The organism is Caldimonas sp. KR1-144, assembly GCF_049446155.1.
Classification (GTDB): domain Bacteria; phylum Pseudomonadota; class Gammaproteobacteria; order Burkholderiales; family Burkholderiaceae_C; genus Rivibacter.
Genome location: NZ_JBMSEE010000001.1, coordinates 54,271 through 109,928, shown reverse-complemented (window position 1 = coordinate 109,928; position 55,658 = coordinate 54,271). Strand labels below are relative to the sequence as shown.

The following is a 55,658-nucleotide window of genomic DNA, read 5'->3' as shown; positions in this document are numbered from 1 at the left end:
CGTCTCGTCCTTGGCCGTCTGCGCGCGTTTCACCGCGACCTCGGACGCTTTCACCCTCTCCTGAAGATCGGCCTTCATGGCCTCGCCATCTTCAGAGTTCGTAATCGTCTCGCCACAAACAGAGCAAGAGTGAGTAGAGTCTTCCAGGTCCTTCTTGGCTTTTGAAATGGTGTGATCGCAGCGCGGACAGCACTTCGGCTCGAGGCGACGAAACACGGCCGTTGCGGACATGGCATCCATGTGGGTCTGCAGGTCCCGCCGATCTTCCTGATGGACAGTGCTTATCTCGCGAAGCGCGGCGGCGGCACGTTCCGCGCGTTCAACCATGGCTCGCTCTTGGCGACGAACATCTGCGAGTTCGGTTGCATCGGCATCAATGGCAGTGCGCACGGCCTCATCGCTTGGGATCGTGGCCAGCTCAGCGCGCCTTTCTGCGAGCTGGCTAGTGATGTTGTCAATACGGGCCTTGACAGCATCACGCCCCTGCTCACTCCGCCGCGCGGAAACTTGAACAGCTTGTTCGACGAGCTGCTGGGCGGTCTTCGCCGCAGCTAGCGTCGAAACCCAGGGGACACCCAAGTACATCTGCATCAATCGCGAGGTCAGCCCAGTGGCGACCGGCATGTCACCCAAGAGCACCTCATAGTTGGTCCCGATAAACATGGCGCCGGAAAACGCTACCCAGCTATGTGAGACCGACTGACCCTCGTCATCTCCACCTTGCCGCCACGTTGAAATCGGCTCCATGGCAAACATGCGCATGAAGAAGTCAGCCATGACTGCTTCGAACTCGCTATCCGTGGCGAACTCGGCAAGGACAGTCTTCTCCTGCTCGCCTCCGGTCGCTGAACGGATTCGATACAAACCTCCGACGGGTTCGCCCCGCGTCTTGGCCAGGACCTCGTACTCGTCGGAGTCGAGTAGGAATCGCAATCGAACGACGTGCACCCAACGGCGTACATCGTCTTGGAGGTTGCTCGATGCCCGGCCTCTGACCATCCACCGGACAATTTCGATGATTGTCGACTTGCCCCGCAGGTTGTGCTCAGAGAGCATTGCCCAAAGGCCGTGATCGAGGTTCGTCCAGGAAAAGGAGAACGCCCCGGCGTTTGGCACGCCGTCCTTTACGCCAGAGAACTCAAGCTCACGCAAGACAAGCCGCCGAGGCTGGGCAAGTACTGGCGACGGCTGGATGCGATGGGACGACAGAACACTCTCGATCGCATGAATGTCCGCTTCAGCCTTCTTCGCTATCGATTGAAGCCAATCGTTCTTTTGTTGAGCCACCTTGCCTCCACTTCGCACTGTCATTTGGATTGCAGTTGCGCTATGCGCCGTCGCACGTCTTCGGTGATTGCCGGGATGATTCCGCCCAATTTCGTTTCTGCGTAGGTGGCGCGTTGGTACTGCTTCTGCTTCAGAGCCGTTCCGCCCAAGCCTCCCGCAACCTTGGCGACAAGTTGTGCTCTGTCCGCATACCACTGGAGGACTGGCTCTTGCGACACAGCAGTGGCGCAGGTGTCGTGGCCGGCTTTAGTGAGAATGAAGTCTGTTTCGAAGACTTTGTTGTTGACGCCTTTCAGGCCCGTGATACGGACCAGATCACGAGAACGAAGCAGCGAAAGGGCGTCGTCCAGTCGCTCGTACGCGCCAAAGAAATATCGAACCATAGGAACGCGCCGAAGATCAGGTTCGTCGTCATCCAGAATCGCTTGCGCCGCATCGAAGTAGGTGTCTTCCTTCGTACCCAGATAGAGGTCGACCAGTTCCGCGGCGAGGTAGTCAGGGTTTCGCATCCAGAAGTCGAACGCCTGCAGACGCGCTTCGCCCTTGAAGATGAGAGCGATGTCCGCAGCGGGTGGTTCGACGGGGCTGCCGCCCGCCTTGAGAATAAACAGGATGCGCAGCGCATCCCGATGTGGTGAGCGGATGCTCATGCCGCCGTACCGCAAGGCGACGCACATGCTCGCCTGGGTGACGATGGGACCGGCCGCAATCGCGGCACTACTGGTTGCTCATGGGCTCTTTCGCTCTTGAGCGGCGGGTTAGAAGCGTTCACGGTGACTATCGCTCCCCTCGCGGGTTCAGCTACGCAACCCAAAGTTATCTGCATCGGCTCACGGGTGCAGCCGGTTCCCGAATGCGCACGGCTGCAGCTAGGGTGCAGCAGGAGGGCCGTCGATTACCACGACTGGATGGGCTCGATGGGCGCCTCCTCCCAGATAGGAGGCGAACACCACAGACGCCCCAACCTGCGCGGCGCGCGGCCCATAGACGCTCGAAGTGTGGAAGAAGACGTCGGGGCCGCCGTCCCGAGATATGAATCCCCAGGCTCCATATTCGATTCGATGAACGGTGCCCTCGTCGCGTGGGTCAATCGAATAGCAAAGGCTGCCGCAACGGGCCACAATGTCGTCGGCGGTCGGGCGCGCACTGGGATCCTTCTGCAAGCAGGCCAGAACGATCTCCGCGAGTTCCTGGGCCAACGGTGCGAACTGGGGGTTCGAAGTCATAAAGCGCGGCATGGGCGGCGGCGTCGCCTCGAGAATCTTCCGGACGGCTGCTAGGCCCGTCCCGAACGGAGGGCTGCCAGTTAGCAGGTGGTACATCATCGCTCCGATTGACCAAATGTCGGCGGGGGGACCAACGCTGCGTGGAGTTTCAATGGCCTCCGGAGCCATGTAGGGTAGTGCGCCGACAGCGGTCTGTGATGTCGTCATCGTGGAGCTGCCACCTTCAGCAGCTTCCGCGAGTTCCTCGTCGGCCATCTTCGCAATGCCGAAGTCTGTGACCTTAATCTCCGCCAACGAGTAGCCGCCGACCACCATGACATTTGTTGGCTTGAGGTCGCGATGCACAACGCCGGCGTGGTGTGCCGCTGCGACACCCTTTGCTAGGTAGTGGAAGACCTTTGCAGCGGAATACGGGTCAAGACAGCCCGCTCGGCGAAGCAAGGCATCCTGCAGGTCTTGCCCGTCGATCAGCTCCTCAATGAGATATCGACTCTCGCCGGGGCCGCGAACATAGTCGAGGGTCTTCGCGACGTTTGGGTGATTGACCTTCGCCGCCACAATCGCGCTGCGCTTGAACCGCTTCGTAGCGGAACTGTTCTTGGGCGTCTTTAGCGCAACCATGCGTCCGATTAGGCGATCGAACGCCGCGTAGACGAACTGCATGCCCCCCTCACCAATGTCGGCGTGTATCTCGTACCGGTCGCCGATTACGTCTCCAGGCTTGTGCGGGCCGCTCATAGAACGATCTCCGGGTGCGAAAGGTCAAAGGTGATAAAGGCTCGCTCAGTCGCGCGCCGTGCCTGCGAGCCAAGCGCGACGACGCAGCAACCGGGCAACGCCTGTCCGGCCGTCACCGTGCTGTTGTTGATGAACACCTCTCCGGTAACGGCGGTGACGCGGAAGATGAGGCCGTCATACGAGATCTCGACACGGCCAACGGATGGAAGATCGAGCGCGATGTTGCGGTTGCCGGAATTGAGGTATGACGGCCGTCCTCGAAACACCACAAGGGCCTGATGCTTGTCAAACAACAGATGGCGTGCCAGCGCGTCACGAACGGCTGACATCGGCGGGCGCGCGGCGGCTGTAGGCGCTATGCAGCCGTCGAGCAAGCGGATCACTTCGGCTCCGAGCCCGAGGCCGAGTGCCCCGAAGTAGCCTGCCGCCAACGGGCGCGGCGGAAAGGCCGTCAGCTCAGCCGGGAGAGATCCTGTGGCGAGGAAGAGAGCTGTTATGCCGAATGCGTAGACATCAACAGCCGGAGTGAACGTGGCAGTAGTGGCATACAGCTCCGGAGCGGCGAAGCCAGGCGTGCCCACGAAGCCAACAGTTGCCGCCGCCGGCCCTGTATCGCGCGCCAGGCCAAAGTCGAAGATCTTGATGACACCTTCAGCGTCGACCTTCATATTGTTGGGCTTGATATCACGATGGATCACCCCAACGGCGTGGATGTCGCTGATTCCTGCTGCAATCTGCCAGAGCTGCTTGTAATACGAACTTGCGCTTGCAGGTGCCGCAAAGCTTTCCAGCAAGTCTGGGCCGTCCACAAACTCCTGAATGATGCCGATGCAGTCGTCAGGAAACCGGCAGATGTCGTAGATCTGCACGACATGCTTTGACCGCATCTTCAGAAGTGCTGCCAACTCGTCGGCCATCCTGCGTCCATGCGTGCCGTCCTGAAGAAACTTCACGGCAACCGGGCGCTCCAGGATGGAGTCCTGGCAGAAGACGACCGAACTCATCCCGCCATGCGCGGCAGGGCCGGTTGGCACGTAGCGAGCAGGCAGTGTGCGCATAGTTCAGTCTGCTTTCTGAGGGAACTCGATCTTGAGCTGCGGAGCCTTTGGCTTGTCCTGACCAGGCTCTAGTGGTTCCTCGATACTTCGCTGCGCCGGGGCCTTAGCCTTCTTTTCTCGCTTGCGTTTGCTTCGTGGCGCTTTCTGAACGTCAGTGAAAGCGGGCTCCGGCGCTGGTGTGCTGCGGCCAACTTCTCGATCAGAACGATTGGACTCAACTGGCTGTACTGGCGCTGAGGACTGCCCGGGTCGCGCGCGGTTTAGCAGTAGATGAAGTTCGCCGAACGGATCCCAAATTCCACAGGTAGCGTCATGGTCATCGTCGCCGTCAGCCAGCTCCTGCAATGTCAACTGTGGAAGGACAAAAGCAGCGCTAGCGTTGTCGTGGCCACCACACCACTTGGCAGTTTCCGTAAGTCGCCGCAACGCTGTGCCAGGGTCGGACGAATTGGCGATGAGGGTCGCAATCCAGCTCTGATCTAGATAGTGCACCCCGTCCGATGTGAGCAGCAGCGCGTCTTCATGAGCGAACGGTAGTTGAGTGACGTTGACTTCGAGCGGGTTGCCTATGCCGACAAACTGAAGCAGGTTGGAGCCCATGTCGGCCTCCACTTTGTGCCCCAGTTGCCCGGCAATAGTGTCGTCAACAGTCAATTGGGTGAGTTGACCATTCGAGTACTTGTAGATCCTGCTGTCGCCGACATTGACGGTATAGGCGATACCTTCGCATAGCAAGAGGGCGGAGAGCGTTGCGCCACCCTTGCCGGACAGCTTGCTGAAGATGGTCGAGTTGGCGGCGCGGACGGCCGCCTCGAGGGTTCGTTCTGGCGGCTCTCCTGGCCGCGCCAATTCGAAAAAACAAGCGAACAGAGTGCCGAGAGTCGTGGCTGCACAGGCGGCACCGTCCTTCATGCCTCCAATGCCATCACTCAGGGCTGCCAACACATACGGCTGATTCTGGCCGCAGGTCCCCCGACCGATTGCGACACGATCTTGGTTCTCATCGCGCTTCAACCCCACGTCGCTCGCAAGCGCCGCTGGAAACGCAGCGATGCGTCGGACGGCGCTAGGGAATGTCTTTCGCTGGAACCAAGAGGTAAGGCGTGCCGCGCTATCGCTCCACACAGGTGTCATTGCAAAGGTGTCCCTTCTCTAGCGCTTAGCGTCGATTGGATGCGATGCCGCCCCGAGCTGAAGCGCAATGATGTCTTGTCGCTGACATATTCGACCCGTTTCATGGTCTCACGCCATCTCAATTTTCAGATTGCGGCGCAAGCTCTTCCGCGCGCTGTCAGTGCGACCGCGCCGTCACATGCAGGGTGAGCCCGGCATGGCGCTGCAGGTGACTGATGACGCTGAACAGATTGCGCGCCTGCGGGTTGCCAGTCGGGCCGAACATGCGGATCAGGCTCTTGGGCGATGAGCCGACCTCGACGCCGAGCTGTTCGAAGCCGACCGTCGCCTTGATGTAGTCACGCAGGATCGCCTTGCCGGTGTCCACATCACCGGAGAGCATGGTCTCGATGCCTTCCTTGAGCAGGGCATCGCGGAATTTCGGGTCGGCTTGGACACGCGCCAGCACCGTTTCCTTGAAGTCTCGTGTCAGAGCCATGATTCACGTACCTGATCGTCTATGTCGCTCGGAGGCCGCCCAACGCGCCTCCGCGGCCTCGATGTCGCGCCGCTGCCGCTTCTTCGTCCCGCCGGCCAACAGGATGATCACCACGTCGCCGTCACGGCCGAAACACACACGGTAGCCCGGCCCGGAGTCCAGCCCCTACTCCAGTACATCTTCCCCGACGCCTTTGATGTTGGACGGGTTGCCTTGCTCGATGCGCGCGAGGACGACCGTGATCTTGGCCGCCGTCGTGGCGTCCACGGCCGTGAACCACTCTGCAAAGAGACTGGTGCCATCATCTTCCAAGTACCCGCGTACATCCAGCATGGCTATTGGTAGCATATATGTTACCACTGAGCAAGCGGACGAAGAGGGGCGGGGCATCGCCGCCATGGACGGCCAGGTGCCAAGCGCTGCGCGCCCTGAGCCCTGACCCCTGGAAGGTCTCGGCCAAAGGCTATGCCCCCTGACGCGAGTGGCCAGTTGTGTGGTGTGGTCGCACTGGGCGATCCGGCCCGCGTCACGCCGGTCGGCTGGGTAGAACGGCTAGTCCAAGGGCCAAGGGCGGTGCCCTGGTGAAGCGCAAGGGAGGCTGCGCACGGCGCGGATGTAGAGGGCGTGGGTCTTGCCGTTGAACTGTTGAACTTGCGCATGCACATTCCGTCGATCATGCGTTGCCGCAATGGCGAGACGGTGGGTGTCAATGAGTTCATGGTTCAGCTTCAGTCAGAGAGCGGTGAAGGGCGTAGCCGGGAGGCTGGCACTGGTTGCATTCGCGCTGGGCGTTAGCCCAGCTTGAGCGCCAGTGCGGAAGTCTCCAGATGCGTGTACCGGCGCAGCATGTTGAGGTTCTTGTGCCCCGTGATCGATGCCACTTCCATCGGGTTCAATCCCTTCTCGAACAAGCGCGAGGCCGCTTCGTGCCTGAGATCGTGCCAACGCAAGTTCGTCATCCCGAGTCGGCGGAGAGTCTTCTTCCAGACGCACACGACCGCGTTCTGAGTCGTGGCAAGAACACGCCCATCCAGCGATCGGGGCATGGAGCGCAGCGTCTCGACAGCCCGGGACGAGAGAGGCACTGCGGCCGGCACACCCTTGTTGCCCTTGCACCTGAACTTCAGCGGGATCGTGATGGTCCGCCTCTCCAGGTCGACCCATTCCCACCTCAGTTCGAAGAGCATGCCCTGGCGCAGTGAAGTCTCGATCGCCAGATCGAAGGCAGGGCGGGCCCAGATGTTCGGCGACGCCGCAAGCGCCTCTGCGAGCCTTTCGTACTCGCCGGGACGCAGCCGGCGATCCCGCTCGGTAGACCCACTGGGCTTCCGAATGTTGGCGAGGGGGTTGGCAAGGCCTTCCATGCCCCACTCCTTGCGAGCGATCTCGAAGAGATGGCTGATGAGGGCCAGTTCGAGGCGGACCGTGTTCTGAGCTCGACCAAGGGCGAGGCGATCGTCCCGGTAGCGCGCGAAGTCGGCGCCGCGCAGCTGCGCCAGGAATCGGTAGGCGAGGGGATGCTGCTGCCACTTGCGGATGCGCTGCTTATCCTGCTCAGGATGGTGCTTCTGGCTCGAGATCTCCTTCTCGTACCGTTCAAGCGCCTCCGCGAGCGTCGTGCGCTCTGCATCCACCCGTGAGACGAACGTGCCTCGGTCCATCTCGGCCTCAAGGCTGCGCCCCCATGCTTCGGCCTCGGCTCGGGTGTCGAACGAACGGTACTGGGGCGGATAGCCCCGGCGGACGATCTGCGCCCGCCAGTACTTCCCGCGCTTACTGATGCTTGCCACGATGGCTGACCTCCTTGGTGAGTGAGGTCGCCAGTCTTGTGCAGTGGCAAATTTGTGGCAAAAGCCGAATATCCCGGCTCCGGCCAAAGAAAAAAGGCCTGCACTCACGTGCAAGCCTTTGATCTTCTTCGGTTTTCTGTGGCTCCCCGACCTGGGCTCGAACCAGGGACCTACGGATTAACAGTCCGGCGCTCTACCGACTGAGCTATCGGGGAACAGAGCCTCACATTATATGGGAAGTTTTTGAGGCCTCACAAGTCCGCCTGCAATGCGAGCCGCCAGGTGCGCGCTGCCATCGGGTAGAGGTAGACGTGGCCGAACTGGTAGGGCGACTCCTGCCAGGCGCGGCGGTCGGCCAGGTTGTCGACGCCGGCGCGCCAGACGAGTCGCTGGCCGCCTTGCAGGCGCTGCGTGTAGATGGCGCCGATGTCCCAGCGCGCCCAGCTGGGCACCGTGAGCGCATCGTTGCCCGGGATCAAGGTCCGATCGCTCTCGGCGCTGAGCGCGGCAAAGAGATTCAGGCCCGGCAGCGCCCGCAGCTCGTGGCCGACGAGGACGCGCGCGCTGCGCGCCGGCACGTTGGTCGGTCGCGTGTCGTTCAGCGATGCGTTGACCGAGTCCTCGCGTCGCGCGCGCAGCCACATCGCGCTGCCTGCGAGCGTCCACGCGCCGAAGCGCTTCTCGGCGCTGGCTTCGATGCCTCGATGGCGTGCGGCACCGTCGAGGCCGCGTCTGCAATCGCTGGGATCGGCGTCCGCGCACTCGCCCAGGTCGCCGTAGACCGGGCGCCGGATGTCAAAGGCTGCGAGCGCCCAGCGCAGGTCCTGCTGCTCGAACTTCAGTCCGATCTCGCTTTGGCGGCTCTTGGCCGCAGGCAGCGGCTGGCCGGCATTGCCGTACACGCCCGGGCGGTTCGGCGCCACATCGGACTCCACGCCCTGGCCCCAGCTCGCATAGGCCATCAGCGGCTCGCTGAGCTGCCAGCTCGCCGCGATCCACGGTGTCGTGAAGCTGTCGTCGTAGTCGGTCGGCTCGGTGCCCGAGGTGGTGACGCTCTGTCGCTCGAGCCGCGTATGGCGAACGCCAAGCCACAGGCCGACGCCGGCGCCGAGCTGGATCGCGTCGTTGGCGTAGAACTCGGTGCGGCGCTCGTCGCGGTTGGTGCTGTCGTCGTCGGCCAGCGGCTGGGGTGTCGTGACGGCGGAGCCGTCGATGCGGCCCGGCTCGTTCACGAAATTGAACGCCTGCTTCTGGAATCGCGCCTCATAGCGCAGTCCCTGCACGCCGAAGCGCAGCTGGTGGTTCAGCGCGGCGGTGGCAAGGCGGCCGGCGAGGTTCAGGTCCCACGCGTCGTTGCGGCGCCGCTCGTTCTCGCTGCGGTAGTCGTAGAAGTCGAAGCTGCCGTCGCTGCAGTAGCGGTCGAAGTTGCCCTCGGCGCTGCAACCGAACGGGAACGCGACGCGGTCGTCGTCCTTCAGGCGCTGCGTCACGAACTGCGCCTGCGCGCGCCACTCGCCCGCCAGGCGCTGCTGCCAGCGCAGGCTCGCGGTGTCGGCATCCCACACGACCGGCAGGCTCCACGGCTGGTTGTTCAGGTTGAGCCGCGGATCGATCGACTTCGCGCTCGGCACGCGGTCGCCGAGCAGGCTGAAGCCCGGCTGGCTGGGTTGGCTCTGATGCGTGGTCTCGAGTTCGGCCTCGAGCAGCGTGTCGGGCGAGATGCGCCAGTCGCCGGCCACGGCGAGCAGGTGGCGACGGCCGCGCGCATCGTGCAGCTCGGGATCGAGCCGCTCGGCGGTCGCATTGACGCGCAGGCCGAAGCTGCGTTCGTTGCCGAAGCGCGTCGACCAGTCGACCGTGCCCATCACGTTGCCGGCGCCGCGCAGCTCGAGGCTCGCGGCGCGCACATCGGCATCGGGGCGCTTGACGACCAGGTTGACCAGGCCGCCCGGCGCGCTGACGCCCGACTGCATGCCGCTGATGCCCTTGAGCAGCTCGACGCGGCTCTTGTTGTCGAGCATCAGCACCGTCTCGCCGCTGATCGGCAGACCGTCTCGGCGCAGGTTGCTGCGCAGGTCGATCACGTAGCCGCGCACCGTCAGCTGGCTCCAGTAGCCCACGCTGTTGTAGGCGTCGGAGACGCTGGCGTCGAGGCGCGTGAGGTCGCGCAGGTCGTTGGAGCCGCGGTCTTTGAGCTCGGCCTGGCCGACGCTGGTGACGGCGATCGGCAGTCGCGCGACGGGCACGTCGCCGAAGCCGGCGATGTCGGATGCAGGCAGGCTGCCCTGGGCGCGCACGCTCACGGTCGGCAGCGTCGTCGTCGGCGCCGTGTCGGCGGTCTGTGCCTGCGCAGCGAGAGCGACGCACAACAGCGCGCAGGCCGCGGGCACGCGGCGTCGGGTCAACGGGAAATGAAAGCGAGATCGAGATGCCATCGTCGGATCCGTTCGATGGCAGGTGGGCGCTGCAGCGAACGGTCCGAGGGCAAGACTGCCTGAACGGCGTGCCTTCGGCTTCGTGGCCATGACGCTTCCCTGCGCGAGGATTACCTCAGTCAGGTTCAAAGGGACTCTCTCAGTCGGGCCGTCGACGACGGCCCAACACCCCTAGCGAGGCGACGCGCCCAATGCGCGTCGCACAGCGATTATGGCGCAGCGATGAATGCAAACGGCCCGCACGAGGCGGGCCGGTCCATCCGATGCGCGAGGCGCGCCGTGCTCAGTCGAACACCGGCGTCTCGACGCCCAGCACCTTGTGCAGCTTCGGGCTGGTGGTCGTGTACTGCAGGTGGATGCGCTTCTCGGGGAAGATGTACGGCGCGGCGCCGAACGCGGCGAGCGCGGCCTCGTGGAAGCCCGACAGGATCAGCTTCTTCTTGCCCGGATAGGTGTTGATGTCGCCCACCGCGAAGATGCCCGGGATGTTGGTCTCGAACTTCTCGGTGTCGACGACGAGCTGCTTGCGCTCGATGTTCAGGCTCCACTCGGCGATCGGACCGAGCTTGGGGCTCAGGCCGAAGAACACCAGCAGCATGTCCAGCGGCACGACGCGCGTGACGCCGTCGCCGCCGGTGACCTTGGCGCCGGTGAGCTTGCCGTCCTGCTCCTCGTAGCCGGTGACCTGGCCGACGATGAACTGCATCTCGTAGGCGTCGCACAGCTCCTTCATCTTGGCCACGCTGGCGGGCGCGGCGCGGAAGCCGTCGCGGCGATGCACGAGGATCACGCTCTCGGCCTTGTTGGGGCCGTCCTGCGCGAAGTTCAGCGCCCAATCGAGCGCCGAATCGCCGCCGCCGACGATGACGATGTTCTTGCCCGCGAACTGCGCCGGGTTCTTGACGCGGTAGAACAGCTGCGAGCCGTCGAACTTCTCGAGCCCGTCGACCTTCAGCGTGCGCGGCTGGAACGAGCCCACGCCGCCGGCGATGAAGATGGTCTTGCTCAGAAAGCGCGTGCCCTTGCTGGTCTCGACGTAGAAGCGGCCGTCATCCTGCTTCTGAACCACGGTCACTTCCTGGCCGAGGTGGAAGGTCGCGCCGAACGGCTCGATCTGCTTGAGCAGGTTGTCGGTGAGCTCCTTGCCGGTGCACACCGGCACGGCCGGAATGTCGTAGATCGGCTTGTCCGGATACAGCTCGATGCACTGGCCGCCGGGATAGGCGAGCGAGTCGATGATGTGCGCCTTGACCTCGAGCAAGCCGAGCTCGAACACCTGGAACAAGCCCACCGGGCCCGCGCCGACGATGACGGCATCGGTCTCGATCGGACCGTCGTGGCTCACGGCCGTCTTGGCCACTTCAGCGTTGATTTGAGGTTCCATCATGCGTTGGGGCAAAGCGTCAGCGGATCAGTTCCGAGAGCTTGCCGGTCTTGTCTTTCCACTCGTCGGCATCGGGCAGCGCCGGCTTGCGCTTGGTGATGCTGGGCCACTTCTTCGCCAGTTCGGCGTTGAGCCCGATCATGTGCTGCTGGTCGCCCGGGACGTCTTCCTCGGGCACGATCGCGTTGACCGGGCACTCGGGGATGCAGACCGCGCAGTCGATGCACTCGTCCGGGTCGATCGTGAGGAAGTTCGGCCCTTCACGGAAGCAATCCACCGGGCAGACGTCGACGCAATCGGTGTACTTGCAGCGGATGCAGGATTCGGTGACGACGTGGGTCATGGCTCGGTGGCGACTTCAGTGGCGCGTGGATGAAGCAGCGCCGACATCGGCGCGAAACTTCGGGATTTTACGGGGTCACGCCGGCTTGACGAGCCGAAGGCACTGTCTCGGCGAGGGGTCTTGCGTTGCATCAGGAACCGAGGCCGCGCGGGCAGCGACCGGCGCGGCGCCGACGCCCACCGTGACCACCGTCGGGCGGCCGGCGTGCAGGACGCTGGCCTGCGCGAGCATATCGAGGCGGTGCGAGCTCGTCAGCGCGTCGACGCAGCCGGCGCGCGAGACCACGCACACCGGCGCGTCGACGGGCCAGCCGCTGGCTTGCAGGCGGCGCGAGAGCGCGGCGAGCTGGCGGCCGGCCATGTAGAACACCTCGGTGTCGGCGCTGCGCGAGCCGTGCAGTTCGCCGTCGCGCGTCATGGCCGTCGTCAGGCTGACGCTGCGGCCGCGCCCGCGGCGCGTGAGCGGGCGTTGAGATTGCGCCGCTGCCGCCAGCGCCGCGGTGACGCCAGGCACCACCTCGGCCGACAAGCCGGCCGCCGCCAGCGCCTCGAGCTCCTCTTCGAGCCGCCCGAACACGCTCGGGTCGCCGCCCTTGAGGCGCACGACGCGCCGGCCCGCCAGGGCATGCCTGACGATCAGCGCGTTGATGCGCGTCTGGCCCACGGCATCGCAGAAGCCTCGCTTGCCCACGTCGATCCACTCGGCATGCGGCGCGAAGGCGCGCAGCGAGGCGTCGTCGGCCAGCGCGTCGAACAGCACGACCTCGGCTTCGGCAAGGCGGCGCACGCCGCGCAGCGTGATCAGGTCGGCCGCGCCCGGGCCGGCACCGATGAAGACGACGGGGTGAAGCTTCATGCCTGGCTCACGAGCAGCGCGCCGCTCGTGCGATTGCTGGCCGGGTCGACCACGATCAGCGCGCCGCCGACGCGGTTTTCGAGGTATGCCTCCACCGGCAGCGGCGCCTGGGTCTCGATCTGCACGCGGCCGATCTCGTTGACGCCGAGTTCGTGCGCTTCGTGGTCTTCGAGCGTGTGGATGTCGCGCCGGCTGTCGATCGCGGTGATGCGCGCCTGCACCCAGCGGTGGCCGTGGCGCACCCAGTACTTGCGCCCGATCTGCGCGGCTTCGGTGTCCAGCCAGGCCAGCGTGGCGGTGAAGCGCTGCGTCGAGCCGAGCGTGCCAGGCGTGGAGAACCAGTCGCCGCGCGAGATGTCGAGCTCGCGGTCGAGCACCAGGCCGGCGGACTGGCCGGCCTCGACCACGTCGACCGGCTCGCCGGCGCGGCGCAGCTCGGCCACCTGGGCCTGCTGGCCGCTGGGGAAGACCTGCACGGTGTCGCCGACGCGCACGCGGCCGTGCGCGATGCGGCCCCAGAAGATGCGCTTCGGGTTGGCGCCGTCGCCGATCTTGGCGACGTATTGCACCGGGACCGACAGCGCGCCGTCGTGGCGTTCGTCGGCAGCCGGCAACGCGTGCAACAGCTCCAGCAGCGTCGGGCCGGCGTACCACGTCCACACCGGCGAGGCGGCCGTGACGTTGTCGCCGCGCAGCGCGGAGACCGGCACGATGCCGGCGACCTCGATGCCGGCCTGCGCGGCAAAGGCCTCGAGCGAGGCGCGCACGGCGTCGAACGCGGCGCGCGCTTCGGCGTCGATCGCGTCGAGCTTGTTGACCGCGAACACGATGCTGGGCACGCGCAGCAGCTGCGCGAGCAGGGCATGGCGGCGCGTCTGCGGCAGCAGCTTCACCGGCTGCTGGCGCCAGTCGAGCTTGGTGATGTCGACCAGCACCACCGCGGCGTCGCTGCCGGCCGCGGCGGTGACCATGTTGCGCGTGTACTGCTCGTGGCCCGGTGCGTCGGCGATGATGAATTTGCGCTGGCGCGTTGCGAAGTAGCGGTAGGCGACGTCGATCGTGATGCCTTGCTCGCGCTCGGCCTCGAGGCCGTCGGTGAGCAGCGAGAGGTCGATCGCGCTGCCGGCGGCACGGCGCTCCAGCGCGTCGAGCTGGTCGGCCAGGATCGCGCGGCTGTCGAACAGCAGGCGGCCGATCAGCGTGGACTTGCCGTCGTCGACCGAGCCGGCGGTGAGGAAGCGCAGTGCGCGGTGCGTCTGGGCGCCGGTGTCGACCGGCGCGGTGTCGATTTGCTGGAGCACGGCACTCATCAGAAATAGCCTTCCTTCTTGCGGCGCTCCATCGAGGCGTCCGAGGTGCGATCGTCCATGCGCGTCGCGCCGCGCTCGCTCACCGTGACGGTGAGCGTCTCGGCGACGATGTCGGCGGCGTCGGCCGCGTCGCTTTCCACTGGGCAGGTGCAGGTCATGTCGCCGACGGTGCGGAATCGCACGGTCGCCGTCTCGACCGTCTCGCCCGCTTCAGGCGGCGTCACTTCGGTCAGCGGCACCAGCAGGCCCTTGCGGCGGATCACCGGGCGCTCGTGCGCGTAGTACAGGCCGGGCAGCGGAATCTGCTCGCGCGCGATGTAGAGCCAGACGTCGAGCTCGGTCCAGTTGCTGATGGGGAAGGCGCGGAAGTGCTCGCCCGGGCGGATGCGCGTGTTGAACAAGGTCCACAGCTCCGGGCGCTGCTCCTTGGGCTGCCACTGCCCGAACGAGTCGCGGTGGCTGAAGATGCGCTCCTTGGCGCGCGCCTTCTCCTCGTCGCGCCGCGCGCCGCCGATCAGGCAGTCGAAGCGGTTCTCCTCGATCGCCTCGAGCAGGGTCACCGTCTGGTGGCCGTTGCGGGATTCGAGCGGGTGAGCCAGGCGCACGGTGCCGCGCTTGATCGAGTCTTCAAGGTGGCCGACGACGAGCCGCTCGCCCATCTCGGCAACGCGCCGGTCGCGGAACTCGATCACCTCGGGGAAGTTGTGGCCGGTGTCGACGTGCAGCAGCGGGAAGGGCAGGGTGCCGTCGAAGCGGTTCAGGTCGCCGGCCGCAAAGGCCTCGGCGTTGCGCTGCTTGAACGCCTTCTCGGCCAGGCGCAGCACGACGCAGGAATCCTTGCCGCCCGAGAACAGCAGCGCCGGGCGCTCGAAGCTGGCCGCGACCTCGCGCAGGATGAAGATGGCCTCTTCCTCGAGCGCGTCGAGGTGGCGGTGGTCAAGCTCCGGCAGCAGCCGGTCGAGGTTCACGGGCGCATTCATGCGCGGTCTCCGATCAGTGACACGGCGGGCGCGTCTTCTTCGTCATGCTTGACGTGCAGCCCGCACTCCTTGGCGGCCTCGTCTTCCCACCACCAGCGGCCGGCGCGGAACGGCTCGCCCACCGCGATCGCGCGCGTGCAGGGCGCGCAGCCAATGCTGGGCATGAACTCGTCGTGCAGCGGGTTGTAGGGCACCTGGTGCGTGGCCACGTAGTGCCAGACCTCGCCCCAGGTCCAGTCGGCCAGCGGGTTGAACTTGGCGCGCCCGGCGTCGTCGCGGTCCTCGAAGGGCACCTCGCCGCGTGCGTCGCTTTGCTCGCGGCGCAGGCCCGTGATCCAGGCGCTGCGATTGGCCAGCATGCGCGCGAGCGGCTCGAGCTTGCGGATGCCGCAGCAGCCCTTGCGCAGCTCGATGCTGCGGAACATCGCGTCCTCGCCGTTGCGCTGAACGAACTCGATCACCGCGCTGTCCTTGGGGCGGTAGACCTCCACCGCGAGGCCGTAGCGCTGCTCGATGCGGCCGATCAGCTCGACCGTCTGCGGATGCAGCTTGCCGGTCTCGAGCGTGCCGATCGCGACGTGCAGGTTCTCTTCCTTGGCCAGGCGCGCGAGCAGGTCGGTGACGACCATGTCCTCGACGCCGAGGCTGGTGGCTTGCACGATGCGCCCGGCATGCGACGTCGCAGCCTCGCGCAGGCGCGCGAGCGTGCGTTCGAGCTTGGCTTCGAAATCGGCGCCGGCGCGCGCGTAGAGGTCGATGGCGCTCATCGCGTTGGTCGTGGCGTTGTGGGTCAGGCGCTGCGCGCGTAGCGCGGCTGGTGCTCGGTCACGTCGGCCTGGTAGTGGCCGGCGGGGAAGAAGCGCAGTGCGCGTTCGGCGCTCTCGCGCTTCTGGTCGGCGCGCAGCTGTGCGGCGTCGAAGCCGGTGCGCGCAAGCAGCGGCGCCATGTCAACCACCACGTCGCCGGTGGCGCGGATCTCGCCCGCGAAGCGCAAGCGTGCGCGCAGCAGGCGCGCCTGGCTGTAGGCGCGGCCGTCGGTCCACTTCGGGAACTGCAGCACGACGAGCGCGAGGCTCTTCAGGTCGTCGGCGATGTCCTCGATGTCGACGTCGTTCGGCACGATCACGCCGACCGGCGTGCCCGCCGGCCAATGCGCGCGGGCGGCCTGCCATTGCGCCAGCGTCAGCAGCAGGTTGGGGCGCGGCGCGATCTTCACCGGCGGGCCGTCTTCGCCGCCGACCAGGCGCCACGGGTCATGAGCGGCATCGATGAACTTCATGATGGGACTCCAGCTTCTCAGGCGGCGTGGGCCGGCGCGGTGGAGCGGCGCACGGCGTTGGCGGCGGCCTTGAACGGGTCGATGCCGACGCGCCGCACGGTGTCGATGAAGCGCTCGGAGGCGCCGCTGCGCTGACCGCGGTAGGTGTCGATCACCGCCTCGATGACGTCGGCGATCTCGTCGGCCGCGAACGACGGGCCGATGACCTTGCCCGGCGTGGCCGCGCCCGACAGCGTTGAGCCGTCGGAGCCGCCCAGCGTGACCTGGTACCACTCGGCGCCGTCCTTGTCGACGCCGAGGATGCCGATGTGGCCGCTGTGGTGGTGGCCGCAGGAGTTGATGCAGCCGCTGATGTGCAGGTCGATGTCGCCGATGTCGTACAGCTCGTCGAGGTCTTCGAAGCGCTCGGTGATCTGCGCGGCCACCGGGATCGAGCGCGCGTTCGCCAGCCCGCAGAAGTCGCCGCCCGGGCAAGCGATCATGTCGGTCAGGAAGCCGATGTTGGGCGTCGCGAAGCTGTTGTCGCGCGCGGCTTGCCACAGCGCGAAGAGGTCGCTCTCCAGCACCCACGGCAGCACCAGGTTCTGGTCGTGCGAGACGCGCAGCTCGCCGTGGCTGAAGCGGTCGGCCAGGTCGGCGGCGGCGTCCATCTGGGCGTCGGTCGCGTCGCCCGGCGCCTGGCCGGCGCGCTTGAGCGACAACGTGACCGCGCGGTAGCCTGCCAGCCGATGTGCATGCACGTTGCGTTCGAGCCAGCGCCGGTAGGCCGGCGGCGCATCGGCCGGCGCGCCGTCCCCGCTACCTTGGCGAGCCGCGACGCCGGCCGGCACCACGAAGCTGGCCGCGACGCGGTCGAACTCGGACTGCGGAACGATCTGCGCCTCGCCGTCGACGTCATGCTTGAGGATGGCCTCGTACTCGGCATTGACCGCGTCGACGAACTTCTGGCCCTCGGCCTTGACGAGGATCTTGATGCGCGCCTTGTACATGTTGTCGCGGCGGCCGTAGCGGTTGTAGACACGCACGATCGCCTCGATGAACACGAGGATGCGCTGCCACGGCACAAACTCGCTCATCACCGTGCCGATGATCGGCGTGCGGCCCATGCCGCCGCCGGCCAGCACCTTGAAGCCGACCTCGCCCGCCGCGTTCTTGCGCAGTTGCAGGCCGATGTCGTGCCAGCCGATCGCCGCGCGGTCTTCCTCGGCGCCGGTCACCGCGATCTTGAACTTGCGCGGCAGGAAGGCGAACTCGGGGTGCAGCGTCGACCACTGGCGCAGGATTTCGCAGTAGGGGCGCGGATCGACCAGCTCGTCGGGCGCGATGCCGGCGAACGCGTCGCTGGTGATGTTGCGGATGCAGTTGCCGCTGGTCTGGATGCCGTGCATGTCGACGGCGGCCAGCGCTTCCATCACCTCGGCGCTGCGCTCGAGCGGGATCCAGTTGTATTGCAGGTTCTGGCGCGTCGTGAAGTGGCCGTAGCCGCGGTCGAACTCGCGCGCGATGCGCCCGAGCTGCCGCAACTGTCGGCTCGAGAGCTCGCCGTAGGGCACGGCCACGCGCAGCATTGGCGCGTGGCGCTGGATGTACCAGCCGTTTTGCAGGCGCAGCGGGCGGAAGTCGTCGGTGCTCAGCTCGCCACCGAGGTGGCGCTCCAGCTGGTCACGGTACTGGGCGGCCCGTTGATGCACGAACTGGCGGTCGAAGTCGGTGTACTGGTACATCGCGGTCGCGAGGATGTGGTCCGCGGACTGTAAGAATCAGCTATAGAAATGAGAACAACAGATAAGTGACTTGCTTATCGTGGGCTGGAATATGGCGGCTGAGACAATCCGGCCCGATGAGCCCGTCTTCCGTCCCGAATCCTGACTTCATCGGGCGGCGTCGCTGGCTGCAGTTCGGGCTCGCGGGCGGACTCGCCCTGGCTGGCTGCGCCACCGCGCCCCCGTCGCCACCCCCGATCTCGGCGCCCGTCGAGAGCCCGCCGCCCCCCCCGCCGCCGCCCGCTCCCGCGCCACCACCACCGCCACCCCCGCGGCCACCGCGCATCGGCCTCGCGCTGGGTGGCGGCGCGGCGCGCGGCTTCGCGCATGTCGGCGTCATCCAGGTGCTGGAAGAGCAGGGCATCGCCTGCGACCTCGTGGTCGGCACCTCGGCCGGCAGCCTGGTGGCGGCGATGTGGGCTTCCGGCAAGAGCGGCGTCGAGCTCGGTTCGCTGGCCGAGCACATGGACGAGTCGGTCTTCGCCGACTGGAGCTACCCGGGCCGTGGCCTGCTGCGCGGCGAAGCGCTGGCGCGCTACGTGCGCGAGCACACCGAGAACCGGCGCCTGGAGACGATGAAGATCCCGCTGGGCATCGTCGCGACCGATCTCGAAAGCGGCGAGCCGATCCTGTTTCGCCGCGGCGACCCGGGCGTCGCGGTGCGCGCGTCGAGCGCGGTGCCGGCGGTGTTCCAGCCGGTGCGCATCGGCAGCCGCGAATACGTCGACGGCGGCCTGGTGTCGCCGGTGCCAGTGCGCTTTGCTCGCGAGATGGGCGCCGAGCTGGTGATCGCGGTCGACATCTCCTCGGCACCCGAAGGCCAGCCGACCGGCGACGCGCTGCGCATGCTGCTGCAGACCTTCGCGATCATGGGGCGCAGCCTCAATCGCTGGGAGCTGCGCGAGGCCGACGTGGTGCTGCGGCCCAAGCTCAACGGCATGTCGGGTGCCGACTTCACGGCGCGGCGGCGTTCGATCCAGCTCGGCCGCGAGGCGGCGCTGGCGGCCTTGCCGGAGCTGCGCTCGCGCATCGCGGCCAAGACCCGCTGACGAGCGTCGGGCGAGCGCCCAGAAAAAAGCCCGAGCGCGAGGCTCGGGCCGAAGGTACCTGGAACCCATGTTCGGAGGTACCGAGGAGACAACCTTTCAAGGGAGGCTGCCGCAGCGCGGCAGCATCTCTCAGATGGGCAGGTGGCCCCAAAGTTCAAGCGGCGCTGCGCAAAGAACTGCGAAGCGCCGCCGGCGTGGGCCTGTTGTCAGGCGAGGGGGCGCCGCCGAGCGGCGCGATGCGTCAGGCGCGGCGCGCCTTGGTCGCGGCGGCGGTCGCCTTGGCGGCCGAGGTGCTGATCGCCTGGAAGTTGGCTTCGGCGACGTCCTGGGCCTGCTTGGCGGCCTTGTGCACGCTCTCCAGCGCGTTGTTGGCAGCGGCCACGGCCGACTTCACCAGCGCGACGGCGTTCTCGGTGCCGGCCGGCGCGTTCTTGGCGGCGCTGTCGACCAGCGCGACGAACTTCTTCTGCGCTTCGGCGAACTGGCCTTCGGCGATCTTGCTCACTTCGGCATTGGTGGCCGAGGCGATCTCGTAGAGGTGACGGCTGTAGGCGGCGGCCTTTTCGGCGGCCGGTTGCAGCAGGCCGGCTTGCAGGGCCAGCAGTTCCTGCGCGTCCTTGACGGACAGCGAAGCCTTGGCGTGCTCGGCGGCTTCGCCGAAGCCGGCCTTGGCGACTTGCAGGTTCAGTTCGACGAGCTTCTCCACGCCTTCGAAGGCCTTGGTGGTGAGCCCGAAGAGGGTTTCGACATTGGCCTTGTGGGCGGCCAGGATCTGTTCGGCGGTCAGCATGGGCGATCTCCAGAAGTGGTGGACGAGGGATTCGGTGCAGCGCAGTGATTTGTGCGCTGCAGCATGAACCGAAGTATACGGGTCGCCAGACGGGTTGCAAGCTCATTTTGTTGCGGTGCATCAAAATGGAGGGCATCCTCTAGCAGCCCGGAAAACGCACGCTTCAAGAAGCGTGCCGAGGCTGCGCGTTGCTGCGGCGCAGCGCCATGCTCGCGCCGCGCCATGACAGCCGCGTGTCGGCCGCACAGCGGCGGTGCCCCCGACGTCAGGGACGGTGCCCCTGCACAATGCCGGCGCATGCAGGGCTTCTACAGCGATCACTTCGTCCTGCCCCTGCCGCCGGGGCATCGTTTTCCGATGCCGAAGTACCGGCTGTTGCGCGATGCGATCGAGCGCGAGCTGCCGCAAGTGCGCCTCACGGTCGCGCAGCCGGCCAGCGACGGCGAGCTGGCCCTGGCCCATGCGCCGGCCTACGTCGACGACGTCTCGCAAGGCCGGCTCTCGGCCGCGCAGCAGCGCGAGATCGGCTTCCCGTGGTCGGTCGCGATGGTGGAGCGCTCGCGACGGTCGGTCGGCGCGACGATCCAGGCCGCGCGCACCGCGCTGGCCGAGGGCGTGGCCGGCAATCTGGCCGGGGGCACGCACCACGCGTACGCCGATCGGGGCTCGGGCTACTGCGTCTTCAACGACATCGCGGTGGCCGCGCGCCTGATGCAAGCCGAATGGCACCGAACGCGCCGTGCGCTGCTGCGCGTCGCCGTGATCGACCTCGACGTGCACCAGGGCAACGGCACGGCCGCGATCTTCCGCGACGACCCGACCGTGTACACGCTGTCGCTGCACGGCGCGAAGAACTTCCCGTTCCGCAAGGAGGCGAGCGACCTCGACGTCGAGCTGCCCGACGGCACCGGCGACGCGGCCTATCTCGAGGCGCTCGACGCCGCGCTCGATCGCCTGTGGTCGGCTCACACCGGCGCGCTGCCCGGCCTGGTGTTCTACCTTGCCGGCGCCGATGCGCACGAGCACGACCGACTGGGCCGGCTCAAGCTCAGCGCCGCCGGCCTCGCCGAGCGCGACCGGCGCGTGTTCGCGGCCTGCCGCGAGCGCGGCGTCCCCGTCGCGCTGGCCATGGGCGGCGGCTACGGCCAGCGCATCGAGGAGACGGTGGCACTGCAGCTCGCCACCTGGCGCGAAGCCGCGGCGAGCCACGCCGCCTGGGCGACAGCGCGGCTTGCGCTCGCGTCCTGATAATCGTCCGCATGAGCGAGCCCACCTCACGACCGCAGCCGCGACCGCGCGCAGACTTCCGCCGCTTTCGAGACGTGCCCACGCGCTGGATGGACAACGACGTCTACGGCCACGTCAACAACGTCGTCTACTACAGCTACTTCGACACCGCGGTGAACGCCTACCTGGTCGAGGCCGGCGCGCTGGACATCGAACGCTCCGAGGTGATCGGCCTGGTGGTCGAGACGCAGTGCCGCTACTTCGCGCCGCTGGCGTTCCCGCAGGTCGTCGAGGCCGGCATCCGCGTCGCGAGCATCGGCCGCTCCAGCGTGCGCTACGAGATCGGCCTGTTCGCGCAGGGCGCATCCGACAGCGCCGCGCACGGCCACTTCGTCCACGTCTACGTCGACCGCGCGACGCGGCGCCCGGTGCCGCTGCCCGCGGCGCTGCGCGCGGCGCTTGAGGCGCTGGCCTGAGCCGCAACCCACACACGAAACAAGGAGACCGCACCGTGCCCGACACCGTCATCCAGGATCCCGCGAGCGTCGATGCCGCGATCGAGTCGCGCCGCTCGATCCGCGCCTTCCTGCCCACGCCGGTGCCGCGCGAAACGATCGAGGAGATCCTGCGCGTGGCCTCGAAAGCGCCCTCCGGCAGCAACACGCAGCCCTGGAAGGTGCACGTGCTGACGGGCGCAGCGCTGGCGCGCCTGTCGCAGGCCATCCTCGAGGCCTACGACGACCCCGAGTCGGCGCCCGAGCACACCGAGGAGTACGCCTACTACCCGCGCCAGTGGGTCTCGCCCTACATCGACCGCCGTCGCGCCAACGGCTGGAGCCTGTACGGGCTGCTGGGCATCGGCAAGGGCGACAAGAACCGCATGCACGACCAGCACGGGCGCAACTACAAGTTCTTCGATGCGCCGGTCGGCTTCATCTTCGTGATCGACCGCATCCTGGAGCAGGGCAGCTGGCTCGATTACGGCATGTTCCTGCAGAACATCATGGTCGCGGCGCGCGCGCGCGGGCTCGACACCTGTCCGCAGGCGGCCTTCAACCCCTTCCACCGCATCATCGAGCGCGAGCTGAATATCCCCGAGTCGCAGATCGTCGTGTGCGGCATGGCGCTGGGCTACGCGGATCACTCGGCGGTGGAGAACGGCCTCGTCAATCCGCGCGAGCCGGTCGCGGGCTTCACCACTTTCCACGACGCCTGATGCTCGAAGTCCTGGATCCCGACGCCACGCGCGCGCGGCTGCCGGCCGCGGTGCTGCTGGGCGCGTTGGCGCAGGCGATGCGCGCGCGCCGCGCCGGCACTCTGCACGCGCCCGAGCGCAGCGTGCTGCCGCTGGCCGAGGGCGCGTCCTACCTGGCGATGCCGGCGGCCGACGCGACGCTCGCGATTTGCAAGCTGATCACGGTGCATCCGGCCAATCCCTCGCGCGGCCTGCCGACGATCCGCGGCCAGGTGCTGGTCACCGACGCCGCCAGCGGCGCGTCGCTCGCGCTGCTCGACGGCCCGACCGTCACCGCGCGGCGCACCGCCGGCGTGAGCCTGCTGGCGCTGCGCCGCTTCGCCGCGCCGCGCGCGGTGGCGATCATCGGCACCGGCGCGCAGGCGATAGAGCACGCACGCATGCTGGCCGAGACCGGGCTGGCGAGTGAACTGCACCTGGCCGCGCGCCGCCCGGACGCCGGCCCGGCGCTGGCCGAGTCGCTGCGCGCCGAGGGGCTGACGATCAACTGCCACGGCCATGCCGGGGTGCTCGACGCGCTGGCCGCGCTGGGCGAGGGCGACGCCGTGATCTGCCTGACCACCGCGACCGAACCGGTGCTGCCCGACGACCTGCCCGACGGCGTGCTGGCGATCGGCGCCGGTGCGTTCAAGCCGCACATGGCCGAGCTGCCGGCGGCGCTGCTGGCGCGGCGCGACATCGTCGTCGACGACCTGACCGGCGCGCGGCACGAGGCCGGCGACCTGCTGCGCGCCGGTATCGACTGGTCGCGCGTCGACGAACTGGCTGATTGGATCGACGCCCCCGGTCGGCGGCCGTCGAGGCCGGGCGTGGCGGTCAAGACGGTCGGCCAGGCGGCCTGGGACCTGGCGGCGGCGCACGTCGCCTGCGCCTCCTAGAATCCGCCGCCCTTCACCGCACGCGACGCGACCGCAGCGTCGCGCCACGCGATCACACGGAGATCCCTGCATGAGTGCACGCCCGACGCCGGCGCGCGCGTGGGCCGGCATCGGCCTCGCCCTGGCTTGCTCGCTGCAGCCGCTGACGGTCCACGCCGCCGAGCTCGACGGACGGGGCATGGCCGGCTGGTGGGGGCTGCCGTTCGCCGGCCTGCTGCTGTCGATCGCGCTGATGCCGCTGCTCGCGCTGCGCGTCTGGCACCACCACTACGGCAAGATCACCGCCGGCTGGGCGCTTGCCTTCCTGCTGCCTTGCGCGGCGGCGTTCGGGCCGGCGCTGGCCGGCGCGACGCTCGTCCATGCACTGTTCGCGGAGTACCTGCCGTTCGTGATCCTGCTGACGGCACTGTTCACCGTGGCCGGCGGCATTCACATCCGCGGCAACTTCCATGGCAGCCCCGGCTTCAACTGCGGGCTGCTCGCGATCGGCGCGCTGCTGGCGAGCTTCATGGGCACGACCGGCGCGTCGATGCTGCTGATCCGCCCGCTGATCCGCGCCAACGACAACCGCAGGCACGCGGTGCACGTCGTCGTGTTCTTCATCTTCATCGTCTCCAATGCCGGCGGCTCGCTGACGCCGCTGGGCGATCCGCCGCTGTTCCTGGGCTTCCTGAAGGGCGTGGATTTCTTCTGGACCGTCAAGCACATCTTCCCCGAGACGCTGTTCCTCGTCGCCGCGCTGCTGGCGATCTTCTATGTGATCGATCGGCATTACTTCGCCAAGGAAGGCGTCACCCGCATCGACCCCACGCCCGACTCGCCCAGCTTCGCGATCGAGGGCAAGGCGAACTTGCTGCTGCTGCTGGGCATCGTGGGCCTGGTGCTGATGAGCGGCACCTGGAAGCCGGGCCGCAGCTTCGAGATCGCCGGCACGCACGTCGGCCTCGAACAGCTCGTGCGCGACGCGGCGCTGGTGGCCATCACGCTGGTCTCGCTCAAGGTCACGCCGGCCATGGTGCACGAGCGCAACCAGTTCTCGTGGGGGCCGATGGTCGAAGTCGCCAAGCTGTTCGCCGGCATCTTCCTGACCATCGCGCCGGTGATCGCGATGCTGCGCGCGGGCGCCGAAGGCGCCTTCGCGCCGGTGGTCGCGATGGTCACCGCGCCCGACGGGCAGCCGATCCCGGCGATGTACTTCTGGGCTTCGGGCCTGCTGTCGAGCTTCCTCGACAACGCGCCGACCTACCTGGTGTTCTTCAATCTCGCCGGCGGCGATCCGCAGGTCATGATGACGACGCTGGCGCCTGTGCTGGCGGCCGTGTCGGCCGGTTCGGTCTTCATGGGCGCGAACAGCTACATCGGCAACGCGCCCAACCTGATGGTCAAGGCGATCGCCGAGGACCGCGGACTGCGCATGCCCAGCTTCTTCGGCTACATGGCATGGAGCTGTGCGATCCTGCTGCCGTTGTTCGCGGCGATCACGCTGATCTGGTTCCGCTGAGTTCCTTTGCTGTCGTAGGGAGCAAGTTCATGGACAAGGTGCTGGTGGCACGCGCCGCCTTTCCCGACATCGTCGACCGCCTGCACGCGCACTTCGAGGTCGACGACAACCCCGAGGACCGCATCCTAGCCAAGCCCGAGCTGATCGCGCGGCTGGCGGGCAAGCGCGGCGCCTTCATCACCGGCAGCGAGCGCATCGACGCCGAGGTGCTCGACGCCAACCCGCAGCTCCAGGCCGTGTGCAACATGGCGGTCGGCTTCAACAACATCGACGTCGCGGCCTGCACCGCGCGCGGCGTGATCGTCACCAACACGCCCGACGTGCTGACCGAAACGACGGCCGACTTCGGCTTCGCGCTGATGATGGCCACCGCGCGCCGCATTGCCGAATCGGAGCACTACCTGCGCCGCGGCGAGTGGACGAAGTGGAGCTACGACCAGTTCGTCGGCCCCGACGTGCACGGCGCGACGCTCGGCATCCTGGGCATGGGCCGCATCGGCCAGGCGATCGCGCGGCGCGGCGTCAAGGGCTTCGGCATGAAGCTCGTCTATCACAACCGTTCGCGCCTGGCGCCCGAGATCGAGGCGGACCTCGGCGCGCGTTATGTCGACAAGGCGACGCTGCTTGGCGAGTCCGACCACCTGGTGCTGGTCGTGCCGTATTCGCCGGCCTCCCACCACGCGATCGGCGCGGCCGAGCTGGCGCAGATGAAGCCCAGCGCGACGCTCACCAACATCGCGCGCGGCGGCGTGGTCGATGACGCGGCGCTGGCCATCGCGCTGAAGAACCGCACCATTGCTGCCGCCGGGCTCGACGTCTTCGAGGGCGAGCCCAAGGTGCACCCGGGCCTGCTCGAGGTGCCCAACGTCGTGCTGACGCCGCACATCGCCAGCGCCTCGATCGCGACGCGCCGCGCCATGGCAAGCCTGGCGGTGGACAACCTGATCGCGGCGCTCGGCCACGGCCCGAACGCAGGTCGGCCGCCAACGCCGGTCAATCCGCAGGTGCTCGCCCGATGAGTGACTGGTTCCCCTTTGTCGCGACGGCACTGCTGGCGCTGAACCTGGTCGTGCTGCTTTGGGTGGCGCTGCGCCGTGCCGATCGCAGCGACGACGATCGTCTGGGCCGCGAGCTGCGCACCGAGGTGCAAGACAGTGCGCGCTCGACGCGCCAGGAGCTTGCTGCGACGCTGGGCGTGTTCCAGCAGACGCTGCTGACGCAAAGCGGCGACGTCGCACGCACGCAAAACGAGCAGATCGATTCCTTTCGCACCCAGCTCGCGGCGACGCAGCAGGCGCTGACCGACACGCTGCGCGCCGCGACCGGCACGCTGACGCAAGGCGCGATCGCCGCGCGCGAGGCGCAAGACGGCGCGCTCAAGCGCTTCGGCGACGCGCTGGCCGAGCAATTGCGAAACCTCTCCGACGCCAATGAGCGGCGGCTCGCCGAGGTGCGCGTCACGGTCGAGCAGCGCCTCATGGCGCTGTCGGCCGACAACGAGAAGAAGCTCGAGCAGATGCGGCAGACGGTCGATGAAAAGCTGCACGCGACGCTGGAGCAGCGCCTGGGCGAAAGCTTCAAGCAGGTCGCCGAGCGGCTCGAGCAGGTACACCGCGGCCTGGGCGAGATGCAGAACCTCGCACGCGATGTCGGCTCGCTCAACCGCGTGCTGACCAACGTGAAGACGCGCGGCGTGTTCGGCGAGGTGCAGCTCGCCGGTTTGATCGAGCAGGTGTTCACGCCCGAGCAGTACGGCATCAACGTCGAGACGGTGCCGGGCACCGGCGCGCGCGTCGAGTTCGCGATCAAGTTCCCCGGTCGCGGCGCCGACAGCGACGCCAAGCCCCTGTGGCTGCCGATCGATGCCAAGTTCCCACGCGAGGACTACGAGCGCCTGCTCGACGCGCAAGAGCGCGCCGACGCCGTGGCCGCCGAGGCCGCGGCCAAGGCGATCGAGCAGCGCCTGCGCCTGGAAGCGCGCACGATCCGCGAGAAGTACATCGCCAGCCCGCACACCACCGAGTTCGCGATCCTCTTCGTGCCGACCGAGGGCCTGTATGCCGAGGCGCTGCGCCGCCCCGGGCTGGTGGAGGCGCTGCAGCGCGAGCACCGCGTCACTCTGGCCGGGCCGACCACGCTGCTGGCCACGCTGACCAGCCTGCAGATGGGCTTTCGCACGCTGGCGCTGGAAAAGCGATCGGCCGAAGTGTGGGACGTGCTCGGCGCGGTCAAGCTCGAGTTCGGCAAGTTCGGCGACGTGCTGGCCAAGACCAAGAAGAAGCTCGAAGAGGCCAGCAACACCATCGACGCCGCGCAGACGCGCACCAACGTCATGCAGCGCAAGCTGAAGTCGGTCGAGGCGCTCGACGAAGCGCGCGCCCAGTCGCTGCTGCCGCTCGATGCCGCGGCCTCCGACGAGGACGTGCCGGCGCCGTGAGTTCCGTTGCCGGCGCGTCGCTCGCACGCGCGCTGCTGCCGCTGATCGGCGGCCAGATCTGCCTGCACTCCGCGATGGCCGGCGCGCGCATGGCAGCGCCACTGTGGGCCTTGCGCGAGGGCCTCTCGCCGTGGGTGGCCGGCTTGCTGCTGGCACTGTTCGCAGTGGCACCGATCGTCGGAGCGCTGGCGGCCGGGCGCATGGTCGATCGCCACGGCTACCACCGACCGGTGCGCCGCGCGGTGAGCTTCTCGACCGCCGGGGTCGCGCTGGCGGCGCTCGGCGCGTGGTCGCTCGCACCGTGGCCGCCGCTGCTTCGCCTCGTGCTGCTCGCCGCAGGCGCGGTGCTCGCCGGCGCGGGCGCGAACCTCGGTCTGATCGCGATCCAGCGCACCGCCGGACGGCTCGCGCCCGACCCGACGGCGCTCAAGCAGGTGTTCAGCTGGCTCGGCCTCGCACCGGCGCTGAGCAATGTCGTCGGGCCCGTGCTCGCCGGCCTGCTGATCGATGCCGGCGGCTTCGCGCTCGCCTTCGGCGTGCTGTCGCTGCTGCCGCTGGCCGCGGGCTGGTGGGCGCGGCGCGTGCCGCGCGAGGCGCCGCCGGTCGGCGTGCAGGCGCAAAGGCGTCGCGCCGCCTTCGACCTGCTCGGCGCACCCGGGATGCGGCGCCTGCTGCTCGTGAACTGGCTCATCTCGACCAGCTGGGACGTCCACACCTTCGCGGTGCCGCTGCTCGGCCACGAGCGCGGCCTGAGCGCCTCGGCGATCGGCGCCGTGCTCGGCGTGTTCGCGGCCTCGGTGGCCGGCGTGCGGATCGTGATCCCGTGGCTGGCGCATCGCTTGCGCGAGGGCCAGGTGCTGAGCGGCGCGATGCTGGTCACGGCCACCGTGTTCGCGGTCTATCCGTTCGCGCACACGGCGCCGGCGATGTCGGCCTGCGCCATCGTGCTCGGCGTCGCGCTCGGCGCGGTACAACCGATGATCATGTCCACGCTGCACCAGATCACGCCGCACGAGCGTCAGGGCGAAGCGATCGCGTTGCGCTCGATGGCCATCAACGCCAGCAGTGCGGTGATGCCGCTGGGCTTCGGCGCGGTGGGTGGTGTGGTGGGCGCCGGCGCGCTGTTCTGGGCAATGGGCGCCCTGGTCGGCGCCGGGGCCGCCGCGGCTCGGCAGCTGAGTCGGCCGGCCGCCGGGCCGCCCCAAGGCCGGCCAGCACCCTCGGGGGGCAGCGAGCGTGGGGGCGCTCAGTAGATGAGTCGGTCGGGACGGATGTCGCGCAGGATGGTCGTCGCGATCTCCTCGATCGACTTGGTGGTGGAGCTGAGCCACGCGATGCCCTCGCGGCGCATCATCTGCTCGGCCGCGGCGACCTCGTAGCGGCAGTTCTCGATCGACGCGTACTTGCTGTTGGGCCGCCGCTCGTGCCGGATCTCGGCCAGGCGCTCGGGCGCGATCGTCAGGCCGAAGCACTTCTTCTTGTGCTGCTTGAGCGGCGAGGGCAGGGCGCCGCGCTCGAAGTCCTCCGGGATCAGCGGGTAGTTCGCGGCCTTGATGCCGTGCTGCATCGCCAGGTACAGCGAGGTCGGCGTCTTGCCGGAACGGCTCACGCCGACCAGCACGACCTCGGCGCTGTCGAGGTTCTTCGACGACTGGCCGTCGTCGTGCTCGAGCGAGAAGTTGATCGCCGCGATGCGGTCGCTGTACTCGCTGCTCTTGGAGACGTCCGAGAAGCGCCCGACGCGGTGGTTGGACTTGATGCCGAACTCGATCTCCAGCGGCTCGACGAAGGTGCGGAACATGTCCATCACCATCGCGTGGGCCGACTGGATGATGTCGCGCACGTCCGGGTCGACCAGGGTGATGAAGACGATCGGGCGCTTGCCCTCGCGCTCTGCGGTCTCGTTGACCTCGCGCACGACCTGGTGTGCCTTGTCGGGCGTGTCGATGAAGGGCTTGCGGACGTGGCGAGGCTTGCCGGGAAACTGCGCCAGGATCGAGTTGCCGAAGGTTTCGGCGGTGATGCCGGTGCCGTCGGAGACGAAGAAGACGGTGCGGTTGGGCATGGTTTCGAAGGGGTTCGTCGAGGGCGGTCGGCCTGGGGCTGGCCCGTACAATCTCAGCCAATTGTCGCGAGTGCAAGTCCCCGGCGCGCGGACAACACGGCCTTCGACGGCGAAGGCTCCGAACAAGAACCCCCGCGCGCCTCGGGCGGCCCCTGCAAACGGCTCGTGACGCCAGGTTTCTTCACTTAGGAGCTTTCCCATGTCCAACGTCGACGCGACCGCCCTGGTCGTACCGTTCGAGCAATTGCGGATGACCGATGTCGAATCGGTCGGCGGCAAGAACGCCAGCCTTGGCGAGATGATCAGCCAGCTGGCCGCCACCGGCGTGCGCGTGCCCACCGGCTTTGCCACCACCGCGCATGCGTTTCGCGAGTTCCTGAAGCACGGCGGCCTGACCGAGAAGATCAATGCGCGCCTGGCCGCGCTCGACACCGAAGATGTTCGCGCGCTGGCCGAGGCCGGCGCCGAGATCCGCGGCTGGATCGAACACGCGCCGTTTCCGGCTGCGCTGGAAAAGGCGATCCGCGACGCATTCGCCAGGCTGACCGAGGGCAATGCCGAGGCCTCGTTCGCGGTGCGCTCGTCGGCCACCGCCGAAGACCTTCCGGATGCCTCGTTCGCCGGCCAGCAGGAGACCTTTCTCAACGTGGTCGGCATCGACGACGTGCTGGCCAAGATGCGCGAGGTCTTCGCCTCGCTCTACAACGACCGTGCGATCAGCTACCGCGTGCACAAGGGCTTCGCGCATGCCGACGTCGCGCTGTCGGCCGGTGTGCAGCGCATGGTGCGCTCCGACTTGGGCGCCGCCGGCGTGATGTTCACGATCGACACCGAGAGCGGCTTCAAGGACGTGGTCTTCATCACCTCGAGCTACGGCCTCGGCGAGACGGTCGTGCAAGGCGCGGTGAACCCCGACGAGTACTACGTCCACAAGCCGGCGCTGCAGTCGGGCAAGCAGGCGGTGATCCGCCGCAACCTCGGCAGCAAGCTGATCAAGATGGTGTTCTCCTCGGCCGAGGAGAAGGCCGCCAGCGGCAAGCTGGTCAAGACTGTCGACGTGCCGACCGAGCAGCGCAATCGCTACTCGCTCACCGATGCCGACGTCACCGAGCTGGCCCGGTACGCGCTGATCATCGAGAAGCACTACGGCCGCCCGATGGACATCGAGTGGGGCAAGGACGGCGGCGACGGCCGGCTCTACATCCTGCAGGCGCGTCCCGAGACGGTGAAGAGCCAGGCCGAAGGCAAGGCCGAGCAGCGCTACAAGCTCAAGGAAACGGGCACCGTGCTGGCCGAGGGTCGCGCGATCGGCCAGAAGATCGGCACCGGCCCGGTGCGGCTGGTGCACAGCATCGCCGAGATGGATCGCGTGCAGCCGGGCGACGTGCTGGTCACCGACATGACCGACCCGAACTGGGAGCCGGTGATGAAGCGCGCCAGCGCCATCGTCACCAACCGCGGCGGGCGCACCTGCCACGCAGCCATCATCGCGCGCGAACTGGGCATCCCGGCCGTGGTGGGCTGCGGCGACGCGACCGAGGTGCTCAAGGACGGCGCGCTGGTCACGGTGGCCTGCTCCGAGGGCGACACCGGCTACATCTACGACGGCCTGCTCGAGACCGAGGTCACCGAGGTGCAGCGCGGCGAGCTGCCGCCCAGCCCGGTGAAGATCATGATGAACGTCGGCAATCCGCAGCTGGCGTTCGACTTCGCGCAGATGCCCAATGCCGGCGTCGGCCTCGCGCGGCTCGAGTTCATCATCAACAACAACATCGGCGTCCACCCCAAGGCCATCCTCGACTACCCGAACGTCGATGCGGACCTCAAGAAGGCGGTCGAATCGGTCGCGCGAGGCCACGCCAGCCCGCGCGCGTTCTACGTCGACAAGCTGACCGAAGGTGTGGCCACCATTGCCGCGGCGTTCTGGCCCAAGCCGGTGATCGTGCGCCTGTCGGACTTCAAGTCCAACGAGTACAAGAAGCTGATCGGCGGCAGCCGCTACGAGCCCGAGGAAGAGAACCCGATGCTGGGTTTCCGCGGCGCCTCGCGCTACATCAGCGCGGAGTTCGGCGAGGCTTTCGCGATGGAGTGCGAGGCCCTCAAGCGTGTGCGCAACGAGATGGGCCTGACCAACGTCGAGATCATGGTGCCTTTCGTGCGCACGCTGGGCCAGGCGCAGCGCGTCAACGGCCTGCTGGCGCAGCACGGCCTCAGGCGCGGCGACAACGGCCTCAAGCTCATCATGATGTGCGAGATCCCGAGCAACGCGATCCTGGCCGAGCAGTACCTCGAGCACTTCGACGGCATGTCGATCGGCTCGAACGACCTGACCCAGCTCACGCTGGGCCTGGACCGCGATTCCGGTCTCGAGCTGCTGGCAGCCGACTTCGACGAGCGCGACCCGGCCGTCAAGGCGCTGATCTCGCGTGCGATCGCGGCGTGCCGGGCGCAGGGCAAGTACATCGGCATCTGCGGCCAGGGCCCCAGCGACCATCCCGACTTTGCCGACTGGCTGGCTGCGGAGGGCATCGTGTCGATCTCGCTGAACCCCGACACGGTGATCGACACGTGGCAGCGTCTGGCCGCGCGCTGATGCCGAGGTCGCACGCCCGGTGATGCGCGACGCGAGCACCGGCCGCCTGACTTCCAGGCAGCTGCATCGGCGCTACGCGCTGTACACGCTGGGGCTGGTGCTGCTGGTGCTCGCGCTCGGCCTCGCCGAGCGCGCCGGCCTGTCGCGCGGATGGATCGGCGGCATCCTGCTGGCCGCGGTGGTGCTCGTGTTCGCGAGCATCGGCTTCGCGAGCCGCACGGTCGACGAAGTCGAGTACTACGTCGCCGGGCGTCGCGTGCCGGCCTTCTACAACGGCATGGCGACCGCGGCCGACTGGATGTCCGCCGCGTCCTTCATCGGCACGGCCGGCATCCTCTACCTGAAGGGCTTCGCCGGTCTGGCGTTCATCCTCGGCTGGACCGGCGGCTTCTGCCTGGTGGCGATGCTGCTGGCGCCGCACCTTCGTCGCCTGGGGGCCTACACGATCCCCGACTTCCTCGCCGCCCGCTACGGCGGCGTGATGCCGCGGCTCATCGGTGCGTTGGCGGCGATCGGCGTGTCCTTCGTCTATGTGGTCGCGCAGATCTACGGGGTCGGCCTGGTCACCTCGCACCTCACCGGCTTCACCTTCGAGCTCGGCATCCTGGTCGGCCTGGGCGGCGTGCTGATGTGCTCCTTCCTGGGCGGCATGCGCGCCGTGACCTGGACCCAGGTCGCGCAGTACATCCTGCTGATCCTGGCCTACCTGGTGCCGGTGGTGTGGCTGTCGGTCAAGCAGGTGGGCCACCCCGTGCCGATGCTGGCGTATGGGCAGCAGCTGGCGCAGGTCGAGCAGCGCGAGCGCGAGCTCCTGGCCGATGCGCGCGAGCGCGAGGTGATCGAGCAGCTTCACGAGCGGGCGCGCGACGCGCAACGCAAGCTCGACGACGTGCCTGTCGCTATGGCCCTCGACGCCAGGCGCATGGCCGCGCGCATCGACGCACTGCGCGAAACCGAGGCGCCGCTGGCACGCATCCAGGAGGCCGAGCGCCAGTTCGCGCGCCGTCCGAAGGACGAGGCGCAGGCGCGAGCGAGCTACCAGCGCGAGCGCGACCTGGCGCGCGCCCATGCGGTGCCGCTGGCCGGGCTGGCGCCCCAGTCACTGCCGTTCGCGGCCGGCGGCCCCCAGGGCAGCGGCGCCGAGCGCGCCGCGTTCGAGCGTTCGCGGCGCAACTTCCTTGCGCTGGTGTTCTGCCTGATGGTCGGCACCGCGGCGATGCCCCACGTGCTGACGCGCTGTTACACGACGCCGACGGTGGCCGAGGCGCGCAGCTCGGTGGGCTGGGCGCTGCTCTTCATCGGCCTGCTGTACGTCTGCGCGCCGGCGCTGGCGGTGATGGTCAAGTGGGAAGTCTTCAGCCAGCTGGTCGGCATGCCGATCGACCAGCTGCCGACCTGGTTGCGTGCATGGGCCAAGGCCGACCCCAGCCTCGTGCGGGTGGAGGACGTCAACGGCGACGGCCTGCTGCAGCTGGCCGAGCTGTGGCTGGGCGGCGATGTCATCGTGCTGGCCGCGCCGGAGATCGGCGGCTTGCCGCACGTGATCACCGCGCTGGTCGCCGCCGGCGGCCTGGCGGCCGCGCTGTCGACCGCCGACGGCCTTTTGCTGACCATCTCGAACGCGATGTCGCACGACCTCTACCACGGCATTGTCAATCCGCAGGCGGCGCCGGTGCGGCGGGTGATGATGAGCAAGATGCTGTTGCTCGTGGTGGCGCTGGCGGCGGCCGCGGTGGCGGCGCTGCGCGTCGCCGACATCCTCCAGTTCGTCGCTGCCGCGTTCTCGCTGGCCGCCTCTGCCTTCTTTCCGGCGCTGGTCGCCGGCATCTACTGGCGCCGCGCGACGCGCGCCGGCGCCACCTGCGGCATGCTGGCCGGCTTGGCGGCGACGGCCGGCTACATGGCCCTCAACACGCCGGCGCTGCGCGAGCGGCTCGGGCTGACGCCCTTCGGCGGCAGCCTCTGGTGGGACATCGATCCGATCGCCGCCGGCGTGTTCGGCGTGCCGGTCGGCTTTGCGGTGCTGGTGGCGGTGAGCCTCGTGGGCCGCGCGCCGCAGGGCGAGGAGGCCGGCCTCGCCGAGCGCCTGCGGGGACTGCCGGGCGCGGCGCACTGAACTGCTACAATCTTGGGCTTTTCCCCTTGCCGCACCCGGTGAATTGACGCTTCGGGGCGGCTTACCCATCCAGAAACCGCCGGCAAGGTGGCCGAGGATGGAAATCCACAAGGAGCATCAATGCGTCACTATGAAATCGTTCTGCTGATCCACCCGGATCAAAGCGAGCAGGTTCCGGCCATGCTGGAGCGCTACAAGGGTGCTGTCACCGCCGCCGGCGGCAAGGTGCACCGCATCGAGGACTGGGGCCGCCGCCAGCTGGCCTACATGATCCAGAAGCTCGCGAAGGCCCATTACCTGTGCCTCAACATCGAGTGCAGCAAGGAAACGCTGGCCGAGCTCGAAACGGGCTTCAAGTTCAACGACGCTGTCCTGCGCCACCTGACGGTCCAGAAGACCAAGGCCGAGACCGCGCCGTCGATCATGATGAAGTCGGTCGAGCGCGAGGAAGCGCGCAAGTCGCAGCAAACGGAGAGCGCGGCCTGAGTTTCGTGATGGCCCCGGTGTTCGCATGAACCGCGTCGTCCTCACGGCGCAACTCGTCGAACGCCAGGCGCTGCGCTACACGCCCGCCGGCCTGCCGGTGCAAGACCTCAAGCTCCTCCACGAGTCCGAGGTCAGCGAAGCAGGCGTCCCCCGCAAGGTGTCTTTCGAGATGCGCGCGGTGGGCATCGGGACGGTGGCCGGGCCGCTGGGCCGCTGGGCGGTGGGTGACACCGCCACGGTGGCCGGCTTCCTGGGCCCGCTGTTTCGCGGCAAGAGCGTCGTGCTGCACATCACCGAGTACCAGCCCCAGCTTTGATTCGGATTCAAGTTTCAGGAGATTCACATGGCACCTCCGCGTGGTAAGGGTCGTTTCGGCAAGGACCGCAAGACCAAGCGCAACACGCAATCGCTGCTGTTCCGTCGCAAGCGCTTCTGCCGCTTCACGGTCGCCGGCGTCGAAGAGATCGACTACAAGGACGTCGACACCCTGCGTGACTTCATCGGCGAGAACGGCAAGATCACCCCGGCGCGCCTGACCGGCACCCGCGCGATCTACCAGCGCCAGCTGTCCACCTGCATCAAGCGCGCTCGCTTCCTGGCCCTGCTGCCGTACAGCGATCAGCACAAGGTCTAAAGGAGCACCGACATGCAAGTGATCCTGCTCGAAAAGGTCGCCAACCTCGGCAACCTCGGTGAAGTCGTCAAGGTCAAGGACGGCTACGCCCGCAACTTCCTGATCCCGACCGGCGCCGCGCGTCGCGCCACCGAATCGGCGATCGCCGCGTTCGAAGCCAAGCGCGCCGAGCTCGAGAAGGCGGCAGCCGACAAGCTCGCCGCCTCGCAGGCTCAGGGCGAGAAGCTCGACGGCAAGACCGTCAGCATCACGCAGAAGGCCGGCGTCGACGGCCGCCTGTTCGGCTCGGTGACCAACGCCGACATCGCCGAAGCGCTCAAGTCGCAAGGCTTCGAGGTCGTGAAGTCGCAGGTGCGCCTGCCCAACGGCCCGCTGAAGGTCGTCGGCGAGCACCCGGTCAGCGTCGCGCTGCACACCGATGTGGTGGTCGCGGTGACGGTGGCCGTGGTCGGCGAGACCGACTGACGCAGCGCACCGCGTCTTGCTGAAAGGGCCGGCCATGCCGGCCCTTTTCATTTGCCGCGGAGCTTGTCCACGCGTATTCACGCGCGCTTCACCGCATTTCCACAGGCTTGTTCACAGCCCCGGGTGAGCCCGCGGCTAATATCCTCCGATGGCCGCCATCCTGTCCACCGGCAACGAGCCGGCGCCGCGCGACGACGAGGTCGCCCGGCTGCGCATCCCCCCGCATTCGATCGAAGCCGAGCAAAGCGTGCTCGGCGGCCTCCTGATCGACAACAGCGCGTGGGACCGCGCCGGCGACCTGCTCAACGAGACCGATTTCTACCGCTACGAGCACAAGCTCATCTATGCGGCGATCGGCGCGCTGATCAACCAGAGCAAGCCTGCCGACGTGATCACGGTGCACGAGCAGCTGCAGTCGCTCGGCAAGGCCGACGAGATCGGCGGGCTTGCCTACCTCAATGCGCTGGCCCAGAGCGTGCCGAGCGCCGCCAACCTGCGCCGCTACGCCGAGATCGTTCGCGAGCGCGCCATCCTGCGCAAGCTGGTGGCCGCCAGCGACGAGATCGCGACCAACGCCTTCAACCCGCAAGGCCGCCCGGTCGCCACCATCCTCGACGAGGCCGAAGGCAAGATCTTCAAGATCGGCGAGGAGGGCTCGCGCACCAAGCAGGGCTTCCAGAGCATGGACAAGCTCGTGGTCGACCTGCTCGATCGCGTCACCGAGCTGCACGAGAACGGCGCCGAGGAGGTGACCGGCGTGCGCACCGGGTTCTACGAGCTCGACCGCATGACCGCCGGCCTGCAGCCGGGCGACCTGATCGTGCTGGCGGCGCGGCCGTCGATGGGCAAGACGGCGTTCGCGCTGAACATCGCCGAGAACGTGTCGGTCAACGAGGGCCTGCCGGCGGTCGTGTTCTCGATGGAAATGGGCGCCTCGCAGCTCGCGCTGCGGATGGTGGGCTCACTCGGGCGCATCAACCAGCAGAACCTGCGCACCGGGCGCTTGCAGGACGACGAGTGGGGCCGCTTGTCGGAGGCGGTCGAGAAGATGAAGGACGTGAGCCTCTTCATCGACGAGACCCCGGGCCTGAACCCGGCCGAGTTGCGCGCGCGCGCGCGTCGCCAGGCGCGCCAGTGCGGCCGGCTGGGCTTGATCGTGATCGACTACCTGCAGCTGATGAGCGGCTCGTCGAGCAACGAGGAGAACCGCGCCACCGTGCTGGGCGAGATCTCGCGTGGCCTGAAGGCGCTGGCCAAGGAACTGCAGTGTCCGGTGATCGCGCTGTCTCAGCTCAACCGCTCGGTCGAGACGCGCACCGACAAGCGCCCGATGATGAGCGACCTGCGCGAGTCGGGCGCGATCGAGCAGGACGCCGACGTCATCATGTTCATCTACCGCGACGAGTACTACAACAAGGACTCCAAGGAGCCCGGCGTCGCGGAGATCATCATCGGCAAGCAGCGTAACGGCCCGGTCGGCACCGTGAAGCTCACGTTCCTTAAGCCGCTGACCAAGTTCGACAACCTCGCGCCGGGCAGCTACGACAGCGGGCCGGATTACTGAGCCGCGGGCACCGCGCGCGCCCGGCTCGGGAGCACCGCGGCTTGCGGCTGCATGGTGTTGCGGCGGCGATGGTCCAGCAGCAGTTGCACCGCGACGCCGCCAATGCCGACGAGGCCCATCACCAGCCAGAACAGACGGTTGAACGTCTGCTCGATGGCCTGGGCAGCTTCCTGGGAGCGGCGCTCCTTGTCGAGGCGCATCTCGCCGGCGCCGGTCAGCAGCGAGGCGAAGCGGTCCTTGCCCGCCTTGATGCGTTCGTTGTACTGAACGACCAGCGACGCGGGGTTGGCGGGTTCGGCAGGCAGGCCTCGCGCGTCTGCCACCAGCCGGTTGAACTCGGCAACGTAGAAGATCGCGGCATCCTTCCAGAGCATGAGCTGCTCGCGTTCCTTGTCCGTGAAGGCGCGCGAGCTGGGCATCAGCGCCGTGTCGAGGTCGTCGAGCAGCTTCTTGTAGGCGTCGGCGTGCTCGCGCGCGTAGCCGTCGCGCTTGACCGGGTTGGCCAGGTAGATGAAGAACTCCTTCTCGTAGCGACGCATGCGCTCGCCGTGCAGGCGGATCTTGGCCAGCAGAGCCGCCGCGGAGAAATCGTTCTTCACGGAGTTGTGGAACTGTCGCTGCACCGATGCGATGCCCAGGCTGGTGATCGTGACCAGCAACACGGCCAGCGCGATGTTGGCGACGGCGGCCGCCGAGAACAGCCGACTGATGAACTTCCTCATGTCGCGTAACTCCTGATGTTGCGAGTGCGCGATGCTGAGAGGCGCGGCGCCGGCTGGCTTGCACCAGATGGGCAGGCGTCTTGAACCTTGGACGGTGCGGTGCTGCGGCAGCGGGGCCGCGCGGCATCCGTCACGCGCCGCGCGGGGCTCAATGGAAGTCGCGCGAGCGGGTCGCCAGCGGCCCGAGCCAGGGCGTCACGTCGACGATGCGTCGCGCGATCAGGTGCATCACGCCTTCCGGCGTGCGCTGCCACTGGCCGGCCACGGCCATCAGCCGCGCGGCCAGCAAGGGCTGGCGCTGGATGTCGCGCACGCGTTTCCAGACGATCACGTTGACCGAGCCGGTCTCGTCTTCCAGCGTCACGAAGATCGTGCCGTTGGCGGTCTCGGGCTGCTGGCGCATCACGACGATGCCGCAGGCCCAGACGAGGGCGCCGTCGGGTGCGGCGGCCAGTTCGTGCGCGCTGCGGATGCGCCGTGCCGCCAGGCGCGGACGCAGCAGGGCCAGCGGATGGCGGCGCAGCGTGAGGCCGGTGGCGCGGTAGTCGAGCAGGATCGACTCGCCTTCGGGTGCATCGGGCAGCGCGAGCGCCGCCTCGGGCAGCGACGCGTCGGACAACAGTCCATGCAGGCGCGCCTGACCCGTGGCGGCCCACAGCTGCTGGCGACGGTGGCCGGCGAGGCCGAGCAGGGCGTCGGCGCGCGCCAGCGCACGCAACTCGTCGGCGTCCAGGCGCGTGCGCCGCGCGAAATCGTCGACGTCTTGCCAGGGCGCGGGCAGCGGGCCTGGCGCGAGGCGCGCCATGCGGGCCTGCGAGAGGCCTTGCACCAGGCGCAGGCCCAACCGCACCGCCGGCTGGGCGGCCGCCTCGCCGATCGACTCGAGCGAGCAGTCCCAGTCGCTGTAGCGCACGTCGACCGGCCGCACCTCGACGCCGTGGCGCCTGGCGTCTTGCACCAGCTGCGACGGCGAGTAAAAGCCCATCGGCTGCGAGTTCAACAATGCGCAGAGAAAGATCGCCGGCTCGTGGCACTTGATCCACGCGCTCAGGTAGGCGAGCAGCGCGAAGCTGTAGGCGTGGCTTTCCGGGAAGCCGTAGTCGCCGAAGCCCTTGATCTGCTCGAAGATGCGCTCGGCGAAGGCGCGGTCGTAGCGGCGCGCGACCATGCCTTCGATGATGCGCCGCTCGTACTTCTCGACGTCGCCCTTGCGGCGCCAGGCGGCCATCGCGCGGCGCAGGCCGTCGGCCTCGCCGGGCGTGAAGCCGGCGGCGATGACGCAGATCTGCATCACCTGCTCTTGGAAGATCGGCACGCCCAGCGTGCGCTGCAGCGCCGGCGCGAGATTCGGGTTGGGCAGCTCGAAGGGCTGCTTGCGTGCCACGCGGTCGCGCTGCTTCAGGTAGGGGTGGACCATGCCGCCCTTGATCGGTCCCGGCCGCACGATCGCGACCTGCACCACGAGATCGTAGAAGCGTTCGGGCTTGAGCCGCGGCAGCATGCTTTGCTGAGCGCGGCTTTCGATCTGGAACACGCCGGCGGTGTCGGCCTTGCGGATCATCGCGTAGGTGGCGGCGTCCTCGCGCGGGATGTCCTGCAGGCGCCACTGCCCGCCGCGCCAGGTGCTCATCAGGTGCAGCGAGCGCCGCAGCACGCTGAGCATGCCCAGGGCCAGCACGTCGACCTTGAGCAGGCCCAGCGACTCGAGGTCGTCCTTGTCCCACTGGATCACGCAGCGGTCGGGCATTGCGGCGTTCTCGATCGGCACCATGCGCGAAAGCTCGTCGCGCGCGATCACGAAGCCGCCGACGTGCTGCGAGAGGTGGCGCGGGAAGCCGACCAGGGCCGAGGTCAGCGCGAGCCACTGGCGCGTGACGCGCGAATGCGGATCGAGTCCGGCCTCGGCGAGTCGGTCGGCGATCTGGTGGCGCGCGTCGAACCACTGGTGGCTCTTGGCCAGCCGTGCGACGCGCTCCTCGTCCAGCCCCAGCGCCTTGCCGACGTCGCGCAGCGCGCCGCGCACGCGGTAGGTGGACAGCGCCGCGGCCAGCGCGGTGCGGTGGCGGCCGTACTTGCGGTAGATGTACTGGATCACCTCCTCGCGCCGTTCGTGCTCGAAGTCGACGTCGATGTCGGGCGGCTCGTTGCGCTCGCGGCTGAGGAAGCGCTCGAACAGCAGCGTGCTCTGCGAGGGGTCGACCTCGGTGATGCCCAGCGCGTAGCAGACCGCCGAGTTCGCCGCCGAGCCGCGGCCCTGGCACAGGATGGCTTCGCTGCGCGCGAAGCGCACGACGTCGTACACGGTGAGGAAGAAGGCCTCGTAGCGCAGCTCCTCGATCAGCGTGAGCTCGCCGTCGATCTGCACGCGCACGCTCTCGGGCGCGCCCTGCGGATAGCGATGCGCCAGCCCTTGCGCCACCAGCGCGCGCAGGTGCGAGCTCGGCGTGCGCCCCGCAGGCACGATCTCGGCCGGGTACTCGTAGCGCAGCTCGTCGAGCGTGAAGTCGCACTGCGCGGCGATCTCGACGCTGCGCGCCATCCACTGCGGTCGGTACAGGCGTGCCAGCGCCAGCCGCGTGCGCAGGTGCTGCTCGCCGTTGGGCGCGAGCGCGAAGCCGCAGTCGGCCAGCGGCTGCTTGAGGCGGATCGCGGTCAGCGTGTCCTGCAAGCCCTTGCGCGAGCGCGAGTGCATCAGCACGTCGCCGGCCGCGGCGAGCGGCACGCCGCTGGCCGCGCTCAGGGTCTGCAGGCGCTCGGCATGCTCGGCGTCGTCGGCCCACAGCAAGAGCTCGATCGCGATCGAGGCGCGCGCGCCGAAGCGCGATGCCAGCCAGCGCGCCTGCGCGAGCCGGGTGGAGTCGTCGTCCTCGCGGCAGGGGGCCAGCAGGGCGTGGCAGTCGGGCAGGCCGGCCGGGTGGCCTTCGCCGGCCAGCGCCGCGTCGAGATCGTCGACGACGAGCCGGTAGCTGCCCTTGGCGCTGCGCCGGCGCCCAAGCGTGATCAGGCCGCCGATCTGCGCATAGCCCTCGCGGTTCATCGCCAGCAGCACGAGGCGGCAGCCGGGTACGCCGGCGCTGCCTTCGAGCGTGAACTCGCTGCCGACGACGAGCTTGATCGGCGCTGGCGCTTCGGGGTTCTTCTTGCGCGCCGCCGCGTGGAGCTCGCGCGCTTGCTCATGCGCGCGCACGACGCCGGCGAACGAGCACTCGTCGGTGAGCGCGATCGCCGCGTAGCCGAGCTGCGCGGCGCGCTCGACCAGCTCGCCGGGATGCGAGGCACCGGTCAGGAAGCTGAAGTTCGAGCGGCAGTGCAGCTCGGCGTAATCGGGCAAGGCGGGGGAAGACATCGCCTTCTCATCCGAACCAGCCATGGAGGAACCAGCCGCAACCGCCGGCCGGCGCGGGTTCGCGGCGATGTTCGCGAAAGATCCAGCACAGCCGGTGGTCGGCGCTGGCGGCGACGTGGTAGTCGCGCCGCACCGGCGCGCCGTCGAACCAGCCCGACTCGATGCGCTCGGGCCGCGAGCACAGCGCCAGCGGCGCGCCGTCGTACAGCGGCTGGTCGCCGTGCCCGGCCGGAAGCGGCAGCGGCTCGCGCAGCAGCCACAGCGGCCGCGGCGGCGTGATCGCGAGGGCAGGCGACGGCGGCAGGGCGGCGGCGGCGGGCAGCACCGCGTCGGCGTGCTCGGGGCGATGGTCGGCGCGCAGCGCGAACCGGCTCACGCGCTCGTTGCCGAGCCGCGCGCGCAGCCGGTCGAGCAGGGTCGGCAGGTCGCCGGCCGCGGGCCGGTCGTCGAGCAGCAAATGACCTTCGATGCCGGCCAGCGGCTGCGCCTCGTCGAGCACCAGCCGCAAGGCGTAGACCGGCGCGGCCAGCGTGTGGCGCGCCAGTCGTTCGCGCAACAAGACGAGCAGCTGGGCGGCGTCGCGCGAAGGCTGGCCGAGCTCGATCGACAACGTGCTGTCCGGGCGCGCGCGCCGACCGTGTTCGTGCTGCATCTGCAGCGTGAAACGCCGGGCGGCCAGCCAATGCCGCGAGAGCCAGCCGGCCAGCGGCAGCAGCAGGCGCTCGGCGGCCTGCGCGAGCGTGGCGGCGTCGTCGGCGCGTTGCATCAACTCCAGCGCGAGCGCGAAGCGAGGCGGCGGCTCGAACCAGCGGCGCGCGTCGGGCGATTCCCCGTAGGCGCGATCGAGCGCGTCGAGCAGGGCGCGGGCACCGCGGCGTTGCAGGCCGGCGCGCGGCAGCGCTCGCACCGCATCGAGCCGGCGCGCGCCGATACCTTCGAACAGCTCGGCCAGGGCTGCAGGCTGGCCCAGCAGGTTCAGCACCAGCGGTGTGGGCAGGAGGTCGAGCCGGCGCGCCGTGCTGTCGGCGCGCAGCGCGCGGCGCCGGCGCTGCGGCGCGCGCGCCAGCAAGTGGGCAGCGGTGGCGGTGGGCGCCACGCCGATCACCGCGCTGGCGCCTTGCGCATGCACGAGACGCTGCGCCCGCCGCAGCAGGCGCCGCACGCCGCCGAACAGGCGCAGCGAGGCCTGTACTTCGAGCAGCACGCCGTCGGACTCGGGCAGCAGATGGGGCGTCAGCGCCGACAGCGACAGCGTCAGCGCTTCGACGAACGCGGCCTCGCGCGCCGCGTCGCGCGGCAGCTGCAGCACCTCGGGTGCGAGCGCGGCGGCGACGGCAGCGCCCATGCCGGCCTGCACGCCTTTCGCCTGGGCCGCCTCGTCGGCGGCGAGCACGCGGCGCTCGACCACGACGCAGCGCCCGGGCATCGCATCGGCGAGCGCCTTCGGCAGCCAGGGCAAGGCCTCAAGCGGCAGCTGCGGCAGCCAGACCGAGACCCACAACACCGGCGTTCTCCCGGGCATCCCTTGCGATGACAGGCATGGCGCTGCGCGGGCGCAGCCTCGCATGACGTGGCAGCGGCAGCGCGAGCCGCAGGGCCTGCGCCTGCGGAGGGCCGCGCCGCTTGAACACCTCGACGCGCAGCTGCCCGGGCGCCTCGGGCGCCAGCGCCAGGCGCAGCGGCGCTGGCGATGCGCGTTCGCGGGCGCTTTGCGGACGCAGCAACAGCAGGGGGCAGCCGGATTCGAGCGCTCCCAGGTGCAGCCGGCGCAGCGTCTCGGGCCGCAGCGGCGCCGCGTCGTGCCACCACAGCAGCACCCAGCCGCAGGCGCGTGAGCGCAGCGCCTGCTCGGCGGCCCAGCTCGCATCGCGACCGGGCTCGGCATCGACCCAGACCAGCCGCTCCAGCGCCAGGCCGAGCGCACGCCAGGCGGGGCCATAGGGCCGCCAGGGCGGCGCGATGCACAGCAGCGGTTGCGTGCCGGCGCGCAGTGCCGGCGCCAGCAAGGGCAGCTCGCCGCCACCCGGCGCGGGGCTGAGCAACTCGGTCAGCCCGGCCAGCGGCCAGCCGCCTCCGGGCAGCTCGGCATCGAGTGCGGCAAAGCCGGTGGCCGCGACCGGGGTGTCCACCTCGGCCAGGCGGTCGGCATGCCACAGCGGCAGGCCGGCGCCGGCGAAGGCGCGTGCGAGCGAAGCAAAGGAGGGCATGGGGCCGCGGGAACATCGAAGCGGGGGGCAGGAATGATACTGTATATAAACACAGGTGTTGGGCTGTCTGCCGCAAGCGCAGTGGGCGCGCCATCCCTTTTTCTAGCGGCTTGGCGCCGTGCCGCCCGCGGACAAGACTCGCCCCAGCCGCCGACCCGCGCGGCCCATGAGGAAGGGACGTTTCCATGCGCTTTGCCATTGCCGCGCCAGCCGGCGCACTCGCCTTGCTGCTCGCCGCGCTGCCGCCGGCGTTCGCGGCCTCCGACAAGGACACCGACGACGACCGCGCCCAGGCCGAACTGAAGGCCCAGATCGGCGAGACCGACGACGACCACGGCCCGGCCTTCCACTTCCAGGGCAAGACCTATCCCAACAAGAAGGCCTTCATCGACAGTGGCGCGCGCTGCTCGACCCGCCACGTCACCGACGCCGAGCAGCGCCTGCACAAGGCCGAGCACGACAACTTTCGCAAGGCACGCGGCCTCGACGTGCTGGGCTTCGCGCGAGCGGCCGGTTCGGTCAACGTGCCGGTCTACGTGCACGTGATCAACAAGGGCAGCGGCATCGCCAACGGCGACGTGCCGCAAAACCAGATCGACCAGCAGATCAGCGTCCTCAACGCGGCCTACAACGGCTCGCCGTTTCGCTTCGTGCTGGCCGGCGTGACCCGCACCACCAACGCCACCTGGTACACGATGACGCCGGGTTCCAGCGCCGAGACGCAGGCCAAGAACGCGCTGCGCGTGGGCGGCCCGGGCACGCTGAACATCTACTCGGCCAACATCGGCCAGGGCCTGCTGGGCTGGGCGACCTTCCCGCAGGACTACGCGCGCGACCCCAAGGACGACGGCGTCGTGGTGCTGTTCTCGTCGCTGCCCGGCGGCACGGCAGCGCCCTACAACCTGGGCGACACCGCGACGCACGAGGTCGGCCACTGGCTGGGCCTGTACCACACCTTCCAGGGCGGCTGCTCGGCCAACAACGACCAGGTGAGCGACACGGCGGCCGAGAAGTCCGCGGCCTTCGGCTGCCCGACCGGCCGCGACTCCTGCGCCGGCAAGAAGTACCCAGGCCCGGACCCGATCACCAACTTCATGGACTACACCGACGACGCCTGCATGTTCCAGTTCTCGACGCTGCAGGCCTCGCGCATGGACTCGCTGCACCTGCAGTACCGCGCCACGCCCTGAGGCGACGCCGATCGCCATGAGAAACGGCGCCCGAGGGCGCCGTTTTCGTTGGAGATGCCTAAAGCGCGCGTCAGAGCACTTCGGAGGCGTAGTCCGCCAGCCGCGAGCGTTCGCCGCGCGCGAGCATCAGGTGGCCCGAGTGCGGCCAGCCCTTGAAGCGGTCCACGGCGAAGGTCAGGCCCGACGAGCCTTCGGTGAGGTAGGGCGTGTCGATCTGCGCCAGGTTGCCCAGACAGACGATCTTGGTGCCCGGGCCGGCGCGCGTGATCAGCGTCTTCATCTGCTTGGGCGTGAGGTTCTGCGCCTCGTCGATGATGACGTACTTGTTGAGGAAGGTGCGCCCGCGCATGAAGTTCAGGCTCTTGATCTTGATCTTGCTGCGCACGAGGTCGTTGGTCGCCGCGCGGCCCCATTCGCCGGCGCCGGTGTCGTTGCGGGCGAGCACCTCGAGGTTGTCGTCGAGCGCGCCCATCCATGGGCCCATCTTTTCTTCCTCGGTGCCGGGCAGGAAGCCGATGTCCTCGCCCACCGGTACCGTCACGCGGGTGACGATGATCTCGGTGTAGCGGCGCTCGTCGAGCACCTGCGACAGGCCGGCGGCCAGCGTCATCAGGGTCTTGCCGGTGCCGGCGGTGCCGGTCAGCGTGATGAAGTCGCAGTCCGGGTCCATCAGCAGGTTGAGCGCGAAGTTCTGCTCGCGGTTGCGCGAGGTCACGCCCCACACGGCGTTCTTGTTGTGGGAGTAGTCCTTCAGCGTCTTGAGCACCGCGGTCTTGCCGGTGATCTCGGTGACCTTGGCGTACAGCGGCGCGGCGCCCGGCGTCTCGAGGTAGACGAACTGGTTGATCATCAGCGCCGGCACCAGCGGTCCGGCGATGCGGTAGAACGTGGCGCCGCCTTGCTGCCAGCTCTCCATCGTCTTGCCGTGGCGCTCCCAGAAGTCGGAAGGCAGCGGCAGCACGCCGGTGTAGAGCAGGTCGCCGTCCTCGAGCGTCTTGTCGTTGAAGTAGTCCTCGGCGGCCAGGCCCAGCGCACGCGCCTTGATGCGCATGTTGATGTCCTTGGACACCAGCACGACTTCGCGGCCGGCATGCTGTTCGCGCAGGCTTTGCACGACGCCCAGGATCTGGTTGTCGGCCTTGCCCTGCGGCAGCCCGGCGGGCAGCTTGGCGTCGATCAGCTGGGTCTGGAAGAACAGCTTGCCGCCGGCTTCCTTGTGGCCGGTCTTGGCCAGCGGGATGCCGGCGTGCGGATCGAGCTTGCCGCTGTCGGCGGCCAGGGCGTCGAGCTCACGGCTGACCTGGCGCACGTTGCGCGAGACCTCGCTCATGCCCTTCTTGTGGCCGTCGAGCTCCTCGAGCGTGATCATCGGCAGGTAGATGTCGTGCTCCTCGAAGCGGAACAGCGACGTCGGGTCGTGCATCAGCACGTTGGTGTCGAGCACGAACAGTTTGGCCGGACCGCTGGCGCGCGGTTTGCGCGGCTTGGGCTCGGGCGCCTTGACGGCGGCCGCGCGAGCGGCCGGCGGCACGGGCAGCGGGGCACGCGCGGTGGGCGCGGTCGCGGGCTGCGGGTCGTAGAGGTCCAGCGTGCCAGTGGGCGTACTGTCGCTGTCGGCTGCGGGCTGGGATCGGGCGGCGAGGCGTTTGCCCGGTTTGGGGGCCGCCTGGGATTCGAAGTCGCGGTCGCTGAGTAGGGTGGCTTTCTTGGTGGGGGGCTTCGGCAGTGGCATGGACTTCTTCGGTCAGGGGGCTCGGGGAACGGCCGTGCTCAGGCGCTCCAGGGGCATCGTGGAGGCGCAAAAGCAAAAAGCCGCACAGTCACCTGTGCGGCTTTCTTGTCGGATGCGAAGAGGGATTCACTCCCGTGCATGCAGACCATTATGCACATCGTCGGCGGGCCCGCCAGTGACGAACCCATGACGCATGTGGTGCAGGCCCGACGCCCGCCGCGGCCTCAGGCCGCGGCCTGCTGCGGCGCCTTCTTCAGGCCCTTGACGGCCTTGAGCACCTCGTCGACGTGGCCGGCGACCTTGATGCCGCGCCATTCGGCGACCAGCACGCCGTGCGGGTCGATCAGGAAGGTGCTGCGCTCGATGCCCTTGACCTTCTTGCCGTACATGATCTTGTTCTTCACGACGCCGAACATGTGGCAGAGCTTTTCCTCGGTGTCGGCGATCAGCTCGAACGGCAGCTCGAGGTTCTGCTTGAACTTGTCGTGCGAAGCCATGTTGTCGCGCGACACGCCGAAGACGACCGCGCCAGCCTTGAGGAATTCCTTGTGCTTGTCGCGGAACTGCATGGCTTCGGTGGTGCAGCCAGGCGTGTTGTCCTTCGGATAGAAGTACAGCACGACCGTGTGACCCAGGAAGGCCTGGGGCGTGAACTTCACGCCACCGGTGGCCAACGCTTCAAATTCCGGGAGGGGTTTGTTGAGAGCGGGTGTCATGAAGGATGCTGCAGGAAGGTTTGTGACCTCGAGCGAGACCAGCCTCGAATTATAAAGCCCTTGCATGACCCCGATGCCTTCCTCACTGAGAGGAGGCCCGGTGTTTCGGGTGGTTGCGCTCAAGCGCCGATCAGCAGCGCCGCGACCACCGACCGGCCCTCGCCGACCAGGACGTTGTAGGTGCGGCAGGCGGCACCCGTATCCATGGTTTCGAGCCCGACGCCTTGCTCGATCAGGCTGCGCAGCCATTCCGGGCGCGGAAAGCGCAGCCGCGCGCCGCTGCCGAAGATGACGAGCTCCGGCCGCAGCGCGGCGACGCGCTCGAAATGGCCGGCGTTCAGCTCGTCGAAGGCGGCGGCGTTCCAGGCGAATACCTCGCCCTGCCAGGGCAGCACCAGGCTTTCGCGCCAGGTGCGTTCGCCGATGCTCAGCGTCGTGGCGGTGTAGCCGCCGATGACGTTGGCGGCGGTGAATCGGTCGGGCTGGAGTTTCATCGCGGGGCGAGTCGGCGTCGGAGCAGGAATTTCAGTGCAAACCCCTGTGTTCAAATATCGATTTTCCGCGAACAGGAGCGCGTGTGAGCAAGCCGATCGCCAAATCCAGCAAGCTGGCCAATGTCTGCTACGACATTCGAGGACCGGTGCTGGACAAGGCCCGGCAGATGGAGGACGAGGGCCAGAAGATCATCAAGCTCAACATCGGCAACCTCGCCGTGTTCGGCTTCGATCCGCCCGACGAGATCGTCCAGGACATGATCCGCAACCTGCCGGCCAGCGCGGGCTACACCGACAGCAAGGGCCTGTTCGCCCCGCGCCGCGCGGTGGTGCACTACACGCAGGAAAAGCAGATCGCCGGCGTCGCGGTCGACGATGTCTATCTCGGCAACGGTGCCTCCGAGCTCATCACGATGAGCATGAACGCGCTGCTCGATGCCGGCGACGAGGTGCTGGTGCCGGCGCCTGACTACCCGCTGTGGACGGCGGCGGTCTCGCTGTCGGGCGGTACGCCCGTGCACTACCTGTGCGACGAGCAAAGCGACTGGCTGCCCGACCTCGACGACCTGCGCCGCAAGGTCACGCCGAACACGCGCGCGATCGTCGTCATCAACCCGAACAACCCGACCGGCGCGCTCTACCCGAAGGAGTTCCTGCTCGAGCTGGTGGAGTTCGCGCGCGTCAACAAGCTGATCGTCTTCGCCGACGAGATCTACGACAAGACGCTGTACGACGGCAACGAGCACACGAGCATCGCCTCGCTGGCCGACGACTTGCTGTTCGTCACCTTCAACGGCCTGTCGAAGAACTACCGCTCCTGCGGCTACCGCGCCGGCTGGATGGTGGTCTCGGGCGACAAGCGCAGCGCGCGCGACTACATCGAGGGCCTGAACATGCTGGCTTCGATGCGCCTGTGCGCCAACACGCCGGGGCAGCTGGCGATCCAGACCGCGCTGGGCGGCCACCAGAGCATCAAGGAGCTGGTCGCGCCGGGCGGGCGCCTGGCGCACCAGCGCGACGTGGCCTACAACCTTCTCACGCAGATCCCGGGCGTGAGCGTGGTCAAGCCCAAGGCCGCGCTCTACATGTTCCCCAAGCTCGACCCCAAGGTCTACCCGATCGCCGACGACCAGCAGTTCGCCTACGAGCTGCTGGCCGAGGAAAAGGTGCTGATCGTGCAGGGCACCGGCTTCAACTGGCCGACGCCGGACCACTTCCGGCTCGTGTTCCTGCCCAACGCCGACGACCTGGCCGAGGCGATCGGGCGCATTGCGCGTTTCCTCGACCACTACCGCCGCCGCCACAGCCTCTGAGGCGCGCTCGACTTTCCGTAGCTTGTGCCCCGGCTGCGGCCGGGTTCGACCGACCATGAATCCGATCAAGTTGGCGCTGCTGGGCGCCGGGACCGTCGCCAGCGGCGTGGTGCAGGTGCTCGAACGCAACCATGCCGAGATCGTGCGCCGCGCCGGCCGCGGCATCGAGGTCACCGCGGTGGCCGCGCGCGATCCGGCCAAGGCCCGCCGCACGCTGGGCGAAGCTGTGGCGATCACCGACGACTTCGACTCCCTGGTGCGCCGGCCGGACATCGACATCGTCGTCGAGCTGATGGGCGGCACGACGCGCGCGCGCGAGCTGGTGCTGGCCGCCATCGCCGCCGGCAAGCCGGTGGTCACGGCCAACAAGGCCCTGCTGGCGGTGCACGGCACCGAGATCTTCGAGGCCGCGCGCGAGCGCGGCGTGGCGATCGGCTTCGAGGCTGCGGTGGCCGGCGGCGTGCCGATCATCAAGGCGCTGCGCGAGGGCCTGTCGGCCAACCGCATCGAATGGATCGCCGGCATCATCAACGGCACGACGAACTTCATCCTCAGCGAGATGCGCTCGAAGGGGCTGGACTTCGACGTCGTGCTCAAGGAGGCGCAGCGCCTGGGCTACGCCGAGGCCGATCCGAGCTTCGACATCGAAGGCGTCGACGCCGCGCACAAGGCCACCATCATGAGCGCGATCGCGTTCGGCACGCCGGTGCAGTTCGAGCGCGCGCATGTCGAGGGCATCACCAAGCTGCAGGCGGCCGACATCCGCTATGCCGAGCAGCTGGGCTATCGCATCAAGCTGCTGGGCATCACCAAGCGCCGCGACGACGTCGGCGGCATCGAGCTGCGCGTGCATCCGACGCTGGTGCCTTCCACGCGCCTGATTGCCAACGTCGAGGGTGCGATGAATGCGGTGCTGGTCAATGGCAACGCGGTCGGCTCGACGCTGTATTACGGCAAGGGCGCGGGCGCCGAGCCCACCGCCTCGGCGGTGATCGCCGACCTGGTCGACGTGATCCGCCTGATCACTGCCGACCCCGACCACCGCGTGCCGCACCTGGCCTTCCAGCCCGATGCGCTGGCCGCGACGCCGGTGCTGCCGATCGCGCAGACGGTCACCGCGTTCTACCTGCGCCTGCACGTGGCCGACGAGGCCGGCGTGCTGGCCAACATCACGCGCATCCTGGCCGACCGCCGCATCTCGATCGACGCGGTGCTGCAGCGCGAGTCGGGCGACAACGAGAACCAGACCGACCTGATCATCCTCACGCACGACACGCTCGAAGGCGAGATGGACGCTGCGATCGCGCAGATGCAGGCGCTGCCGACCGTGCTGGCGCCGATCGTGAAGCTGCGCAAGGAAGAACTCGCCTGATCCCGCGATGAAGTACCTGAGCACCCGCGGCGATGCCGCCCGCCCGCGCTTTTGCGACATCCTGCTCGAAGGCCTCGCGCCCGACGGCGGCCTCTATCTGCCCGAGCGCTATCCGCGCATCGACGACGCCGCGCTGACGCGCTGGCGCGGGCTTTCCTACGCCGAGCTCGCGTTCGAGATCCTCTCGCTCTACATCGACGACATTCCGCCCGCCGACCTGCGCGAGATCGTCTCGCGCACCTACACCGCCGAGGTGTTCGGCACGCCCGATATCGTGCCGCTGACCAGGCTCGACGGCGATCGCGGCGGCCTCTACCTCGAGGCCCTGTCCAACGGCCCCACGCTGGCCTTCAAGGACATGGCGATGCAACTGCTCGGCAACCTGTTCGAGTACGAGCTAGGTCGTCGCGGCGAGACGCTCAACATCCTGGGCGCCACCTCGGGCGACACCGGCAGCGCGGCCGAGTACGCGATGCGCGGCAAGCGCGGCATCCGCGTGTTCATGCTGAGCCCCCACGGCCGCATGAGTCCGTTCCAGCAGGCCCAGATGTTCAGCCTGCAGGACGCCAACATCCACAACCTTGCGGTCGAGGGCGTGTTCGACGACTGCCAGGACATCGTCAAGGCGGTCAGCGCCGACCTGGCCTTCAAGCGCGACAAGCGCATCGGCACGGTCAACTCGATCAACTGGGCGCGGCTTCTGGCGCAGGTCGTCTACTACTTCGCCGGCTGGCTGCAGGCCACCACGTCCAACGAGCAGCGCGTGAGCTTCACCGTGCCGTCGGGCAACTTCGGCAACGTCTGCGCCGGCCATGTCGCGCGCATGATGGGCCTGCCGATCGAGCGCCTGGTCGTCGCGACCAACGAGAACGACGTGCTCGACGAGTTCTTCCGCACCGGCAGGTACCGCGTGCGCGGCAGCGCCGAGACGCACGAGACCTCGAGCCCGTCGATGGACATCTCCAAGGCGAGCAACTTCGAGCGCTTCGTGTTCGATCTGCTGGGCCGCGACGCGCAGCGCACGAAGCAGCTGTTCGGCGACGATGTGCCGCGCGGCGGCTTCACGCTGGATGCCGCCGAGCACGCCCGCGTGCGCGAGTTCGGCTTCGTGTCCGGGCGCAGCTCGCACGCCGATCGAGTGGAGACGATCCGCACGATCGCGCAGGCCAGCGGCGTGGTGGTCGATCCGCACACCGCCGACGGCCTGCAGGTCGCCGCCGGGCTGCGCGGGCCCGAGCCGATGATCGTGCTCGAGACCGCCTTGCCGGCCAAGTTCTCGGCCACCATCGTCGAGGCGCTGGGCCGCGAGCCTTCGCGGCCCGCAGGCCTGCAAGACATCGAAAACCGCCCCAAGCGCTTCACGGTCATGCCGGTGTCCGTCGATGCGGTGAAGCAATACATCGCCCAAAATACACGCTGATGTACCCCCACGCTCACTCCGTTCGCTGCCCCCCGGGGGCGCGCAGCATCCTGCGGACGGGCGAGCGGATCCTGTGATGAAGGTCGTTGGCTTCTGCGGTTACTCCGGTTCCGGCAAGACCACGCTGGTCGAGCAGCTGATCGCGCGTTTCAAGCTCGCCGGGCAGCGCGTGTCGGTGGTCAAGCACGCGCACCACGACTTCGACATCGACCATCCCGGCAAGGACTCGCACCGCCACCGCACAGCCGGCGCGTTCGAGGTGGTGGTTGCCTCGCGCGTGCGGCTGGCCAAGATCCGCGAGTACGAGGCCGAGGGCGAGCCCACCGCCCACCAGCTGCTCGCCGAGCTCTACGAGTGCGACTGGGCGCTGGTCGAGGGCTTCAAGGCGGCCGACCTGCTCAAGATCGAGGTCTGGCGCGCTTCCACCGGCAAGCCGGTGCAGTATCCGGAAGACCCGTTCGTCGTCGCGATCGCGACCGACAGCCCGCGCGCGCTGCCCCAGCCCACGCTGCTGCCGGTGCTCGACCTCAATGACCCGGACGCGATCGCGCAGTTCCTGCTCGAGCAGGCGCCGCGCTTCGATTACCGCTCACCCCTGATCGACCCCGATGACGACGACGGCTACCCCGCCGATGCTGAGCCTGGACGAGGCCCTGCAGCGGCTGCTGGACGGGACTGAGGCGCTCGCCCACCCGGAGCGCGACACCGAAAACGTCGCGACGGCCGACGCGCTCGGTCGCGTGCTCGCCGAGGACGTGCGCTCGACGCTCGATGTCCCGCCGCACGACAACACCTCGATGGACGGCTACGCGCTGCGCGTGGCCGATGTGCCCGTCGCCGGTAGCGTGCTGCCGGTCGCACAGCGCATCGCCGCCGGCCAGGTCGGCGCGACGCTGGAGGCGGGCACCGCGGCGCGCATCTTCACCGGCGCGCCGCTGCCGACCGGCGCCGACGCCGTCGTGATGCAGGAGCAGTGCGAGGCGCTCGACGGCGCGCGCGTGCGCGTGAACACGGTGCCCGCGCCGGGCGCCTGGATCCGCCGGCGCGGCGAGGACGTGCGCGAAGGCGCCGTCGTGCTCGCAAGGGGCACGCGGCTCTCGCCGCAGGCCTTGGGCCTCGCGGCCTCGGTCGGCATCGCGCGGCTGGCGGTCGTGCGCCGCCCGCGCGTCGCGCTGTTTTCCACCGGCGACGAGCTGGTGATGCCCGGCGAGCCGCTGCGTCCCGGCGCGATCTACAACTCCAATCGCTACACCCTCGTCGGCCTGCTGCGTGCGGCCGGCTGCGAGGTCAGCGACCTGGGCATCGTGCCCGACCGGCTCGACGCCACGCGCGAAGCCTTGCGACGCGCCGCGGCCGGCCACGATCTCATCCTCACGTCGGGCGGTGTCTCGGTGGGCGAGGAAGACCACCTGCGCCCCGCGGTGCAGGCGGAGGGCCGGCTCGAGCTGTGGCAGATCGCGATCAAGCCCGGCAAACCGCTGGCCTTCGGCGCGGTGCGCCAGCCCGATGGCGGCGAGGCGCTCTACATCGGTCTGCCCGGCAACCCGGTGTCGAGCTTCGTGACCTTCTTGTTGTGCGTGCGGCCGGTGCTGCAGGCGCTGCAGGGCATGCCGGCCACGCCGCCGGCGGCGCTGTCGCTGCGCGCCGCGTTCGACTGGCCCAAGCCCGACAAGCGCCGCGAGTTCCTGCGCGCGCGCCGCGACGCGCAAGGCGATCTGGAGCTCTTCGCCAACCAGAGTTCCGGCGTGCTGACCTCGGCCGTCTGGGCCGAGGGCGTGATCGACAACCCGCCCGGCCGCGCGATCGCGCGCGGCGACACGGTGCGCTTCATTCCGTTCGCGGAGCTGCTTGCATGAAGGTCAGCGTGCGCTATTTCGCTTCGATCCGCGAGGCCCTCGGGCCTGGCGAACAGGTCGAGATCGCGCCGGGCGCCACGCTCGGCGCCTTGCGCGACGCGCTGATCGCGCGCGGCGGGCGCCATGCCGAGGTGCTGGCGCGCGGCCGTGCGCTGCGCGCGGCGTTGAACCAGGTGATGGCCAGCGACGAATCGCTGCCCGTGGGCGAGGGCGCCGAAGTCGCGTTCTTCCCGCCGGTCACCGGAGGCTGACCATGAGCCGCAGGGCCGCTCCCAAGGCGAATGCCGCAGTGCGCAGCACGGAGGATGCCCAATGAACGCACCGCGCGTGTCGATCCAGACCGAGGACTTCGACCTTTCGACCGAGGTCGCGGCGCTGCGCGCGCAGGACCTCGGCGTCGGCGCGGTGGCCAGCTTCGTCGGCACGGTGCGCACGCGCTCGCCACGGCCCGACGAAGGGCAGGGCGTCTCGCTGCTGGAGCTCGAGCACTACCCCGGCATGACCGAGCGCGCGATCGAGGCGATGATCGACGAGGCGCAACGCCGCTTCGACGTGCGCGGCGTGCGGGTCATCCATCGCGTCGGTCCGCTCGAGCCCGGCGCGCAGATCGTGCTCGTCGTCGTGAGCTCGGCGCACCGAGGCGAGGCCTTCTCGGCTTGCGAGTTCCTGATGGACTACCTCAAGACCCAGGCGCCGTTCTGGAAGAAGGAGCACACGCCGCAGGGCGCGCGCTGGGTCGATGCGCGCGAGTCCGACGACGCCGCGCTCGAGCGCTGGGGCATTGCCGCCGCCAACAGCGGGGGCGGCGCTTGACGCCGACGCTCGGCCAGGCGCTCGTGGTCGCCGGCGGGGCCGCCACCGGCGGCGTGCTGCGCTGGCTGCTGGGCTTGTGGCTCAACCCGCTGTGGGGCGGTTTCGCCCTCGGCACGCTGGCGGTCAACGCGGCCGGCGGCTTGCTCGTCGGCTCGATCGGCGCCTGGCTTTTCGTGCAGCCCAGCGAGTGGCTGCGGCTGCTGCTGGTCACCGGCTTGCTGGGCGGCTTCACGACCTTCTCGGCGTTCTCGATCGAATCGCTGATGCTGCTGCAGCGCGGCGCCTTCGGGCTCGCGCTGCTGCACACGGCCGGCCACCTGCTGGGATCGCTCGCTTGCGCGGCGCTCGGCTGGTGGCTGGTCCACGCGCTGCTCGCGCCGCGCTGAGGCGCCCTTCGGCGCACGGCTTGCCCTGCATCAAGCCAGCGTGCTTGAAAAGCCCTGGCGGCGTCCTTACCTTCGAAGCAGTCCCGTTTCGCGAGGTTGACCATGCGCGTCGACAAACTCACCACCAAGTTCCAGGAAGCGCTGGCGGAGGCGCAAAGCCTCGCGGTCACGCGCGACAACCCCTACATCGAGCCGGCCCACCTGCTGGCCGCGATGCTGGCGCAGACCGACGGCCCGAAGGCGCTGCTCGACCGTGCCGGCGTCAACACGGCCGCGCTGCGCGCCGCGATGGAGACCGCGCTGGCCGGCCTGCCCCAGGTGCAAGGCGGCGGTCCGGTCCAACCCGGTCGCGACCTGATTGCCGCGCTGCAAGGCGCCGAGAAGGAGGCCACCAAGCGCGGCGACCAGTTCATTGCCAGCGAGATGTTCCTGCTTGCGCTGGCCGATGCGAAGACCGACCTCGGCGGGATCGTCCGTGGCCACGGCCTCACCCGCAAGGCGCTGGAATCCGCGATCGAGGCGGTGCGCGGCGGCGCGAGCGTCGACTCGGCCGAGGCCGAAGGCGCGCGCGAGGCGCTGAAGAAGTACACGCTCGACCTCACCGAGCGCGCCCGCCAGGGCAAGCTCGACCCGGTGATCGGCCGCGACGACGAGATCCGCCGCGCGATCCAGGTGCTGCAGCGCCGCTCGAAGAACAACCCGGTGCTGATCGGCGAGCCGGGCGTCGGCAAGACGGCCATCGTCGAGGGCCTGGCGCAGCGCATCGTCTCGGGCGAGGTGCCCGATTCGCTCAAGGGCAAGCGCGTGCTGGTGCTCGACATCGCCTTGCTGCTGGCCGGCGCCAAGTTCCGCGGCGAGTTCGAGGAGCGCCTGAAGAACGTGCTCAAGGAGCTGGCGCAAGATGAGGGCCAGACCATCGTCTTCATCGACGAGCTGCACACGATGGTGGGCGCCGGCAAGGCGGAAGGCGC

The 55,658-nt window shown here is 68.5% G+C and carries 52 protein-coding genes, 1 tRNA gene and 1 riboswitch (2 of these 54 only partly in view); of the genes, 26 read left to right on the top strand and 27 right to left on the bottom strand.

Features of this window, described 5'->3' with window-relative positions:
* The 18 genes from ACO2TI_RS00530 to ACO2TI_RS00445 form a co-directional block, all read right to left on the bottom strand.
* A protein-coding gene (locus tag ACO2TI_RS00530) for a large ATP-binding protein (RefSeq protein ID WP_423281451.1) crosses the window boundary here: on the bottom strand, positions 1–1,287 show its 5' portion. The gene continues 675 nt to the left of window position 1, outside the view; 1,287 of the gene's 1,962 nt are visible here — the first part of the coding sequence; its start codon is at positions 1,285–1,287; its stop codon lies beyond the left edge, outside the window.
* A gap of 20 nt (positions 1,288–1,307) precedes the next feature.
* A complete protein-coding gene (locus ACO2TI_RS00525; protein WP_423281450.1) occupies positions 1,308–1,964 on the bottom strand; it encodes a hypothetical protein in 657 nt (218 codons plus the stop codon).
* A gap of 192 nt (positions 1,965–2,156) precedes the next feature.
* Entirely contained in the window at positions 2,157–3,251 is a 1,095-nt protein-coding gene (locus ACO2TI_RS00520) for a protein kinase domain-containing protein (RefSeq protein WP_423281449.1), read from the bottom strand.
* Positions 3,248–4,255, bottom strand: coding sequence for a serine/threonine-protein kinase (locus ACO2TI_RS00515; protein WP_423281448.1), 1,008 nt, complete (start codon positions 4,253–4,255; stop codon positions 3,248–3,250). The genes ACO2TI_RS00520 and ACO2TI_RS00515 overlap by 4 nt, the downstream gene beginning before the upstream one ends.
* A 57-nt stretch (positions 4,256–4,312) precedes the next feature.
* A complete protein-coding gene (locus tag ACO2TI_RS00510) occupies positions 4,313–5,443 on the bottom strand; it encodes a PP2C family protein-serine/threonine phosphatase (RefSeq protein ID WP_423281446.1) in 1,131 nt (376 codons plus the stop codon).
* A 157-nt stretch (positions 5,444–5,600) separates the two neighbouring features.
* Positions 5,601–5,891 (bottom strand): transcriptional regulator, encoded by a 291-nt coding sequence (locus tag ACO2TI_RS00505; RefSeq protein ID WP_423281445.1) that lies wholly within the window; start codon positions 5,889–5,891, stop codon positions 5,601–5,603.
* A 195-nt stretch (positions 5,892–6,086) separates the two neighbouring features.
* Positions 6,087–6,254 (bottom strand): hypothetical protein, encoded by a 168-nt coding sequence (locus tag ACO2TI_RS00500; protein ID WP_423281444.1) that lies wholly within the window; start codon positions 6,252–6,254, stop codon positions 6,087–6,089.
* Positions 6,255–6,712: 458 nt separating this feature from the next.
* Positions 6,713–7,711, bottom strand: a complete 999-nt coding sequence (locus tag ACO2TI_RS00495) for a tyrosine-type recombinase/integrase (RefSeq protein ID WP_423281443.1) — start codon at positions 7,709–7,711, stop codon at positions 6,713–6,715.
* Positions 7,712–7,850: 139 nt separating this feature from the next.
* A tRNA-Asn gene (locus tag ACO2TI_RS00490) sits at positions 7,851–7,926 on the bottom strand.
* A 36-nt stretch (positions 7,927–7,962) separates the two neighbouring features.
* Positions 7,963–10,146 (bottom strand): TonB-dependent siderophore receptor, encoded by a 2,184-nt coding sequence (locus tag ACO2TI_RS00485; RefSeq protein WP_423281441.1) that lies wholly within the window; start codon positions 10,144–10,146, stop codon positions 7,963–7,965.
* Between the two features lie 79 nt (positions 10,147–10,225).
* A riboswitch (TPP riboswitch) is annotated at positions 10,226–10,329 on the bottom strand.
* 100 nt (positions 10,330–10,429) lie between these two features.
* Positions 10,430–11,530, bottom strand: a complete 1,101-nt coding sequence (locus ACO2TI_RS00480) for an NAD(P)/FAD-dependent oxidoreductase (RefSeq protein ID WP_423282131.1) — start codon at positions 11,528–11,530, stop codon at positions 10,430–10,432.
* Positions 11,531–11,549: 19 nt separating this feature from the next.
* The gene (gene fdxA / locus ACO2TI_RS00475) at positions 11,550–11,873 is read right to left on the bottom strand and encodes a ferredoxin FdxA (protein ID WP_423281440.1); all 324 of its coding nucleotides are present in this window, start codon (positions 11,871–11,873) and stop codon (positions 11,550–11,552) included.
* 75 nt (positions 11,874–11,948) lie between these two features.
* Entirely contained in the window at positions 11,949–12,728 is a 780-nt protein-coding gene (gene cobA, locus ACO2TI_RS00470) for a uroporphyrinogen-III C-methyltransferase (RefSeq protein WP_423281439.1), read from the bottom strand.
* Entirely contained in the window at positions 12,725–14,038 is a 1,314-nt protein-coding gene (locus ACO2TI_RS00465; RefSeq protein WP_423281438.1) for a sulfate adenylyltransferase subunit 1, read from the bottom strand. The genes cobA and ACO2TI_RS00465 overlap by 4 nt, the downstream gene beginning before the upstream one ends.
* On the bottom strand, positions 14,038–15,018 hold the full coding sequence (gene cysD / locus ACO2TI_RS00460; RefSeq protein WP_423281437.1) for a sulfate adenylyltransferase subunit CysD: 981 nt from the start codon (positions 15,016–15,018) through the stop codon (positions 14,038–14,040). The genes ACO2TI_RS00465 and cysD overlap by 1 nt, the downstream gene beginning before the upstream one ends.
* Positions 15,015–15,785 carry a phosphoadenylyl-sulfate reductase gene (locus ACO2TI_RS00455; RefSeq protein ID WP_423281436.1) on the bottom strand — a complete coding sequence of 257 codons (771 nt, stop codon included), beginning with the start codon at positions 15,783–15,785 and terminating at the stop codon, positions 15,015–15,017. Before ACO2TI_RS00455 ends, cysD begins: the two co-directional genes overlap by 4 nt.
* A 23-nt stretch (positions 15,786–15,808) precedes the next feature.
* A complete protein-coding gene (locus ACO2TI_RS00450; protein WP_423281435.1) occupies positions 15,809–16,297 on the bottom strand; it encodes a DUF934 domain-containing protein in 489 nt (162 codons plus the stop codon).
* A gap of 17 nt (positions 16,298–16,314) precedes the next feature.
* Positions 16,315–18,021 carry a nitrite/sulfite reductase gene (locus ACO2TI_RS00445; RefSeq protein WP_423281434.1) on the bottom strand — a complete coding sequence of 569 codons (1,707 nt, stop codon included), beginning with the start codon at positions 18,019–18,021 and terminating at the stop codon, positions 16,315–16,317.
* A gap of 116 nt (positions 18,022–18,137) precedes the next feature.
* On the opposite strand from ACO2TI_RS00445, the gene ACO2TI_RS00440 reads away from it, so the two are divergent.
* Positions 18,138–19,109: a patatin-like phospholipase family protein gene (locus ACO2TI_RS00440; RefSeq protein WP_423281433.1), complete on the top strand. Its 972-nt coding sequence runs from the start codon at positions 18,138–18,140 to the stop codon at positions 19,107–19,109.
* A gap of 241 nt (positions 19,110–19,350) precedes the next feature.
* On the opposite strand, the gene phaP is transcribed toward ACO2TI_RS00440, so the two are convergent.
* Positions 19,351–19,899 (bottom strand): TIGR01841 family phasin, encoded by a 549-nt coding sequence (gene phaP / locus ACO2TI_RS00435; RefSeq protein ID WP_423281432.1) that lies wholly within the window; start codon positions 19,897–19,899, stop codon positions 19,351–19,353.
* 297 nt (positions 19,900–20,196) lie between these two features.
* Here phaP and ACO2TI_RS00430 point away from each other — a divergent pair, with 297 nt between their 5' ends.
* The 8 genes from ACO2TI_RS00430 to ACO2TI_RS00395 all read left to right on the top strand — a co-directional run bounded on the left by ACO2TI_RS00430 (position 20,197) and on the right by ACO2TI_RS00395 (position 28,450).
* A complete protein-coding gene (locus ACO2TI_RS00430; RefSeq protein WP_423281431.1) occupies positions 20,197–21,147 on the top strand; it encodes a histone deacetylase in 951 nt (316 codons plus the stop codon).
* 11 nt (positions 21,148–21,158) lie between these two features.
* Positions 21,159–21,602: an acyl-CoA thioesterase gene (locus ACO2TI_RS00425; RefSeq protein ID WP_423281430.1), complete on the top strand. Its 444-nt coding sequence runs from the start codon at positions 21,159–21,161 to the stop codon at positions 21,600–21,602.
* 35 nt (positions 21,603–21,637) lie between these two features.
* Positions 21,638–22,342 carry a nitroreductase gene (locus ACO2TI_RS00420; protein ID WP_423281429.1) on the top strand — a complete coding sequence of 235 codons (705 nt, stop codon included), beginning with the start codon at positions 21,638–21,640 and terminating at the stop codon, positions 22,340–22,342.
* On the top strand, positions 22,342–23,259 hold the full coding sequence (locus ACO2TI_RS00415) for a delta(1)-pyrroline-2-carboxylate reductase family protein (protein WP_423281428.1): 918 nt from the start codon (positions 22,342–22,344) through the stop codon (positions 23,257–23,259). The genes ACO2TI_RS00420 and ACO2TI_RS00415 overlap by 1 nt, the downstream gene beginning before the upstream one ends.
* Positions 23,260–23,329: 70 nt before the next feature.
* Positions 23,330–24,760, top strand: coding sequence for a sodium:proton antiporter (locus ACO2TI_RS00410; RefSeq protein ID WP_423281427.1), 1,431 nt, complete (start codon positions 23,330–23,332; stop codon positions 24,758–24,760).
* Positions 24,761–24,789: 29 nt separating this feature from the next.
* Positions 24,790–25,779, top strand: coding sequence for a 2-hydroxyacid dehydrogenase (locus ACO2TI_RS00405; protein ID WP_423281426.1), 990 nt, complete (start codon positions 24,790–24,792; stop codon positions 25,777–25,779).
* Positions 25,776–27,197, top strand: a complete 1,422-nt coding sequence (gene rmuC, locus ACO2TI_RS00400) for a DNA recombination protein RmuC (protein ID WP_423281425.1) — start codon at positions 25,776–25,778, stop codon at positions 27,195–27,197. The genes ACO2TI_RS00405 and rmuC overlap by 4 nt, the downstream gene beginning before the upstream one ends.
* On the top strand, positions 27,194–28,450 hold the full coding sequence (locus tag ACO2TI_RS00395; protein ID WP_423281424.1) for an MFS transporter: 1,257 nt from the start codon (positions 27,194–27,196) through the stop codon (positions 28,448–28,450). The genes rmuC and ACO2TI_RS00395 overlap by 4 nt, the downstream gene beginning before the upstream one ends.
* On the opposite strand, the gene ppsR is transcribed toward ACO2TI_RS00395, so the two are convergent.
* Entirely contained in the window at positions 28,444–29,262 is an 819-nt protein-coding gene (gene ppsR / locus ACO2TI_RS00390; RefSeq protein WP_423281423.1) for a posphoenolpyruvate synthetase regulatory kinase/phosphorylase PpsR, read from the bottom strand. The two genes, ACO2TI_RS00395 and ppsR, sit on opposite strands and share 7 nt — an antisense overlap.
* A 199-nt stretch (positions 29,263–29,461) precedes the next feature.
* Here ppsR and ppsA point away from each other — a divergent pair, with 199 nt between their 5' ends.
* From ppsA to dnaB, 7 genes are all read left to right on the top strand, one after another.
* Entirely contained in the window at positions 29,462–31,855 is a 2,394-nt protein-coding gene (gene ppsA, locus ACO2TI_RS00385; RefSeq protein WP_423281422.1) for a phosphoenolpyruvate synthase, read from the top strand.
* 22 nt (positions 31,856–31,877) lie between these two features.
* Positions 31,878–33,971, top strand: coding sequence for a VC_2705 family sodium/solute symporter (locus ACO2TI_RS00380; protein WP_423281421.1), 2,094 nt, complete (start codon positions 31,878–31,880; stop codon positions 33,969–33,971).
* A gap of 120 nt (positions 33,972–34,091) precedes the next feature.
* Positions 34,092–34,457, top strand: coding sequence for a 30S ribosomal protein S6 (rpsF, locus tag ACO2TI_RS00375; protein WP_423281420.1), 366 nt, complete (start codon positions 34,092–34,094; stop codon positions 34,455–34,457).
* Between the two features lie 25 nt (positions 34,458–34,482).
* Positions 34,483–34,773: a primosomal replication protein N gene (gene priB, locus ACO2TI_RS00370; protein WP_423281419.1), complete on the top strand. Its 291-nt coding sequence runs from the start codon at positions 34,483–34,485 to the stop codon at positions 34,771–34,773.
* 27 nt (positions 34,774–34,800) lie between these two features.
* Positions 34,801–35,091, top strand: coding sequence for a 30S ribosomal protein S18 (rpsR, locus tag ACO2TI_RS00365; protein WP_423281418.1), 291 nt, complete (start codon positions 34,801–34,803; stop codon positions 35,089–35,091).
* A gap of 12 nt (positions 35,092–35,103) precedes the next feature.
* Positions 35,104–35,556 (top strand): 50S ribosomal protein L9, encoded by a 453-nt coding sequence (gene rplI / locus ACO2TI_RS00360; RefSeq protein ID WP_423281417.1) that lies wholly within the window; start codon positions 35,104–35,106, stop codon positions 35,554–35,556.
* Positions 35,557–35,704: 148 nt separating this feature from the next.
* Positions 35,705–37,120: a replicative DNA helicase gene (gene dnaB / locus ACO2TI_RS00355; protein ID WP_423281416.1), complete on the top strand. Its 1,416-nt coding sequence runs from the start codon at positions 35,705–35,707 to the stop codon at positions 37,118–37,120.
* Here dnaB and ACO2TI_RS00350 read toward each other — a convergent pair.
* The 4 genes from ACO2TI_RS00350 to imuA all read right to left on the bottom strand — a co-directional run bounded on the left by ACO2TI_RS00350 (position 37,114) and on the right by imuA (position 43,395).
* The gene (locus ACO2TI_RS00350) at positions 37,114–37,842 is read right to left on the bottom strand and encodes a hypothetical protein (protein WP_423281415.1); all 729 of its coding nucleotides are present in this window, start codon (positions 37,840–37,842) and stop codon (positions 37,114–37,116) included. The two genes, dnaB and ACO2TI_RS00350, sit on opposite strands and share 7 nt — an antisense overlap.
* Positions 37,843–37,990: 148 nt before the next feature.
* A complete protein-coding gene (locus ACO2TI_RS00345) occupies positions 37,991–41,188 on the bottom strand; it encodes an error-prone DNA polymerase (protein WP_423281414.1) in 3,198 nt (1,065 codons plus the stop codon).
* A 7-nt stretch (positions 41,189–41,195) separates the two neighbouring features.
* Positions 41,196–42,692, bottom strand: coding sequence for a Y-family DNA polymerase (locus ACO2TI_RS00340; protein ID WP_423281413.1), 1,497 nt, complete (start codon positions 42,690–42,692; stop codon positions 41,196–41,198).
* Positions 42,652–43,395 (bottom strand): translesion DNA synthesis-associated protein ImuA, encoded by a 744-nt coding sequence (imuA, locus tag ACO2TI_RS00335; protein WP_423281412.1) that lies wholly within the window; start codon positions 43,393–43,395, stop codon positions 42,652–42,654. The genes ACO2TI_RS00340 and imuA overlap by 41 nt, the downstream gene beginning before the upstream one ends.
* A 185-nt stretch (positions 43,396–43,580) precedes the next feature.
* On the opposite strand from imuA, the gene ACO2TI_RS00330 reads away from it, so the two are divergent.
* The gene (locus tag ACO2TI_RS00330) at positions 43,581–44,585 is read left to right on the top strand and encodes a zinc metalloprotease (protein WP_423281411.1); all 1,005 of its coding nucleotides are present in this window, start codon (positions 43,581–43,583) and stop codon (positions 44,583–44,585) included.
* Between the two features lie 70 nt (positions 44,586–44,655).
* On the opposite strand, the gene ACO2TI_RS00325 is transcribed toward ACO2TI_RS00330, so the two are convergent.
* The 3 genes from ACO2TI_RS00325 to ACO2TI_RS00315 all read right to left on the bottom strand — a co-directional run bounded on the left by ACO2TI_RS00325 (position 44,656) and on the right by ACO2TI_RS00315 (position 47,527).
* A complete protein-coding gene (locus ACO2TI_RS00325; protein ID WP_423281410.1) occupies positions 44,656–46,317 on the bottom strand; it encodes a PhoH family protein in 1,662 nt (553 codons plus the stop codon).
* A gap of 224 nt (positions 46,318–46,541) precedes the next feature.
* Entirely contained in the window at positions 46,542–47,033 is a 492-nt protein-coding gene (locus tag ACO2TI_RS00320; RefSeq protein WP_423281409.1) for a peroxiredoxin, read from the bottom strand.
* A 119-nt stretch (positions 47,034–47,152) separates the two neighbouring features.
* On the bottom strand, positions 47,153–47,527 hold the full coding sequence (locus tag ACO2TI_RS00315) for an Mth938-like domain-containing protein (RefSeq protein WP_423281408.1): 375 nt from the start codon (positions 47,525–47,527) through the stop codon (positions 47,153–47,155).
* 83 nt (positions 47,528–47,610) lie between these two features.
* Between ACO2TI_RS00315 and ACO2TI_RS00310 the strand changes: the two genes are divergently transcribed.
* The 9 genes from ACO2TI_RS00310 to clpB form a co-directional block, all read left to right on the top strand.
* On the top strand, positions 47,611–48,840 hold the full coding sequence (locus ACO2TI_RS00310) for a pyridoxal phosphate-dependent aminotransferase (RefSeq protein ID WP_423281407.1): 1,230 nt from the start codon (positions 47,611–47,613) through the stop codon (positions 48,838–48,840).
* A gap of 55 nt (positions 48,841–48,895) precedes the next feature.
* Positions 48,896–50,212: a homoserine dehydrogenase gene (locus ACO2TI_RS00305; RefSeq protein ID WP_423281406.1), complete on the top strand. Its 1,317-nt coding sequence runs from the start codon at positions 48,896–48,898 to the stop codon at positions 50,210–50,212.
* A gap of 7 nt (positions 50,213–50,219) precedes the next feature.
* Positions 50,220–51,632: a threonine synthase gene (thrC, locus tag ACO2TI_RS00300; protein WP_423281405.1), complete on the top strand. Its 1,413-nt coding sequence runs from the start codon at positions 50,220–50,222 to the stop codon at positions 51,630–51,632.
* Between the two features lie 76 nt (positions 51,633–51,708).
* Complete coding sequence (gene mobB / locus ACO2TI_RS00295) at positions 51,709–52,311, top strand: molybdopterin-guanine dinucleotide biosynthesis protein B (protein ID WP_423281404.1); 603 nt, start codon at positions 51,709–51,711, stop codon at positions 52,309–52,311.
* On the top strand, positions 52,241–53,488 hold the full coding sequence (gene glp / locus ACO2TI_RS00290; RefSeq protein WP_423281403.1) for a gephyrin-like molybdotransferase Glp: 1,248 nt from the start codon (positions 52,241–52,243) through the stop codon (positions 53,486–53,488). The genes mobB and glp overlap by 71 nt, the downstream gene beginning before the upstream one ends.
* Positions 53,485–53,739, top strand: coding sequence for a MoaD/ThiS family protein (locus ACO2TI_RS00285; protein ID WP_423281402.1), 255 nt, complete (start codon positions 53,485–53,487; stop codon positions 53,737–53,739). The genes glp and ACO2TI_RS00285 overlap by 4 nt, the downstream gene beginning before the upstream one ends.
* A 61-nt stretch (positions 53,740–53,800) precedes the next feature.
* A complete protein-coding gene (locus tag ACO2TI_RS00280; protein ID WP_423281401.1) occupies positions 53,801–54,301 on the top strand; it encodes a molybdenum cofactor biosynthesis protein MoaE in 501 nt (166 codons plus the stop codon).
* Positions 54,298–54,687 carry a CrcB family protein gene (locus ACO2TI_RS00275; RefSeq protein WP_423281400.1) on the top strand — a complete coding sequence of 130 codons (390 nt, stop codon included), beginning with the start codon at positions 54,298–54,300 and terminating at the stop codon, positions 54,685–54,687. Before ACO2TI_RS00280 ends, ACO2TI_RS00275 begins: the two co-directional genes overlap by 4 nt.
* Before the next feature lie 102 nt (positions 54,688–54,789).
* Positions 54,790–55,658, top strand: partial view of an ATP-dependent chaperone ClpB gene (clpB, locus tag ACO2TI_RS00270; RefSeq protein WP_423281399.1) — the 5' end (the start) only. Its footprint extends 1,726 nt past the window's final position; the window shows 869 of its 2,595 coding nt (coding positions 1–869); the start codon lies at positions 54,790–54,792; its stop codon lies off the right edge, out of view.

What these genes read in the sequence shown, in the direction of transcription:
- ACO2TI_RS00315 (WP_423281408.1), bottom strand. Translation starts at nt 47,527, where the DNA reads ATGAAACTCCAGCCCGACCGATTCACCGCCGCCAACGTCATCGGCGGC.
- ppsR (WP_423281423.1), bottom strand. Translation starts at nt 29,262, where the DNA reads ATGCCCAACCGCACCGTCTTCTTCGTCTCCGACGGCACCGGCATCACC.
- mobB (WP_423281404.1), top strand. Translation starts at nt 51,709, where the DNA reads ATGAAGGTCGTTGGCTTCTGCGGTTACTCCGGTTCCGGCAAGACCACG.
- ACO2TI_RS00405 (WP_423281426.1), top strand. Translation starts at nt 24,790, where the DNA reads ATGGACAAGGTGCTGGTGGCACGCGCCGCCTTTCCCGACATCGTCGAC.
- ACO2TI_RS00445 (WP_423281434.1), bottom strand. Translation starts at nt 18,021, where the DNA reads ATGTACCAGTACACCGACTTCGACCGCCAGTTCGTGCATCAACGGGCC.
- ACO2TI_RS00455 (WP_423281436.1), bottom strand. Translation starts at nt 15,785, where the DNA reads ATGAGCGCCATCGACCTCTACGCGCGCGCCGGCGCCGATTTCGAAGCC.
- ACO2TI_RS00430 (WP_423281431.1), top strand. Translation starts at nt 20,197, where the DNA reads ATGCAGGGCTTCTACAGCGATCACTTCGTCCTGCCCCTGCCGCCGGGG.
- rpsR (WP_423281418.1), top strand. Translation starts at nt 34,801, where the DNA reads ATGGCACCTCCGCGTGGTAAGGGTCGTTTCGGCAAGGACCGCAAGACC.
- ACO2TI_RS00520 (WP_423281449.1), bottom strand. Translation starts at nt 3,251, where the DNA reads ATGAGCGGCCCGCACAAGCCTGGAGACGTAATCGGCGACCGGTACGAG.
- ACO2TI_RS00510 (WP_423281446.1), bottom strand. Translation starts at nt 5,443, where the DNA reads ATGACACCTGTGTGGAGCGATAGCGCGGCACGCCTTACCTCTTGGTTC.
- imuA (WP_423281412.1), bottom strand. Translation starts at nt 43,395, where the DNA reads ATGCCCTCCTTTGCTTCGCTCGCACGCGCCTTCGCCGGCGCCGGCCTG.
- ACO2TI_RS00465 (WP_423281438.1), bottom strand. Translation starts at nt 14,038, where the DNA reads ATGAGTGCCGTGCTCCAGCAAATCGACACCGCGCCGGTCGACACCGGC.
- rpsF (WP_423281420.1), top strand. Translation starts at nt 34,092, where the DNA reads ATGCGTCACTATGAAATCGTTCTGCTGATCCACCCGGATCAAAGCGAG.
- ACO2TI_RS00440 (WP_423281433.1), top strand. Translation starts at nt 18,138, where the DNA reads ATGAGCCCGTCTTCCGTCCCGAATCCTGACTTCATCGGGCGGCGTCGC.
- ACO2TI_RS00285 (WP_423281402.1), top strand. Translation starts at nt 53,485, where the DNA reads ATGAAGGTCAGCGTGCGCTATTTCGCTTCGATCCGCGAGGCCCTCGGG.
- ACO2TI_RS00480 (WP_423282131.1), bottom strand. Translation starts at nt 11,530, where the DNA reads ATGGAACCTCAAATCAACGCTGAAGTGGCCAAGACGGCCGTGAGCCAC.
- ACO2TI_RS00350 (WP_423281415.1), bottom strand. Translation starts at nt 37,842, where the DNA reads ATGAGGAAGTTCATCAGTCGGCTGTTCTCGGCGGCCGCCGTCGCCAAC.
- rplI (WP_423281417.1), top strand. Translation starts at nt 35,104, where the DNA reads ATGCAAGTGATCCTGCTCGAAAAGGTCGCCAACCTCGGCAACCTCGGT.
- dnaB (WP_423281416.1), top strand. Translation starts at nt 35,705, where the DNA reads ATGGCCGCCATCCTGTCCACCGGCAACGAGCCGGCGCCGCGCGACGAC.
- ACO2TI_RS00280 (WP_423281401.1), top strand. Translation starts at nt 53,801, where the DNA reads ATGAACGCACCGCGCGTGTCGATCCAGACCGAGGACTTCGACCTTTCG.
- ACO2TI_RS00320 (WP_423281409.1), bottom strand. Translation starts at nt 47,033, where the DNA reads ATGACACCCGCTCTCAACAAACCCCTCCCGGAATTTGAAGCGTTGGCC.
- thrC (WP_423281405.1), top strand. Translation starts at nt 50,220, where the DNA reads ATGAAGTACCTGAGCACCCGCGGCGATGCCGCCCGCCCGCGCTTTTGC.
- glp (WP_423281403.1), top strand. Translation starts at nt 52,241, where the DNA reads ATGACGACGACGGCTACCCCGCCGATGCTGAGCCTGGACGAGGCCCTG.
- priB (WP_423281419.1), top strand. Translation starts at nt 34,483, where the DNA reads ATGAACCGCGTCGTCCTCACGGCGCAACTCGTCGAACGCCAGGCGCTG.
- ACO2TI_RS00380 (WP_423281421.1), top strand. Translation starts at nt 31,878, where the DNA reads ATGCGCGACGCGAGCACCGGCCGCCTGACTTCCAGGCAGCTGCATCGG.
- ACO2TI_RS00330 (WP_423281411.1), top strand. Translation starts at nt 43,581, where the DNA reads ATGCGCTTTGCCATTGCCGCGCCAGCCGGCGCACTCGCCTTGCTGCTC.
- ACO2TI_RS00305 (WP_423281406.1), top strand. Translation starts at nt 48,896, where the DNA reads ATGAATCCGATCAAGTTGGCGCTGCTGGGCGCCGGGACCGTCGCCAGC.
- ACO2TI_RS00425 (WP_423281430.1), top strand. Translation starts at nt 21,159, where the DNA reads ATGAGCGAGCCCACCTCACGACCGCAGCCGCGACCGCGCGCAGACTTC.
- ACO2TI_RS00450 (WP_423281435.1), bottom strand. Translation starts at nt 16,297, where the DNA reads ATGAAGTTCATCGATGCCGCTCATGACCCGTGGCGCCTGGTCGGCGGC.
- cysD (WP_423281437.1), bottom strand. Translation starts at nt 15,018, where the DNA reads ATGAATGCGCCCGTGAACCTCGACCGGCTGCTGCCGGAGCTTGACCAC.
- rmuC (WP_423281425.1), top strand. Translation starts at nt 25,776, where the DNA reads ATGAGTGACTGGTTCCCCTTTGTCGCGACGGCACTGCTGGCGCTGAAC.
- ACO2TI_RS00415 (WP_423281428.1), top strand. Translation starts at nt 22,342, where the DNA reads ATGCTCGAAGTCCTGGATCCCGACGCCACGCGCGCGCGGCTGCCGGCC.
- ppsA (WP_423281422.1), top strand. Translation starts at nt 29,462, where the DNA reads ATGTCCAACGTCGACGCGACCGCCCTGGTCGTACCGTTCGAGCAATTG.
- ACO2TI_RS00515 (WP_423281448.1), bottom strand. Translation starts at nt 4,255, where the DNA reads ATGAGTTCGGTCGTCTTCTGCCAGGACTCCATCCTGGAGCGCCCGGTT.
- cobA (WP_423281439.1), bottom strand. Translation starts at nt 12,728, where the DNA reads ATGAAGCTTCACCCCGTCGTCTTCATCGGTGCCGGCCCGGGCGCGGCC.
- ACO2TI_RS00410 (WP_423281427.1), top strand. Translation starts at nt 23,330, where the DNA reads ATGAGTGCACGCCCGACGCCGGCGCGCGCGTGGGCCGGCATCGGCCTC.
- ACO2TI_RS00325 (WP_423281410.1), bottom strand. Translation starts at nt 46,317, where the DNA reads ATGCCACTGCCGAAGCCCCCCACCAAGAAAGCCACCCTACTCAGCGAC.
- ACO2TI_RS00525 (WP_423281450.1), bottom strand. Translation starts at nt 1,964, where the DNA reads ATGTGCGTCGCCTTGCGGTACGGCGGCATGAGCATCCGCTCACCACAT.
- ACO2TI_RS00345 (WP_423281414.1), bottom strand. Translation starts at nt 41,188, where the DNA reads ATGTCTTCCCCCGCCTTGCCCGATTACGCCGAGCTGCACTGCCGCTCG.
- phaP (WP_423281432.1), bottom strand. Translation starts at nt 19,899, where the DNA reads ATGCTGACCGCCGAACAGATCCTGGCCGCCCACAAGGCCAATGTCGAA.
- ACO2TI_RS00500 (WP_423281444.1), bottom strand. Translation starts at nt 6,254, where the DNA reads ATGCTGGATGTACGCGGGTACTTGGAAGATGATGGCACCAGTCTCTTT.
- fdxA (WP_423281440.1), bottom strand. Translation starts at nt 11,873, where the DNA reads ATGACCCACGTCGTCACCGAATCCTGCATCCGCTGCAAGTACACCGAT.
- ACO2TI_RS00485 (WP_423281441.1), bottom strand. Translation starts at nt 10,146, where the DNA reads ATGGCATCTCGATCTCGCTTTCATTTCCCGTTGACCCGACGCCGCGTG.